The following is a 55969-nucleotide window of genomic DNA, read 5'->3' on the forward strand; positions in this document are numbered from 1 at the left end:
CCAGCGGGCATTGGCGGCGTTCAGCGCGTAGCGGGCGTTCATGACCGGCACCACCAGCTGCGGGCCGGCCTGCGACGACAGCTCGCTATCGACGTTGGGTGTATCGACCTTGACGCCGCTCGGCTGCGGCAGCAGGTAGCCGATCGATTCGAGGAAGGCGCGATAAGCGGCCATGTCGGTGACCGGACCGGGGTTGGCACGATGCCAGTTGTCCAGCTCGGTCTGCAGGCGGTCGCGCTCGGCGAGCAGTGCGCGGTTCTTCGGAGCGAGGTCGTGTACCAGCGCATCGAAGCCTTTCCAGAAGGCGGCTACATCCACGCCGGTACCCGGCAGGGCTTCTTCTTCGATGAAACGCTTCAGATTCGCGGCCACCTGCAGGCGATGGCAGTTCACTCTCTCGGTCATGTTGTACGCACTCTCTGGCATGATTCATGGGAACCCGGGCGCAGCACTCATGCAACGCGGGCGACCGCGAGGATGCGACCGATTGACGCTCCGGTCAAGGCCAAAGCGCAAAAGTCCTATATAAGACCTGTGATATACCTGCCCGACCCGCCCGGTGGCAGGAAGTGATGCGCCTCGGCGGCGCGCAGGCTGACTCGCCCTGGAACACGGCAGCACGATGCGTGGCTGCGAGGTCTGCCTGAACGCCTGACGACCATCCCCGCCCCGCCCTAATCAGACAGCAGTTCGAAAGACGTCCGCCCGAGCACCTGGCCGTTGACCAGAATCTCCATTGCATGATGGCCCGGATAGTGAACCCGGGTCGTGAAGTTTGCGATGGACTGGCGCTTGCGGACCCGCTCGACGGCATTCCCGGCCAATTCCAGGAACTTCAGCTTGAAGACCTTGGGCGCGACGCTTCCTGATTTCTTCACGTAATGGATTGCGTAATCGATCACGAGGCGCTGCGCCTCGTTCGTCGTCGAGGACAGCACGAACTCCAGCTCGATCGATTGCCCCAGCCTGATAACCGGCGGTGAGACACCCAAGTCCGTGAGCTTTACCAGTGGCGCACCACCTGCGCCGATCACTGCAAGGGCACGGGGCTCCCCTTTCTTGATCAGACTCCGCAGCGCGTGCCTTGCGATCCATGCGGTGCCGGCATTGCCAAGCGGCCAGCGCTCGATGCGGTCCAGGACCCAAGCGGGATTGTCCTTGGCAATGTCGTTCAGATTGTTGGCAACCGACCGCCGAACGTAGAGGCTTGGATCGTCCTTGAGGGCATCGAGGATCGGCACGAGCGGTGACGGATCGAGCATCAGCGGCTTGATCCGGAACGACCACGGCAAGCGCGGCCGGCTGCCTTCGCTGGCCAGGCGGCGCACATGCTCGTTGTCATCGCGAGCCCACGCCTCCATGACCTTGAGCGTACGCGGGAGATCGCGCCGCAGAAAGTGGCGCACCGCAAACTCCGAGCTTCCGAAGCGCGTGAAAAACCTGAGCGCGTCCATCGACGTGTCGAAATCGTCCGTTCCATAAAACGCGACGTATTCGGGCAGAACCAGGGTGATGAACCTGTTGTTCAGACGCGGTGCCAGCTCGCGTAGCTTTGCGACATTCGAACGGAAATCTCCGGGCAGTGCTACATGCAGGCCTTCTGCCACGCGCTTCACACGGGCCATCAGGGAGAGTTGATCGAGGTCGCCGAAGCAGGCAAGGAAAGATTGCCGGTCGAATGCCGAAGAAACCTGCCCGGCCTCGTCCGCGAAGTGCTGAATGCACTGTTCGTCGAATATTTCCTTCAACGCCGGCGCTGCGTCTGCTGCCTGTCCGACCATTTGCATCCCTCATCGAATAACGAAACACATGGGGCACTTTCACACCGTCAGGACTCCTGGTCTGTTCCCGCGGCATCAGGAAGGCCAAGCATGTGGAAGCAGTCGATCAATCTTCCGCACGGGACAGGGACCGAATCACCGCGTTGACGCGAGAAGGCTCGGTGATCTCCGTCCATTGCAGATGAGAAAACCCGGGATCGTCACGAAGCGCCGAGAATTTGATTCTGTTCCTGGAGAAGGTCGTGAATGACCAAAGCAATACCGATTCCCTGGACAGGAAGGCCATGCGCAGTGACTCACGATTGCCGTTGAACAGCTCCGTGCGCCTGATGCCACGGCTTAGCGTGCGCCAGAACACCCGTGAGAACACTGTAGCGCGGCCGAAGTTGAGCCAGACGACGTGCGTGGCACGCGACCACAACAGTTCACGTACTGCGCTGTAGTTTCCGTCGGCCACCCAACGCTCACCCGCGGTGGCCTCACACACGGCGCGCCTGAACTCTTCAGGCGGCACGGCAACCCAGTCCGGCCCCCAATAGAGCCGATCGAGCTCGATGCATGGGCAGTTCCTGGCCTTCGACAAGGCATTGGCGAAGGCGGTCTTCCCCGATCCGCTTGTGCCGACAACGATGAAGCGCATGTTTCCCGGAACTCGGTGATCAAACCATGAGGCGTGCTTTTGAGGGCTCTTCGCATAGAGCGGTCAGGACAGGCAGCGTCCGGAACGCTTGCACAGCCTCAACGAAAAACGGCGGCACGAAACGTACCGCCGTCCGGGATACCGATGAGCCTGGCTTTCGCCGCAAGCTGCCGGCCCATCGGCAGATTCTGGAGCCCCCTCAAACAGGCATGTTCATGATGTCCTGGTACGCGGTGACCAACCGGTTGCGCACCTGCACCATCTGCTGGAAGGACAGGTTGGCCTTCTGCAGGTTGACCATCACGTCCTGGAGATTGACGTTGGGGTCGCCGGCGGAAAATTCCTGCGCCATCTGGCGCGCTTCGGACTGGGCCGCGCTGACGTCCTTGAGGGCGTTGTCGAGCACGTCGGCGAAGTTGGCGCCGCCCGCCACGGGCCCAGCCGGCTCCACAGGCTTGTTCTGTGCAGCCTGCGATACCGAGCGCAGTTCGCTCAACATCTGGTCGATTCCACGGGTGTCCATGTTCGCTCTCCGGTCCAGGTCTCCGGCCTTGTGATCTGTCTGCCGATCTTCGGTTCCCCGGCCTGTGTCGCTCTGTGTGTTGCTGTTCGACGTCAGTCTAGCAGAGCAAAGCCCGTGCCACCGCCGTCGAGTCCGCCCGCCGACTAGACGTCGTAGCCTTCGTCGCGATACTGCTGCAGCTTGTAACGCAAGGTTCGTTCCGAAATCCCCAGCTTTTCGACGGTTTTCTTGCGCGATCCGCCCAGTTCGCGCAGCGTGCCGAGGATGTGCTCGCGTTCGAGATCCTTCATGTTCGCCGGGCGGGTGGCCTGGGCTGCTGCGGCGACGGCCTCGTCGGTCTGCAGTGGCAACGGCTGGCTGGCGGCAAACATTGCCGCAGGCGCGGCAGGCGCCTTGCTGCTTGCTGCGGCAAAATCTGCCGACGGTGCAGGCTGCGCCGTCGGCACGGCGACACCGTCCCAATGCGGCAGACACAGGCGCAGCGTCTCGGCGCCGACGGTGTCACCGGGCGTCAGGATCAGCGCGCGCTGCAGGGTGTTCTCCAGTTCCCGCACGTTGCCCGGCCAGCCGTAGCTGGGCAGCAGGTTCTCGGCCTCGGCCGCCAGGCGGGCCTGGCGCTTGAGCCGGGCGGCGTGCTGGGCGAGGAAATGGCGTGCCAGCGGCACGATGTCGCCCGGCCGTTCGCGCAGCGCCGGGATCGCGATCGGGAAGACGTTGAGCCGGTAGAACAAATCCTCGCGGAAACGGCCCGCGGCGATCTCCTGCTGCATGTCGCGGTTGCTGGTGGCCAACACCCGGATGTCTAGCGCCACCGGCTTCTTGCCGCCGACGCGCTCGACCTCGCGTTCCTGCAGCACGCGCAGCAGCTTGGCCTGCAGGCCGAGCGGCATTTCGGAAATCTCGTCGAGCAGGATGGTGCCGCCCTGGGCCTGTTCGAACTTGCCCGGCTGCGCCGTCTGCGCACCGGTGAACGCGCCCTTCTCGTAGCCGAACAGCGTGGCTTCGAGCAGGTTCTCGGGGATCGCCGCGCAGTTGATGGCGATGAAGGGCCCGCTGCATCGCGGCGAATGACTGTGGATGTAGCGCGCGAAGACTTCCTTGCCGGTGCCGGATTCGCCGGACAGCAGCACCGTGGCGTCGGTCTCGGCCACGCGCCCGGCCAGTGCCAGCAGCTTGCAGGTATGGGGGTCTTCGGCGACGGTGTCCTCGGCGGCCGGCGGCAGCGCCGCGTAGCGCCGCACGTTCTCCAGCAATACTTCGGGCTCGAAGGGCTTCATCAGGAAGTCGCAGGCGCCGCCGCGCATCGCCGCCACCGCCTTGTCGACATCGCCGTAGGCGGTCATCAGCAGCACCGGCAGCTGCGGCTGGCGCAGGCGGATCTCGTGCAGCAGTTCGAGCCCGTCCATCGGCTGCATGCGCAGGTCGCTGACGACGAGGTTGAAGCGCTGGCGTTCGAGTTCGTCCAGCGCCGCCGGTCCGCCATCGACGCCGGTGACGCCGTGATGGGCCATCTCCAGCGTGAAGCACACGGCATCGCGCAGCGCGGCGTCGTCCTCGACGACGAGAATGTTCAATTGTTCGATCATGGCGGTGACGGCGATGAAGTCGGCTCTGCCGGCATCTCGAGCGACATCGGCAGGCTGAGGGTGAAGGTGGAGCCCTGGCCGGGCGCTGAACGCAGCAGGATGTCGCCGCCATGGCCACGCGCCACGCCGCGCGCAATGGCGAGGCCCAGGCCGGTACCTTCGGCACGCGTGGTGAAGAAGGGCTCGAACAGGCGCTCCTGCAATTCGGCTGGAATGCCCTTGCCCTGGTCGCTGACGGTGAAACGCACCGCGGCCACGCCCAGGCCGCTGTCGGCAGCCGGCACACTGGCGACCTCGAAGCGCACGCAGCCACCTTCCTCGCTGGCCTGGATGGCGTTCTCTAGCAGGTTCGTCAGCGCGCCGCCCAGCGCCTTGCGGTCGCCGAGGAGTTCGGTGTCGCCACAGCCGCAGTGCGCGTCGAACTCGACCTGCTTCGCCTTCGCCAGCGGCTCCAGCGTATGGGTCAGCTCTGCTGCCAGTTCGCAGACATGGAAGCGCTGCCGCCCGAGGCTGTCGCCACGGGCGAACAGCAGCATGTCGCGTATCAGCCGCTCCAGGTAGCGCAGGCGCTCCAGCGCACGGTCGGCGACGCGGCTGCGCTGCGCCGCATCGAGTTCGGGCTGGCGCAGGTTACCGGTGTATAGCAATGCCGCGGCCAGCGGCGTGCGCAACTGGTGCGCGAGGCCGGCGACCATCTCGCCCATCGCCGCGAGCCGTTCGTTGCGCTCGGAAGCCAGGCGCATGCGATGGGTTTCGGTGATGTCGTGCAGCAGCACGATGCGCTCGTCGCCTGACTCCAGCGCGGATTCGGACAGCGACAAGCGCCGCGGCTCGTCTGCGCTGCTGCCCTCGTCCGGCGCCGAGAGAGTGAACTCGCCCGGCGTTTCGGTGACTTGCAGGCGTGCCCACGCAACACGCCAGGCGGTGCCGACGAGCGCACCGCCGAACAGCGCCTCGGCCGCCCGGTTCACCTGGACGACGAGGCCCGCCCGATCGACGACGACGACCGCCGCCGGCAGCGCGCCCATCAGTACCGACAAACGCTCGGTAAGCTGCCCGACCTGCGCCTGCAGCGCGTTGTAGGCGGTTGACAACTCCTCGGAAGCACGGTTGAACAGCGCAAAGGCTTCCGCCAGCTGCGCGGCATCGAGCGGCGCTGCCGATGATTCAGGGGAAGGATGGCTGAGTTCCGTATTCACGCCCTGCACTCTAGTCATGGTGGGCGCTATCTTAGCCGGCAAACAGGCGGCAAAAAATGCCGCTATTTGCAGGACCGTCCTTGCCAGGGCCGCGTGACAATGCCCTCATCCGAAAAAGTGGACCGCCATCATGGCCGCTGCAGAGAACACCGCCGAGATGCCCATTGGAGGCATACCTGCCGGGGGAACGCCCGTCGGCAACGAACCCGCCGCCGAGCCCACTCGCCTGCAGCAGGCGCTGCAGAACATCAAGGCGCTGACGCAACAGCAGAAGATCGCCGCCGCTGCCGCGGTCGCGCTGACGGTTGCGCTGATCGCAACCCTGCTGATGTGGAACCGCCCGCCCGACTACGCGGTGCTGTATTCCAACCTGGACGAGCGCGACGGCGGCCAGGTCATCGCCACGCTGCAGCAGCAGAACGTGCCCTACCGGATGTCGTCCACCGGCAATGCGATCCTGGTGCCAAGCGCGCAGGTCCACGAAACCCGCCTGCGCCTGGCCGCGGCCGGCCTGCCCAAGGGCGGGCTGGCCGGCTTCGAGCTGATGGACGGCCAGAAGCTGGGCATCTCGCAGTTCAACGAGCAGATCAACTACCAGCGCGCGCTCGAAGGCGAGCTGTCGCGGACCGTGCAGTCGATCTCGGCGGTCGACAGCGCCCGGGTACACCTGGCGATGCCCAAGCAGACGGCCTTCCTGCGCGACGACCAGAAACCGACCGCGTCGGTCATGGTCAATCTGCGCCCCGGCCGCATCCTGGACGAGAACCAGGTCGCCGGCATCGTGCATCTGGTGTCGTCCAGCGTGCCGCGCATGACCGCCGAAGGCGTCAAGATCATCGACCAGAGCGGCAAGCTGCTGACCGAACAGTCCGACCCGCTGATGCGCGCCGGGCTCAACGCCAATCAGCTGCAGTACGTGCGGATGGTCGAGGAAGGCCTGATCGAGCGCATCGAGAACATCCTGGTACCGCTGTTCGGCAAGGACAATTTCCGCGCCCAGGTCACCGCCGACGTCGACTTCAACCAGGTCGAGCAGACTGCCGAGACCTACAAGCCCAACCCCTCGCCCGACCAGGCCATCCGCAGCCAGCAGACCACCGAGATCATCAACCCGCTGCATGGGCCGCAAGGCATTCCCGGCGCGCTCACCAACCAGCCGCCGGTGCCGGCCACCGCGCCGCTGAGCACGCCGCCGGTCCCTCCCGGCCAGCAGGGTGCGCAGGGTGTGATCAGCAGCAACCGCAGCGCGGTGCTCAACTACGAAGTCGACCGCAGCATCCAGCACGTCAAGCAGGCCGTCGGCCAGATCAAGCGCCTGTCTGTCGCCGTGGTGGTCAACAACCGCAGCGTTCCCGGCCCGGAAGGCAAGCCGACCCGGGTGCCGCTGAGCGACGAGGAAATAGCCCGCATCACCAACGTCGTGCGCGACGCCGTCGGCTACAACGCCGACCGGGGCGACTCGATCAACGTCGCCAACAACGCCTTTGCCCGCGATACCGGCGACGCTACGCTGCCGCTGTGGAAGGATCCCGAAATCGTCGAGCTCGGCCGCGAAGGCCTGAACTGGCTGCTTATCCTGATCGCGATCCTGTTCGCCTATTTCGGCGTGCTGCGGCCGCTGCTGCGCACCGTGATCCCGCCGAAGGAAAAACCCGCCAAGGATGCCCAGGCCGAAGCGGACCAGGATGGCGAAGCCGGCGAGGAGGACGAGGACGGCGTGATCGTGTCGCTGTCGGGCGAAGGCGAAGCCGACAGCTACGAAAGCCGCCTCGCCCAGGCCCGCAAGCTGGCGCATGATGATCCCAAGACCGTCGCCAACCTGCTCAAGGAATGGCTCGGCGTGGCCGAGGAGGGTCGCAAGTGACGACACCCGAAGAAGGGCTGGAGAAATCCGCCCTGCTGTTGATGACGCTCGGTGCCGACGAAGCGGCCGAAGTGCTGAAACATCTCGGCCCGCGCGAAGTACAGCGCCTCAGCATGAAGATGGCGAGCATGCCGCCGCAGTCGCGCAGCAAGGTCGAACCGCTGCTGGACGAGATGATCGAGCATTTCGCCAAGGGCGCATTGATCGAATCCGACGAGGAGCAGCTGCGCCTGATGCTGACCAAGGCGCTGGGCGACGAACGCGCCAGCCACCTGCTCTCGCGCATGGTCCGGGGCTCGGACACCGCCGGCATCGAAAGCCTGAAGTGGATGGACGCCGGCACGGCCGCCGACCTGATCAAGAACGAACACCCGCAGATCATCGCCACCATCCTGGTCCACCTCGAATTCGACCAGGCCGGCGAGATTCTCAAGCATTTCACCGATCGCCTGCGCAACGACGTGGTGCTGCGCATCGCCACCCTCGACGGCGTGCAACCCGCCGCGCTGCGCGAACTCAACGATTCGCTGACGCGCATGCTGGCCGGCGCGTCGACGGTGAAGAAGGCATCGATGGGCGGCGTGCGCCACGCCGCGGAAATCCTCAACTTCGTCGGCTCGACGCACGAAACCGCCATCATCGACAACGTCCGCGACTACGATCCGGAGCTGGCGCAGAAGATCCTCGACGAGATGTTCGTGTTCGAGAACCTGCTCGACATCGACGACCGCGGCATCCAGACCATCCTGCGCGAAGTCCAGTCCGATTCGCTGATCATCGCCCTCAAGGGCGCACAGCCGGAACTGCGCGAGAAGATCTTCAAGAACATGTCGAGCCGTGCGGCCGAGATGCTGCGCGAGGATCTCGAAGCCCGCGGCCCGGTCCGCCTGTCCGAAGTCGAGGCCGAGCAGAAGGAAATCCTCAAGATCGTCCGCCGCCTGGCGGAGGAAGGCCAGGTCATGATGGCGGGCAAGGGAGGCGACGATGGCTTCGTCTAAGCGCCAGTCCCTCCCGATACGGCCGAGGAGCGCTTCGTGAGCATTTCCCGCCACCAGGCGGTGGGCGCCTACCGGCGCTGGACGCCTGAGGATTTCGACGCGCCGGAGGAACTTTCGCCGCCACAGGAGGCGGAGCTCGCGCCGGCTGCCGCAATCGAATCCGGGCCCCTGCCCGACACGCCTGAGCCGGACTATGAGCTGCCGCCCGATCTGAAGCTGCCCACGGCGGAAGAAATCGAGCGCATGCAGGAAGATATCCGCAATGCCGCGCGCGAGGAAGGATGGCGCGAAGGCCATGATGCCGGGCTGGCAGCCGGCATGGCCGAAGGGGAACGCAAGGGCCATGAGGAAGCCAAGGCAAGAACCGAAGCCGAAGCCGCGCGCGTGCTGGCACTGGCCGACCAGCTCGAGCAATCGCTGGCGAGCATCGACCGCGAAGTCGCCGAGGAACTGATGGCGCTCGCCATCGAACTCGCCCGGCAGATGGTCCACAGCACCCTGCATCTCCACCCCGAAACCGTGCTCGACACCATCCGCACAGCCCTGCAGCAACTGCCGCAGGGCAACGCGCAGATCCGGCTGCATCCGGACGATCTCGCCCTGGTGCGTGAAAACCTGGGCGATCAGCTCGCCCAGGCCGGACACCGGTTGCAGGAGGATTTCGACCTGCAGCGCGGCGAATGCCGCATCGACACCCAGGGCGCGCAGCTCGACGCCACGCTGGAGACCCGCTGGCGGCGCGTGCTCGAATCGCTCGGGCGCGACCACATGCGCTTCTCCCCCGCCGATGCAGATCAGCGGCCGGCAAGCTCTGCCACATGAAGCACGGCAGCGACCTGTGGTGCGATTTCCTCGCCGACGGACGCCGGCTGGTGAGGGACACCAGCGCCTTCGAAGTCTCGGGCCGGCTGACCCGCATCAACGGCCTCGTCATGGAAGCCGCCGGCCTCAAGCTGCCACTCGGCTCCGGCTGCCGGATCCTGATCCCGGGCGGCGGCTCGGTCGAAGCCGAAGTCGTCGGCTTCAGCGGTGAAAAGCTGTTCATGATGCCGACCGACGACGTCTTCGGCCTGGCCCCCGGCGCCCGCGTGCTGCCAATGGAAGTGGGCGTGCCGCGGCTGGTGCCGGGCAAGCGCATCGGCCCTCGCCGCCGCGCCGCCGACCGCGCCAAGCACCTGCCGGTGGGCGACGCCCTGCTCGGCCGTGTCGTCGACGGCGCCGGCCGGCCGCTCGACGGTGCCGGCCCGCTGGCCACGCAGGAAACCCGCTCGCTCCAGGGACGAGCGATCAACCCGCTGTCGCGCGCACCAATCCAGCAGCCGCTCGACGTCGGCATCCGCGCCATCAACGCCCTGCTGACCGTCGGCCGCGGCCAGCGCCTGGGCCTGTTCGCCGGCTCCGGTGTCGGCAAATCGGTGCTGATCGGCATGATGGCGCGCTACACCGCGGCGGACGTCATCGTCGTCGGCCTGATCGGCGAACGGGGCCGCGAGGTGAAGGAATTCATCGACCAGAGCCTCGGCCCGGAAGGCCTTGCACGCTCGGTGGTGGTCGCTGCGCCGGCCGACACAAGCCCGCTGATGCGGATGCAGGGCGCAGCCTATGCGACCACGGTGGCGGAATATTTCCGCGACCAGGGCAAGCAGGTGCTGCTGATCATGGATTCGCTGACGCGCTACGCGATGGCGCAACGCGAGATCGCCCTGGCGATCGGCGAACCGCCCGTCACCCGCGGCTACCCGCCGAGCGTGTTCGCCCGCCTGCCGGCACTGGTCGAACGCGCCGGCAACGGCCCCGAAGGCGGAGGCTCGATCACCGCCTTCTACACCGTGCTGGCCGAGGGCGACGACCAGCAGGACCCCATCGCCGACTCCGCCCGCGCCATCCTGGACGGCCACTTCGTGCTGTCGCGCAGCCTCGCCGACCAGGGCCACTACCCTGCGATCGACATCGAGCAGTCGATCTCGCGCGCAATGCACGGCCTGGTCGGCGAAGATCATTTCGCCGTCGTGCGCCAGTTCAAGCAGTTCTTCTCGCGCTACCAGCGCTCGCGCGACCTGATCGCGGTCGGCGCCTACCAGCCAGGCGGCGACCCGGTGCTGGATTCGGCCGTACAGCTCTATCCCAGGCTCGAAGCCTTCCTGCAGCAAGGCATCCACGAGCGCGAAGCCTACGACGGCGCCCTGCAGAAGCTGGCGCGGGTATTTTCCGCCTGAACGTGATATTTCGCACAGACATCAGCCAGGAACGGCGAACGCCCACGGCATATGACGGCTAGAATTCTGGCGCCCTCTCCCCGCCTTCGGGGCGCGCAAACGACGCGATGCCACCCTCATGAGCCCCCGCTTCCATCTCCAGCCCCTGCTCGACCTCGCCCAGACCCGCACCGACGAAGCCGCCCGTCACCTGGGCGAGCTGCTGGCTGCCGAACGGGGCGTGGCACAGAAGCTGCAGATGCTCGAGGACTACCGGCGTGAATACAACGACCGCTTCGTCGAAGCCGCGCGCGAAGGCCTCAGCCCGGATGCCTGGCGCAACTATGGCGCTTTCATCGCCCGCCTGGACGAGGCGATCCTCGCCCAGCGCAAGCTGGTGGAACAGTCGCACCAGTTGACGGCGCAGGGCCAGCAGCATTGGCTCGACCAGCGCAACAAGCTCAAGGCCTTCGACACCCTCTCACAACGCCACCAGGCGGGCCTGGCCCGTGTCGAAGCCCGCCAGGAGCAGAAGATGGCCGACGAGCATGCCGCTCGTCTCGGCCGGGCCCATCGCGGCGTCAACGGCGACACCACCGACTGAAAGCCGGATGATTCGCCGAACGGCTTGCAAGCGCTGCGGCAACCGTTTCCCAGCGGCATGGCATGCCTCTTGCGTATAGAGCCCTGCTCATACCGTTCCAGAGGCTCCCGATCATGCCCGCAACCGTTCCGTCCTCCAGCCTGGCTCAGAGCCTGCAAGGCAAGCCCGCCCAAAAGTGGTCCGATCAGACAGCACTTGCCGGGCTCATCAGCCCCGGCAACCAGCAACCCCCTTCCTTCTCCCGTACGCTGCAGAATCAGTTGCGCGACTCGTCTGCCCAATCCGCCCAGTCCGCGCAGCCAAGCCCTGCGCAGGCGCGCACGACGCGCGAGAGCGAACGCAGCCCGCAACGCGACGCCACACGCGAACCGGAACGCCCCGGCACGCAGGCAGCCGGCCCGGCGGCCGAATCCCGCAGCAGCGAGGGCACTGCACGGCCGGACGATGCCGCCAGGGGAAGCGAGTCCCCGGGAGAGCACGCCGCCGCCTCGCGGCATGAGCAGGCGGCGGCGGTCGAGGCACCGGCAGAGACGCCTGCCGATGCGGCCGGGATTGCCGGCCTGCCGGCAGCGATTGCCGCTCTGCAGACCGGCAAGGCAAACGACGATACGGCCAGCACGGAACCCGCCGCAGATGACAACGCCGGCAAAGGACTTCAGAATGCCGGCCTGTTGTCGAAAGGTGACTCAAAGTTGGCAGACCCCGGCACGCAGGCCAACCAGGCTTCACAGGGACGATTGCCGGTCGCAGCCTTCATCGCCGACAAGGCGGCAACCGCTGCGCAGCCTCTGAAACCCGGCGGCGAGGACATCACGGTCCAGCAGCCTGCCGGCACCGGCGGGCATCATGGCGCCAACCTGCTCGGCGTACTGCGTCACACTCCGGCGCCGACTCCGCAACTGCCCGTCCAGACGCCGGTAAACCGGCAGGCCTGGGCCGAAGACGTCGGCGACCAGGTACGCTGGATGATCGGACGTGCCGAAAGCAAGGCCGAACTCGTGCTGACGCCGCCCAACATCGGCAAGCTCGAGGTGTCGATCTCGCTCAGCGGCGACCAGACCACGGCGCAGTTCGTCGCGTCGAGTCAGGCCGCACGTGATGCACTCGAGCAGGCGCTGCCCCGCTTGAGGGAGATACTGCAGCAGTCCGGCATCAGCCTGGGCCAGGCGGATGTCAGCACCTCCGAGGACCGTAGCGCGGGAAGCGGCGGACACGACAGCGGTGGCCAGGGACGGCACACCGGCGGCAGCGGAGCGACCGCGGAGTCGATCGGCAACGGCAGCCAGCCCGCAGCGTGGCTGCAGCAACATGACGGACTGGTCGACACCTTCGTCTGAAGCACTTGAATTGGGGCCGCTCTGCCCCACTTTTCGGCGCTTCGCGGCGTGCGATCTTCCGCAATAATTCAGGCAAGGTATCAGGAGATTTGCATGGCCAAGGCGCCAACCAAACCGGAGGCAACCGCAGAAGCCGCTCCCAAGGGCAAGAGCAAGCTGCTCATGATCATCGTCATCGTGCTGCTGCTCGTGCTGATCATCGTCGCCGGCGGCGTCGGCGCACTGCTGTTGCTGAAGAACAAGGGCAGCAGCGACGAGAGCGCGGCAGCGGCGACCACGGTCACCCCGTCCGCCCCCCCGCCGGCACCGGTGGTGGACCTGTCCAAGCCGCCCACTTTCGTGCCGCTGGACCCTTTCACCGTCAACCTGCGCCGCGAAGAAGGCGATCACTACCTGCAGACCGTGATCGTGCTGCGCGTCGCAGACGCCAAGACCGGCGAGGGCCTCAAGGCCTTCATGCCGGAGATCCGCCACCGCATCAACCTGCTGCTGTCGAGCCGGCTGCCTTCCGAGCTGTTCAACACCGAAGGCCGAGAACTGCTGGCGACCAGCATCGTCGATGAGGCCAATGCCGCGCTCGGTTTCCCGGTACAGACCGACGCCCGAGGCCGCACGACTTCGACCGGCCCGATCCAGGCCGTGCTGTTCAACTCCTTCATCATCCAGTAGCGGACGCGACCGCCATGTCCTCGGATTTTCTCTCTCAGGAAGAAGTTGACGCCCTGCTGCGCGGCGTGACCGGAGAATCCGACGAGCCCGAAGCCGCGGAGGAATCGACCGAAGGCGTGCGGCCCTACAACCTGGGCACGCAGGAACGCATCGTGCGTGGGCGCATGCCCACGATGGAGCTGATCAACGAGCGCTTCGCGCGCTACCTGCGCATCGGCTTCTTCAACTACGTGCATCGCAACACCGAGGTTTCCGTCGGCCCGATCAAGGTACAGAAATACGCCGAGTTCGTGCGCAACCTGGTGGTGCCGACCAACCTCAACCTCGTCACGGCCAAGCCGATGCGCGGCACCGGGCTGGTGGTGTTCGACCCCAACCTGGTCTTCCTCGTCGTCGACAACATGTTCGGCGGCGACGGCCGCTTCCATACCCGCGTCGAAGGCCGCGACTTCACGCCGACCGAGCAGCGCATCATCCAGGGCATGCTCGAAGTCGTGTTCACCGAGTACGCCAAGGCCTGGGCGCCGGTGTTCAAGCTCGAATTCGAGTACGTGCGCTCGGAGATGAACTCGCAGTTCGCCAACATCGCCACGCCGTCCGAGATCGTCATCTCGACGACCTTCTCGCTGGAGATCGGCGGCGCCCAGGCCGAGATGCACGTCTGCTTCCCGTACTCGATGCTGGAGCCGATCCGCGACCTGCTGTATTCGACGATGCAGAGCGACCACATCACCTCGGACCGGCGCTGGATCAAGCTGCTGTCGCACCAGCTGCGCTCGGCCGACGTCGAGCTGTACTGCAATCTCGGCACCGCGCGCGTCACGCTGCGCGACATCGTCGACATGCGCGTGGGCGACGTGATCCCGCTGAACGTGCCCGAACTGCTGCAGGCCCAGATCGATGGCGTGCCGGTGTTCGAATGCAGGCAGGGAACCAAGAACGGGCAATACGCCATCCGGGTGGAGCGCTTCCTCGCGCAGGAAGAAGAACCTTCGCCCTTGCTAGCTGGAGGCCAGAATGGCTGACGACAACCAGATTACCGACGACGACTGGGCCGCCGCGATGCAGGAACAGGCCGTAACGGAGGCCGCCCAGACCGGCGACAGCGAGGCCGACCGCGTCGCCGCCGAACTCGCCGCCGCGGCGATGGCGGATTCTCCCTACCAGGCCCGCCCGGCCAGCCAGATCTTCGAGGATTTCGGCGCCGGCAGTCCCGGCAAGGGTTCGCTGAACGACTTCGACATGATCCTCGACATCCCGGTGCAGATCACCGTGGAACTGGGACGTACCAAGCTGACGATCCGCAACCTGCTGCAGCTCGCCCACGGCTCGGTGGTCGAGCTGGACGGCCTCGCCGGCGAACCGATGGACGTGCTGGTCAACGGCACCCTGATCGCGCAGGGCGAAGTCGTCGTCGTCAATGACAAGTTCGGCATCCGCCTGACGGACATCATCAGTCCGGCCGAACGCATGCGCAAGATCCGGCACTGAACGCCTCCCTACCGTGCATCGACCAAACGCCCTGCGCCTCCTGCCGCTCCCGCTGCCCGCCTTCGCCGCCGATGCGCTGGCCCAGGCCCCGGCGACAGGCGGCACCCCTGAACTGGCCGGCAGCCTGGTCCAGATGCTGGGTGGCCTGGCCGTGGTCATTGCCCTGCTGCTCGCCAGCCTGTGGCTGATCCGCCGCCTTGCCGCACCGCGCGGCAGCGCGGCAGCCGCGATCGAGGTGCTGGGTGCCGCCGCCGTCGGGCCGCGCGAGCGGGTGGTGCTGGTGCGCCTGGGCCAACAGCTGCTGGTGCTCGGCGTGGCGCCGGGCAGCGTCACCCGGCTGCATGAAATGAAGGCCGAGGAATTGCCGCTGGCAGCGCGGCACGAGGCGTCCGGCCCGGAGAAGAGTTTTCCGGCCTGGCTTGGACAGGCCATGAAGCGGCAGGCGACGGAGCGCAACGATGCCGGCTGAGTACCGTCCGCGGCCGCAGGCGCAGCTGGCGCCCACACTTTGGCAGGCAGCAGCGCTGGCCCTGCTGCTGGCCTTCGCCTGCCTGCCGCTGCCCACGCAGGCCCAGGCCCTGCCCGCCATCACCAGCACCACCTCGACGGACGGCGGCACCACCTACAGCCTGACCATCCAGACGCTGCTGCTGATGACGCTGCTGAGCTTCATCCCGGCAATGGTGCTGATGATGACCAGCTTCACCCGCATCATCATCGTCCTGTCGCTGCTGCGCCAGGCCATGGGCACGCAGACCGCGCCACCCAACCAGGTGCTGCTGGGCCTGGCGCTGTTCCTGAGCTTCTTCATCATGGCGCCGGTCGCCGAGCGGGTCTATACCGAGGCCTACCTGCCGATGTCCGAAGGCCGGATCCAGTTCGACGAGGCCCTGCAGCGCGCCTCGGTGCCGATGCGCACCTTCATGCTGGCGCAGGTGCGCGAGCCCGACCTCGACCTCTTCGCCGGCCTGGCCAAGGTGCCGCCGGTGGAAAAAGCCGAAGACCTGCCGATGCGCGTCATCATCCCGGCCTTCGTCACCTCCGAAATCAAGACCGCCTTCCAGATCGGCTTCATCGTCTTCATCCCCTTCATCATCATCGACATGGTTGTCGCCTCGGTGCTGATGTCGATGGGCATGATGATGATGTCGCCGGTGATCGTGTCGCTGCCGTTCAAGATCATGCTGTTCGTGCTGGTCGACGGCTGGACGCTGCTGATCGGCTCGCTGGTGCAGAGCTTCGCGGTCTGATGCAAACAAGCGGGAGAAACCGGCCATGACCCCCACCACCGTCATCGAACTCGGCCGCCAGGCCGTCGAAGTCACCCTGATGGTGTCGGCGCCGCTGTTCCTCGCCGCGCTCGTCACCGGCCTGATCATCAGCATCTTCCAGGCCGCGACCCAGATCAACGAGATGACGCTGACCTTCGTGCCCAAGCTCGTCGCCATCTTCGTCACCCTGGTGCTGGCGGGGCCATGGATGATCACGCTGCTGACCGATTTCATGCGCCGCCTGTTCGAGTCCATCCCGGCGATGATCGGCTGAGCCCTCGGATCCGCCCGATGCTCAGCGTAACGGCCGCCCAGCTCGACGCCTGGCTTGCCGCCGCGGCCTTCCCGCTGGCACGGCTGCTCGGCCTGTTCGCCACCGCACCGGTCTTCTCCAACCGCGGCATGCCGGCCCGCGTCCGCCTCGCCGCCGGCCTGGCCATCGGCATCGCGCTGCTGCCGGCGATGCCGCCGATGCCCGAAGTGGCACCCGCCTCCGGCATCGGCCTGGCGATCTTCGGCCAGCAGATCTTCATCGGCATTGCAGTAGGCTTCATGATGCGGCTGGTGTTCGCCGCAGTGGATACCGCGGGTGCGCTGATCGGCATGCAGATGGGCCTGTCCTTCGCCATATTCTTCGACCCCGACGCCGGCGGCCAGACCGCGGTGCTGTCCGACTTCCTCAGCCTGATCGCCACGCTGCTGTTCCTCGCCGTCAATGGCCATCTGCTGCTGATCGAGGTGCTGGTGCGCAGCTTCGAATGGCTGCCGGTCGGCACCGAGGCCGTACGGGCCCAGGGCTGGGGCTACATCGCCCGTGCCGGCGCCGCCATCTTCGCCACCGGCCTGCTGCTGTCGCTGCCGGTACTGGGCATCCTGCTGGTGGCCAACATCTCGCTCGGCGTGCTGACACGCGCGGCGCCGCAGCTCAACCTGTTCGCCGTCGGCTTTCCGGTCACGCTCACCGCCGGCTTCATCGGCGTACTGCTGTTCATGACCAATTTCGCCCCGGTGCTGCAAAGCCTGTTCGAGCGCGGCTTCGACGAGATCGGCCGCATGCTCGAACTGCTTGCCCCGCTACCGCTGCCCTGAACCGGCTCTCACAAGGCCGGAAAGATGTTCGACCTCAGCAGCCGGATCTCGGCATTGGCGTAGCGATGCGCGAATGGCCGGGTCGATTCGATGCCTTCCTCGTAGTGCACGATCTCGTAGCCGGCGAAGCCGCCCGCCTCGGCCATCTCGCGGGCATTGCGCAGGAAGACCTGGCGCGCCTCGCCGTCACCGCCGGTGATCAGCGATTTCATGCGCAGCGCCATGCGCACGCGGCCGGCACCTGATTCGCGCACATCGATCCGCCAGGTCGGCGCCAGCGGATCGTAGATCGCGAAAGCCACCAGGGCACCGGCCAGGTACTCCATGTTGAGCATCTTCAGGTCGCGCAACATCAGCAAGCCACCGGCGATCGCCGCCACCGGAGCACCGTGATCTCCCGCCCATTGCTCGGCCCGCTGCAGCTTTTGCGACATCCCGTCCGAAACACCGGGCTCCTCGACCTGCGCGCCTTCGGGTTGCGCCGGCCCCGAGCGCTCGGGCTCGGGCGCCGATGCGCAGCCGGCAAGTGCAAAGCCAAGGACGGCAAGAATGGCGGAAAAGGCTCGCATGGCCAGCTCAGTTGAGGAAGTTGAACAAGGACAGGCCCGACACCCGCATGAAGGATTGCTGCGCCGCTTCCAGGTAGGTGCGCTGCTGTGTCAGCCGCGACAGTCCCTCGACCCAATCTTCGCTCGTCATGCCGGTCAGCCCGGTGATCACTTCGGTGTACTGGAGATTCAGGTCGCTGCCGAGAGACTGGAGACTCTCCGTTTCGACGAGCTGGGAGCCGATCTGGGCGACGACCTTGAGAATGTTTTCGTTGGCGCGGTCGATGTTTTCCAGGCCGAAAGCCACGGCACCGGCCGCCGTGCCCGCCGGCCCGGGCCGCTCCAGGGCATCGATCATGATGCCGAGATTGTCGAACATGTTGGTCGACGCGGAGAACACTTCGAAGCGATCGCCGTCTGCCGGCGGCCCGCTGCTGACGTTGAAGTCCAGGCCGACGAAGTTGGGCGAAGCCGGATCGCCGAGGCTGCTCAGATCGCTCAGGCCGGTCGCCACGGTGATCTTGTGCGCCACGCCAGGACGATGCTCATAGACGTCGTAGGCACCACCGTTGTACTCGATCTCGAAGCGCCTCCCCTGGCCTTCCGCATAGGGCGCACCAGTGGCGGGATCGATCGCCGCGGAGCCGCTGACCGCGGCCTCGCCGGTGTTCTGGGTACCGTTGCCGACATATACGGAATCGGTCAGTGTCCGGGTACGGGCGAACACGTCGGAGCCGGGCAGGCTCACCGGCATGAAGCGCGAAGCCGACACCTGCACGGTCTGCGTGCCTTCGTCACCGCTGTAGACGACCCCCGCCAGGTCGCCGCTGAACGGCTGCTGGTTGGAGCGATAGCCGGAGAAGATGTAGTCGCCCATGCCGTCCTTGGTGTTTGCCAACGCCATCAGGGCATCGAACTGGGCGCGCAGGTCGATGCCGAGCGAGCGCAGATCCTCTTCCTTGAAAGTCGGGTTGCCGGCCGCCACGGTCTTCTGCCGCATGTACTGCAGGATCTCTCCGACTCCGTCGAGCTGGCTCTCGAGCAGATTGAGCTTGTCCTCGGCATAACCGGTGTTGGCCATGAACTGGTTGTTGACACCTTGCGACTGGCCGATTTCGAGCGCGCGGGCCGAGGCGATCGGGTCGTCGGCCGGCGTCAGCACGCGGCGGCCGGTGGACAGCTGCTGCTGGGTGTGCAGCAGGCTGCCCCATTGCTGCTGGATCGAGCCGACGCCCTTGTCGTAGATCATGTTGGTCGAGATGCGCATGACGTTCTCCTGAATCTCAGCGCGCGATCGAAAGAACCGCATCGAACAGCGTCTGGGCCACGGACATCACCCTGGCCGACGCCTGATAAGCCTGCTGGTAGCGGATCAGGTTGGCCGCCTCCTCGTCGAGGTTGACGCCCGAGATCGAATCCCGCGCATCGGTGGCCTGATCCAGCAGCGCCTTTTGCGCCTTTTCGCCCACCTGCACCTCGCGGGTCTTGTTGCCCACCGCGGTCACCAGTTTCGCGTATGTCGCCTGGAAGGTCGCAGTCGCCTCGCCCCTGCCATCGGCCAGCATCACTTTGGAAGTCTGCAGGGCGCCAAGCGCAACCGCATTGCGGTTGTCGGCAACGCCGGCCTCGGTCGGGCTGAAGCCTACCTTGGTCGCCGCCGTCCATTCGCCCTTGGCGGTGAATTCGAAAGCGAAGTGTTCGAGTTCGCCATTGCCGCGCGTTGCATCGGCCGGATCCGACAGTGCCCGGAAACGCGCGCCGGCATTGTCCCGCGCGACATCATAAGTGGCCGGAGACACCCAGTTGCCGGTGGCTTCGTCATAGCGCTGAACGAGGTAGCCGCTCATCACCAGCTCACCGGCGGCATTCTGCGTCAGCTCGCCGGCCGGGAAGTTCGGCACGCCGTTGGCATCGGTGTTGCTGCCGTCGATGCGCAGTGTCCTGACGCCGGTGACGAAGTCCGACACGCCGCGGTCGCCCTGGCCGAGCGTCAGCGCGGCGCTGACCGGATCGCCGGCCGCGACCTTGCGCGGATCGGAGATGCTCACCGAAAGGTCACGCGCCGCGTAGCGCGTCGGCTGGATCAGCAGCCCCTGGCCCGGGATGTCGCCCAGCGATGGCAAGGTGATCTGCACGCCGTCCACGGTGAACATCTCCTCACCGGTCAGCGGATTCGTGTCTCGTGTCCACGACACCGGGTTGCCGCTCTGCGTCCTGATCTGCGGATTGCCCGCAGTGTCGAGATACAGCACGTAGTCCTCGGCATTCATCTTCGACTGGTCGACGATCTCGGCGGTCGCACCGGGAACGGCCGGCACCAGCGACGGCGTCGGCAGCCTGAAGAAATCCTGCCCGAGCGCGCCATTCAGGTCGATGCCGAGCTTGTGCTGGTCGTTGAAGGCCTTGGCAATCCCGGCCGCGATCAGGCCCAGATTGTTCTGCGCCATGTCCAGCGACTCGCGGCGGAAGGACAGCAGCCCGCCGAGCACACCGCCGGTCATGATGCGCTCCGGCAGGATGTTGGGAACGCCGGCCGCAGACATCAAGGCCACGGCCTTGCGCTGCGGGTCGTTCGGGTCCTGTACCGCACCCAACTGGGTCACGGTGCCGCCGACCACGATCCCCTGCCCCGAACCGACGAAGACGCTGATCGAGCCGTTGTCTTCCTCCACCGTCGACACTTTCACTAGCTTGTTCAGCTCGGCGATGAGCTGGTCGCGCTGATCGTGCAGATCGTTCGCCGCCACGGAAGGGCCACCGACCTGGGCCAGCATGATGCGCTGGTTCATGTCGGCGATCGCGCTGGAATACATGTTGATCTGCGCGACGGTCGATTCGATCTCGCCTTCGACGCCCTGGCGGACCTCGGTCAGCCGCGCATCCAGGGCCTGGAAGCGTGACACCATCGCTTCGGCCGCCGAAATCAGGGATTGGCGGGCGGCAACGCTGGTCGGGTTGGAGGCGACTTCCTGAACGCCGGCAAAGAAGCCCTCGATCACCGGCGACAGCCCTGCGGTCGAATCGGCGAGCAGGTTGTTGATCTGATTGATCTGTGTCTTGTAGGCAGCATATTCGGACACCCGCGTGCTGCTGGCGAGGATGCGGCCTTCGAGGAAGCGGTCGTAGGAACGGGTGACGTCGGCGATGCGGGTGCCCTGGCCGAAGAAGCCGACACCGGCATACTGCGGTGGGGCGTTGCTCTGGATCACCGTCTGGCGGTGATAGCCGGCAACCCCTGCATTGGTAACGTTATGGCCGGTGGTGAGCAACTGGGCCTGCGCGGCATTGAGGCCCGTCATTCCGATGTTCAGTAAGCCCGCCATGATGCTCGTCCTGATCTGCGATTGTCTGACATCAGATCAGCAAGAAGGGTGCCAGCCAAAAACCGGCAACCCGGCGGCAGAATCAGCCGATGCCGGCCAACACGGTGCGCAGCGTGCTGCCGCCAATGATGCGGGTCAGTTTGTCGGCGTACTGCGGATCGGTGGCATAGCCGGCATCCTGCAGGCTGCGGGCAAAACCGCCGGCCTCGGTCTGGCCGAGCACGCCCGCGTAGCGCGGGCTGCGCGTCATCAGTTCAGCATAGTCGCGGAAGGATTCCGCATAGGACGAGTACGAACGGAAACGCGCCGCCTCGGTATGGCTGCGGCCGTCGGCGTATTCGGTGACGCTGCGGTCGATGGTGTGGCCCCGCCAGCTCGAGCCGGCCTTGATGTTGAACAGGTTGTGGCTGGGACTGCCGTCGGCATGGCGCATCTGCTTCTCGCCCCAGCCGGTTTCCAGCGCCGCCTGCGCCACCATGAAAGCCGGCGGGATGCCGGTGCGCTTGCTGGCTTCGACGGCATGCGGCCAGACCTCGGCGACGAAGCCCCGCACCTTGTCCGACACTGCGCTGCCGGCCTCGCGCACGTGCTGAACCGCCTCCCTGAAGCGGGCCTCCAGCGTGCTACTGCCGGCCGCCGGTTCGCCGGCCGCCGATCCGGCTGCAGCCGCCGAAGCCGATGGAGTAGCGGTCTGAACCGGCACCGCGCGCCGCGCGGCGGCAGATATTGCCGCGCCGCGAATGACACCGGCAAGAGGCTCTCCGTTCTTGCCGCCCAGCCCCGTTCGCGCGAGCGCCGGCAGCGCATCCACGCCTCCCGCTGCAGCAGAGCCCTCATCCTTGCCGCCCAGTTGCCGGAACAACGTGTCCGCCAGGCCGGTACCGCGCCCCTGCGACAGGTTCAGCGCGAGCTGCTGGTCGAGCATGCTCTGGTACATGCGGGTCTGGTCGCTGTCGAGCAGGCTGTTCGATGGCGTGGCGTCGCGCATCGACTTCAGCAGCATCTGCATGAACAGCGCCTCGAACTGCTTCGAAGCCGCGCGCAAGGCCTCGTTCGATTGGCCATCCGCACGGGCAAGACGCTTCAGTTCGCCCAGTGAATTCGGGTCGAGCGCGTTGAGCTGGACGCCGGTGTTCATCTCAGATCACTTCGAGTTCGGCGCGCAGTGCGCCGGCGGCCTTCATCGCCTGCAGGATGCTGACCAGATCCATCGGCTTGGCGCCCAGCGCGTTGAGCGCCTTGACGACGTCGGCCAGATTGCCGCTGGCGCGAACGTTGTGGATGCTGCCGCCGTCCTGGCGGATGTTGACCTGGCCCTGGTTCTGCGCCGCAACCGTCGCCCCGCGCGAGAAAGGTGCCGGCTGGCTGACCTCGGTTTCGCTGTTGACGGTGACGGTGAGGTTGCCGTGCGACACCGCGACGTTCTGCAGCATGACGCGCTGGTTCATGACCACCGAGCCGGTGCGCGAATTGACGATGACCTTGGCGATCTGTTCGGCCGGCGCCACCCTCAGGTTCTCGATCTGGCCAAGGAATGCCACTCGGCGCGATACGTCCTGCGGCGCCGTGACCTGGATGCTGCGGCCGTCCAGCGCATGGGCCGAACCCGGCGCGACCGCATTGATCGCCTCGACCACCTTGCCGGCGGTGTGGAAATCGGCCTCGTTCAGTTCGACCATGATGAAGTCGCCCTGGCCGACCGAGGCAGCCACGCTGCGCTCCACCGTGGCGCCGCCGGGAATCCGGCCTGCCGCCAGATGGTTGATGGTCTGGGCTGCGCCGCCCGCCGCACCCCCTGCGCCACCAACGGCGAGATTGCCCTGGGCCACCGCATACACCTGGCCGTCCGCGCCCTTCAGTGGCGTCATCACCAGCGTGCCGCCACGCAGGCTCTTGGCGTTGCCGATCGACGACACGGTGACGTCGATCGCCTGGCCGGGCCGGGCAAAGGGCGGCAGGCTGGCAGTCACCATCACCGCGGCGACATTCTTCAACTGCATGTTGGTGCCCTGCGGCACGGTGACGCCCATGTTGCCCAGCATATTGACGATGCTCTGCTTGGTGAAGGGCGTCTGCGTGGTCTGGTCGCCGCTGCCGTCGAGGCCGACCACCAGGCCGTAGCCGACGAGCTGGTTCTCGCGCACGCCGGCGATGGTCGCCAGATCCTTGATTCGCTCGGGCGCGGCTTCGGCCGCCGAAATGAAGAAGATGCCGGCCGCCACGGCCACCACCAGCGCACGCGTCAGCAGGGATTGGAAGGCATTCATGTCTGGCCCCGGTCAGAAAGGCAGGATGGCGAGGAAGAAGCGCTGCATCCAGCCCATGGTGTTGGACTGGTCGATGACGCCGGTACCGCGGTACTCGATGCGTGCATCGGCGACCTGGATCGACTGCACGGTGTTGGCCGAGGTGACCGTGTTCGGATCGATCACGCCGGAAAAACGGATGAACTCGTTGCCCTGGTTGATCGCCAGCATCTTTTCGCCCGACACCAGCAGGTTGCCGTTGGGATAGACGTCGATGACCGTGACCGTGATCGTGCCGTTGAAGGCGTTGTCGGCACGCGCCGTACCAGTGCCGGTGAAACCGGAATCGACGCCGGCCTCGATGTTCAGGCCGTTCAACCCGCCCAGCGGCAGATGCGAGGAAGCGGTGATGCCACCGCCCATGCTCGATTCTCGCGTCGCACTGGTGTTGGCGCTCTTGGTCGCGGTGTTGCGCTCGACCAGATTGATCGTGATGATGTCGCCGACATGGCGGGCACGCCTGTCCTCGAACAGCGGGCGCGCCAGCGCAGCCTGGTAGATGGCGCCATTGGCCGGCGGCATGCCGGCGCGGCCGTCCGGGCGGACGCTCATCGGCTGATGCACCGCGGTCGGCGGCACGGTATCGATGGCGGCGCAGCCCGACAGCAGCGCCAGCACGGCGGCAAGCCAGAATGCAGACAGCGATTTCATGGCCGCACCCTCAGAGCTGGGTGAGCCGGCCCAGCATCTGGTCGGACGTGGAGATGGCGCGCGAATTCAGTTCGTAGGCGCGCTGGGTGATGATCATGCTGACCAGTTCTTCGGCAACGTTGACGTTCGACGCTTCGACGTAGCGCTGGTTGATGACGCCGGCGCCATTGGTGCCCGGCTCGGTCGGCGTGGCTTCGCCGCTGGAGCCGGTCTCGTAGAACAGGTTTTCGCCGGCGCTCTGCAAGCCGCCCGGGTTGATGAAGGTCGCGAGCTGGATCTGGCCGACCGGCTGCAATTCGACCTGGTTCGGCAGCCTGACGGTGACGGTGCCATCCTTGCCGATCGAGATGTCCAGCGCATCGGCCGGGATCTGGATGGCATCCAGCAGCGGGTAGCCGCTGGGCGTGATGACGTTGCCCTGGTTGTCGAGCTGCAGCGCACCGTCGCGGGTGTAGGCGGTGCTGCCGTCGGGCATCGCGATCTGCAGGAAGCCGTTGCCCTGGATCGCCAGATCGAGCGAGCCGCCGGTCTGCTGCAGGCTGCCCTGGGTGAACACGCGCTCGGTCGCTACCGGCCGCACGCCGGTGCCGATCTGCAGACCGCTGGAGATCTGGGTCTGCTGCGTGGTCTGAGCGCCGGGCTGGCGCATCGTCTGGTACAGCAGATCCTCGAACACCGCACGCTGGCGCTTGAAGCCGTTGGTCGAGACGTTGGCCAGGTTGTCGGAGATCACGTCCAGCGAAGTCTGCTGGGCATCGAGCCCGGTGCGGGCGGTCCACAGTGAGCGGATCATGGTGAAGTCCTCTGTTCTGCGTTGCCGTGTCGGCAGTCCTTGCCGGCACGCGGCGGCGATTGCCGCTTTTGCATGGAATCAGTCTAGGCCTTTGCCGGCCGCGACCATCCTGGGATAAACAACGCAAAAACCGTGCTAATCCAACACCGGGCGCGGCGGGCCGACGACGGCAGCCTCAGCGCGGCGCCAACACCTGAGCGGCGGCACGGTCGTTGGTCTCAGCCGTCTGCAGCATGCGCACCTGCATCTCGAACTGGCGGGCGAGCGAGATCATCTGCACCATCTGGTCGGCGACATTGACGTTGCTGCCCTCGAGGTAACCGCCTGCCACCCTCACGTTCTCGTCGGCCGGCGCGGGCACACCGCTGGCCAGCCGGAACAGGCCGTCGTCGCCACGCACCAGCCCGGCCTCGGGCGGATTCACCAGCTTGAGCTGGGCAACGATATTGACGATGTTGCCGTTGGGATCGATGGACGTCACCGAACCGTCGCGGCCGATGACGATCTCGGTATCGGGCGGCAGCGCGATCGGCCCGCCGCCGTCACCAACCACCGGCAGGCCTTCGCGGGTCTGCAGGATGCCGGCGGGACTCAGCGCGAGGCTGCCGTTACGAGTGTAGCCCTCGCTGCCGTCGGGCAGGCGCACGGCCAGCCAGCCCTTGCCTTCCACCGCGACGTCGTAGGGCCGGCCGGTGTACCGGATCGGCCCCGGCGTGAAGTCGTTGGCGATGCTGGCATCGACCGCAAACGAGCGGGAACGGAAGGCCTCGGTCTGGATTTCCACGCCGCGCAGCTTGTGCATCTGGGCGCGAAAGCCGGTGGATGAGGCGTTGGCGATGTTGTTCGACACCGCCGCCTGCTGGTTCATCGTGCCGGTAGCGCCGGTCATCGCGGTGTAGATCAGGCGATCCATGCTCTATTCCCCTTGCCCTCGTCAGCGCAGGTTGACCAGCGTCTGCAGGATCTGGTCCTGCGTGCGGATCGACTGGGCATTGGCCTGGTAGTTGCGCTGCTGGATGATCATCTGCACCAGCTCCTGGGTGAGATCGACGTTCGACTCCTCGATCTGGCTCGACGTCACCGTACCGAGCGCACCGGTACCGGGGGCACCGACCGATGGCTGGCCGGAATCCCAGGATTCGGCCCACAGGTTGTTGCCCAGCGAGGTCAGGCCCTGCGGAGAGGCGAACTCGGCCAGCGCAAGCTTGCCGATGGCCCTGGACAGGCCATTGGAATAGGTTCCCAGCAGCACACCTTCGGCACTGACCGACACCCCGCTCAGACGCCCGGTGGTATATCCATCCTGGCGCGGCTGGGTGGTCACGCCGAAAGCGCTGTTCCACTGCGTGGACCGGGTCAGGTCGAGGTCGAAGCTCAGTGCGTCGGCGCCGGTCCCGAGCTGGGCGCCGGTACGCTGCATGATGTTGGTGAACACCCCGTTCGTCGGATTCGAGATGTCGAGCGTGCCCATCGTGGTGAAGCGGATCGTACCGAGATTGGTCAGCGGCGTTCCCAGCGAAAGCGCCGGGTTTGCCGGGTCCGGTATGACGTCGCCGTCCAGACGCGCATAGACTTCCCAGTCGTTGGTGGGCGAACCGCCGGCAGACTGGCGCACGAAGTACAGGCTCATCATGTGCTCGTTGCCCAGGCTGTCGAACACCTTCATCGAAGTCGTGTTGTTGTAGCTGTCAACCGGGATATTGACCGCATCGAGGAAGTTGCCAATATCGACTGGCGGTGCGGCGTCGCGCGGATTCAGCGAGTTCGAGTCCAGATTGACGCCCAGCGACGCCTTGCCCGTTTCACGCGGGCTGATATAGCTCGTGTCGATGTACAGCGGCGACGGCTCTCCGGCAAAGACCGGCGGCGACGCGGTGGCGTCGAGCACGCCGAAGCCCGTCAGCTTGTCGCGCCCGGCGTTGATCACATAGCCGTCCTTGTTGACGTCGAATTGTCCGTTGCGGGTATAGGCGATGCTGCCATCGCTGAGCTGCATGCGGAAAAAGCCGTTGCCGTTGATCGCCATGTCGAGCGAATTGCTGGTCGGCGTCAGGTTGCCCTGGTTGAAGGACTGGGCAACCGCCGCCACCCTGCTGCCGATGCCGATCTGCAAACCGGATGAGCCGCCGACCATCGCCGAAGCGTACATGTCGGCAAAGATCGTGTTGCCCGCCTTGAAACCCACGGTGCTGGCGTTGGCGACGTTGTTGGAAACGACGTCAAGCGCCTTCGAGGAAGAATTCAGACCGCTGAGGCCTTGCTGGAATGCCATGATCGCTGCTCCGGATCAGAGAATCTGCTTGATGTCGTCGAACTTGAACAGGCCGAGGTCGCCCACCTGCAGGTCGGTACCCTTGGGACCGCGCACGACGCTGGTGACCTGCGCGAACTGCAGGCTGCGTGCCTGGACTTTCTCATCGCCGCGCGTGGCAGACACCGAGACGGTGTAGATGCCGTCCTCCGCGCGCGAACCGTCTTCCGCCATGCCGTCCCAGAAGAAGTTGTGGCTGCCGTCGTCGATGCCCTCGAACACCATCTGCTTGACCGGCAGGCCCGAACTGTCGGTAACCGTCACCGTCACCTTGTCGGCCTGGCCGTCGAGCTCGAAGCCGCCGATGCCGCCCTTTTCGGTCAGCACGATCTGCTTGCCTTCGACCAGCACGCCGCGCCCGATCAGCGCCGCGGCGTTCAGGCCCTCGTTCGACGCCTGTGCGTCGAAGAAGGACTGGACCAGCTTGTTGAGCCGCTCGATGCCATCGACGGTACTCATCTGCGCGAGCTGGGAAGTCATCTCCGCGTTTTCCATCGGGTTCATCGGGTCCTGGTTGCGAAGCTGCGTGGTCAGCAGCTTGAGGAAACGCCCCTGCATGTCCTCTTCCGCCTTCTGTACGGGCTCGCTGCGACCCAGCCTGGACAGAATGTCTTCCGCAGAGGTGGTGTTGGAGACGGTGGTGCTCATGGTTCTCTCCTGCTCACGGCATCATTTGCCGGACAGTGCCTACTGTCCGATCTGCAAGGTACGCTGTAGCAATGTCCGTGCCGTATTCATGATCTCGGCGTTGTTCTGGTACGAGCGCGACGCCGAGATCATGTTCACCATCTCTTCGGCCACATTCACATTGGGCATTTCGACGTAGCCGTCGGCATTGGCTGCCGGATTGCTGGGCTCATACACCATACGCATCGGCGCGGCGCTGTCGACGATCTGCGTCACCTGAACGCCGACCGCTGCGGGCCCGGCCATCTGGCGGGCAGCAAAGACGACCTGTTTGGCACGGTAAGGCTCGCCAGTCTCGGTGGTGACGCTGTCGGCATTGGCGAGGTTGGATGCCGTGGTATTGAGCCGCAGCGACTGGGCATTGAGCGCCGAGCCAGCGATCTGGAAGACGTTGAGCATGCTCATGATGGGACTCCTTACTGGCCGGTGAGCGCAGTGTTCATCGAGCGCAGCATGCCGTTGATGAAGGTCAGGCTCGCTTCGTAGCGCAGCGCGTTCTCGGCAAAGGCCGCGCGCTCGACGTCCATGTTGACGGTGTTGCCGTCGAACTGCGGACTGCAGCTCGGTGCGATATTTGGAGAAGGCATCCGCGCCGAAGGTCGCACCGCCGGCAATATGGCCCTGATGAGTGGTGTCGAGCGCGACGCCTGACAAACCGCCCCCCGGCGCCTTGCCCAGCGCATTGTCGAGCGCCGCCCGGAAATCGATGTCGCGTGCCTTGAAATGCGGTGTGTCGGCGTTGGCGATGTTCGAGGCCAGCAATTCCTGGCGGTGGGCCTGGAGATTCAGCGCCGTCTGATGGAAGCGCATCTGGTTGTCCAGCAGGGTCTTCATTGCCTTACCTCTCGATTACGGGCAGCACGCCTCCCGGCGGAGACGCGATATCCTTGGCCAGGATCACTGGCCAGCAAATACGCAGCTTTCATGCCAGTGATGGTAAGCCTCGCCCAACGGCCCTCCTATCCCGATAAGGCGGCGGAAAACCACCCAAATCTGCCGCTTGTCGACCCGACCGGCAAAACCTGCCGCGGACGCTTGCCGGCAAGCCCCCTCGCCGTCTGCTTGCCTCCATGCGGGCGCGCATGATGCAATCCGGCCATGGATCACCAGTTCCGCAGCCCGACTGCTCCCCGTTTCGCCAAGCTTTGCCGTGCCGGCCTGCTGTCACTGGTGCTGTTCGCAGCCCTCAGCCCTTCTCCCTCTGCCGCCCAACAACCCTCAGAGCCTGTCGAAGCCGCCGTCCGCAGCCTGCTGGAACGGGAAACCCTGGGACAGCCCGGCGAGGTACGGATCAACGTGCGCACCTTCGACCCGGCCAACCAGCTGCCCCCTTGCACGGCACTCGACGCTTTTCTTCAGCCTGGCACCCGAGCGTGGGGACAGCTCACCGTCGGCATACGCTGCGACGCCCCCACTGCGTGGACGGCATGGGCGCAGGCAACGGTGCAGGTCTTCGGCCCCTATCTCGTCACCACCCGCGCCATGCGCTCGGCCGAGGTGATCGGCGAAGCCGACATCGAAGTCCGTGAAGGCGAGCTCAGCGCCCTGCCGGACAACATCCTGTCCGCCCCCAAGCAGGCGATCGGCCATGTCACCCGCTTCGCCCAGGCAGCCGGTGCGCCGCTGCGGGCAGGCAGCCTGCGCCAGGCCGACGCCGTGCGCCGCGGGCAGACGGTGCCCGTGACGACGCGCGGCCCCGGTTTCACGGTGTCGGGCGAAGGTCAGGCCTTGAACGGCGCGGCAGCCGGCGAAAGAGTCCGCCTCCGGCTGGGCAATGGTCAGATCGTGCAAGGCACGGTACGGCCAGACGGCACGGTCGATGTCGAGTTCTAGATCACAAGGCCTTGTGGCGAAGCGTGAAATAAATCACTAAAGTTTTACGAAACGCGGCCGATTACCCATTCGTGTCGATGCGTTTCTGGAGAACATCATGAAAATCGAGAGTACGGGCAAAGCCTATGTCCCGTCGCAGGTGCAGGATGCCCGCGCGCCTGCGCAGCGCAGCAAGGCCCCGGTCCAGTCCGGCGGCGACAGCGTGCAGCTTTCCCCGCTGGCCACGCTGATGAAGAAGGCGGAAAGTGCGATTTCCGAATCGCCCGAAATCGACCAGAAGCGCGTGGATGAAATCCGCCAGGCCATTTCCGAGGGCCGCTTCAAGGTTGACGCGAGCCGCATCGCCGACGGCCTGATCGCGAGCGTCAGGGACATGCTCGGTTCGCGCGGCTGATCCGCAGCACGGTAACGGCGGTTAAGATTCGGCTTCACACGCACCGTAGCCAGATGGCACGCCCGACACCATGAACCAGCCCGTCCCGCCCGCCCCGTCCGCCGATCAGCAGCGCCTCGCCCTGCTGATCGAGGCAGAATCGATGCAGCTAGGCGAATTTCTTGCCATCCTCGAGCGCGAGGAAAATCTGCTCGTGGCAGGCGACATCGATGCGCTGGTCAGCATCGCCAACGACAAGAACGAACGCTACCGCCAGCTCCAGCGTCTGCACGACGAACGCACGCGGCTGCTGGCGCGGATGGGCCATGGCATCTCCGACACCGCCATCCGCAAGGTCTGCGCCAATCTCCCGCGCGTGCTTGCGCGCTGGGACGAAGTCATCGAGCGCGCACGCCAGGCTCGCGACCGCAACGCGCTGAATGGCCAGCTCATCCTCGAGCGCATGTCCAACAACCAGGCCGCGCTGACGGTGTTGCTATCCGCCGCCAACCACCCCCAGCTCTACGACGCCGACGGCCTCGCCAAGCCCACTGGCGGCGGCCGCATCCTCGGCAGCGCCTGATACCGCGCGCCTGCTACCGCGCGCCGTTACCACGCGCCTGAACATTCATCCAGTATCGGGCTCTGCTATCCTTGCACCCTTCGTGAAACCCGACGGGCCCGCAGCATGGCTGGCAAGCAAGACACCCCCAAGCAATACGACGAATCCTCCTTCCGCGTCCTGAAAGGGCTGGAGCCGGTGCGCGAGCGCCCCGGCATGTACACCCGCACCGACAGCCCGACGCACATCATCCAGGAAGTCATCGACAACGCCGCTGACGAGGCGCTGGCCGGCTTCGCGAAGAAGATCCACGTCAGCCTGCACCTGGACGGCTCGGTCACCGTGGCCGACGACGGCCGCGGCATCCCCGTCGGCCTGCATCCGGAGGAAGGCGTGCCGGTGGTGGTGCTGGCCTATACCCGGCTGCACGCCGGCGGCAAGTTCGACAAGCGCGAAGGCAACTCGGCCTACGCCTTCTCGGGCGGCCTGCACGGCGTCGGCGTGTCGGTTACCAACGCGCTGTCGACCCGCATCGAGGTCGAGATCAAGCGCGACGGCAAGATCCACCGCATCGACTTCGCCAACGGCGGCGAGGACATCGGCGCCGTCCGCATCGAAGGCGACTGCGGCCGCCAGACCGGCACCCGCGTGCGCGTGTGGCCGGACGCGAAATACTTCGAATCGCCTCGCGTGCCGATGCACGAACTCGAACGCCTGCTGCGCTCCAAGGCCGTGCTGCTGTCCGGCGTGTCGGTGCGGCTCGACGTCGAGCAGGCCGGCGGCGGCATGCAGTCCAAGACCTGGACCTACCCCGAAGGCCTGGCCGGCTACCTGAAGGAGCTTGCCGGCGACGTCGAGGCCGTCGCACCGATCTTCACCGCGGAAAAATACGCCGGCAAGGACGACAGCAGCTTCGCCCCCGGCGAAGGCGCGGCCTGGGCGCTGGCCTGGTTCGAATCCACCGTGCCGAGCGAGTCCTACGTCAACCTGATCCCGACCGTCAATGGCGGCACCCACGAATCCGGCCTGCGCGCCGGCGTGTTCGAGGCGATGAAATCCTTCATCGACCATCACACCCTGCTGCCGCGCGGCGTCAAGCTGCAGCAGGAAGACGTCTGCGGGCGCATGAGTTTCGTGCTGTCGGCCCGCCTGCTCGACCCGCAGTTCCAGGGCCAGGTGAAGGAAAAGCTCAACTCGCGCGAAGCGGTCAAGCTCGTCTCCAGCCAGTTGCGCGACCCCTTCGAAATCTGGCTCAACAACCACGTTGACGCCGGCAAGGCCATCGCCGAACTGTCGATCAAGCAGGCCCTGGCGCGGCAGAAGAGCGCGCAGAAGGTCGAGAAGAAGAAGACCTCGGGCGTCGCCGTGCTGCCGGGCAAGCTGTCGGACTGCGAATCCGAGGACATCACCGACAACGAGCTCTTCCTGGTCGAAGGCGACTCCGCCGGCGGTTCGGCCAAGATGGCGCGCAACAAGGAGATCCAGGCCATCCTGCCGCTGCGCGGCAAGGTGCAGAACTCGTGGGAAATCGATCCCGACCGCCTGTTCGCCAATGCCGAGATCCACGACATCGCCGTCGCGCTGGGCGTAGACGCACACAAGGCCGACAGCGTGGTCGACCTTTCCGGCCTGCGCTACGGCAAGGTCGTCATCATGTCCGACGCCGACGTTGACGGCGCCCACATCCAGACCCTGCTGCTGACCCTGTTCTTCCGCCACTTCCCCAAGCTGATCGAAAGCGGCCACGTCTATGTGGCGCAGCCGCCGCTGTACCGCGTCGACGTCCCCGCCCAGGGCAAAAAGCGCCCGCCGCGCCGGCTGTACGCGCTGGACGAAGGCGAGCTCACCGCCATCCGCGACCGCCTGGAGCAGGAAGGCTTCCGCCCCGACGCCATCGAGATCGGCCGCTTCAAGGGCCTGGGCGAAATGAACCCCGATCAGCTGCGCGAAACCACCATGGACCCCGCCACCCGCCGCGTGCTGCCGGTCAAGGTGCGCGGCGGCGCACTGCAGGACACCCTGAAGATGTTCACGCTGCTGATGGGCAAGGGCGAAGCCTCAGGCCGGCGGGCGTGGATGGAGGAAAAGGGCGACAGCGTCGAAGCAGACATCTGAATCCCGCCTCCGCCCGGAGGCGAATCTTGCCTGCCCGGATCGATGGTATATACTCATGATATCCATCAGACTCCAGCAGGAAAAAGACTATGGACACCGCCAAGCTCTTCATCAACGGCCGCAGCCAGGCCGTTCGCCTGCCCAAGGAATACCGTTTCGACGGCGATGAAGTGATGATCAAGCGCGTCGGCGACGCCGTCGTGCTGCTGCCGCGCCACGGCTGGCGCACCCTGTTCGACGCGCTCGACCAATTCGAGCCCGGCTTCGAACTGGTGCGCGAGCAGCCGGAGCAACAGCAACGCGAGGCGATCGCGCCATGAGGTACATGCTCGATACCAACATCTGCATCCATCTCATCAACCACCGCCCGGCCCACGTCCGCCACCGCTTCGAAGCCCACGCAATCGGCGACATCGGCATCTCGGTGATCACCGCCTGCGAACTGGCTTATGGCGTCGCCAAGAGCGGCTCCACACGCAACCGCGCGGCGCTGGAAAGCTTCCTGCTGCCGCTCGACATCGCCCCTTTCGACGACAGCGCAATGTGGAAATACGCTGCCCTGCGCGCCGAACTCGAACGCAACGGTGCGCCAATCGGCCCGCTCGATACCCAGATCGCTGCCCACGCCCTCGCGCTGAACTGCATCCTGGTCACCAACAACACCCGCGAATTCGCCCGCATCGGCGGACTCGTGACCGAGAACTGGGCCGAACCGCTGCTGCATGAGCCGCCTGCGCCGTGGCCAGCCGCATCATGATGGCCCAGGCTCAGCGCCAAGCCTGCTGCCATAGCCCATATTCGCCAGGCCTGATGCGATAGCGGGCGATGTTGCCTTCGTGCAGGCTCATCAATTCGGTTTCGACGATTTCGATGAAACGCGGGCGCTCAGCTTCCACCACCTTCTCCATTGCGCGGCGGCGAACGTGGGCAATGGCTGCCGGCTTGTTCAGGCCTTCCCGCACGACCTCCGCCACGATCTCGCGCAGCAGTCCGCGATGGAGCAGACGGAAAGGATCGGGCTCGCCCAGCGACTGGCGCACGGCGGAATAACGCGCGCAGGAACGCTTGTAGGCCCAGACGAACACCTCGCGCAGCAGTTCGACACGGTTGAGTTCGTAGATGCCGAGCATGGCGTTCACGTACGTCCGCTGCGGCACATCGACGAAGGACAGGGGGCAGAGATCCTGCCGAATCAAGGGAATATTGGCCGCGAGCCGTGACACCCGCTTATTCACGTCCTCGAAAGGTTGCAGATACGGCAGATGCACCATCACGAAGAAGGCTTGCTCGAACGGATCGTCGATGGCAGCGGCGGTATGCAGCACCTGGTCGAAACATTCCTCGATCAGTTGCGGCCCCTGCAGCGGGCGGAACACCGTACCGCCCACGCCGACCGCATGCGAGCGCAAGCGCCCACAGGCCAGCGGGTCGCCCAGCAGGTTGTCGGAAAGCAGCGCATGCAGGTTCAGGATGGTATAGCGGTCGAATCCGACATCCGCCGCACCTTCGACGAGAAACTCGATCGCCTCTTTGTGGTTCAGGATCATCTGCGCCTCGAGATCCCCCTTGCCTTCCGCCGCCATGCCCACAGCCAGCAGGCGTTCCGTTTCCAGCAGTGAATAGGTATTGCCTTCCAGGCGGCTGGAATTCCACGACAGATCGATGAGCAAGCGGTCGTAGAGCTTGCGCGCATAGGTTCCCGCAGGCGCCTCGGCCTCGGTCGAATGGCCCGCCGCCCCTCCTCTGCCGGCAGCACGCAGTTCCTCGCGTATTGCCGGCGGCAGATAGAAGGTCCGGTTGGGTAGGTAGGCATCGAGAAATTCACGCCGATACCCGACCGGCCGGCGCCTGCCAGGTGTTTGCCGCACGGCAGCTTCGATTTCGAGCGCAGCAGGCGACAGCGGAATCTCCGTCTCCCCGGTTTCGCTCACGCGAAGCGGCTGCATTCTGGTCCCGGCAAATACATAGGCACCCGGCAAATCCAGGCCGCTGGCGCTCCTGGGCGCGAAATAGCGACGCCCCTTGCGCTGGCCTTCCGCCCGCAGAGCGCCACACTCCACCAGTTGAGCAAGCCGGCGCTGCAGCGTGCGGCGTGGAGGCACATCCGGCAGTGCAGCCATGACGGCCTCGATGCCCCCGCCATCGGGCAAGCTGCGAACAGCATCGACAATGGCGCGAAGCTGGGGATCGGACGGAAGGCTCGGCATGTGCATCTGGCGCCATAAAATTATTTACGCCATTTTTACGCCAGCCTGGCGCAAATCACAAGCCGGACCATCGCAGGCTCGCAAACGGCAAGGCTGGAGCGCTGCCCCGGCACGGCTCACATCAGCCGACTCAATCAAACGGCCGGCAAGCGCTCCGCCTCCAGCGTCACATGCGACAGTTCATGGATATGGGTGAGCATAGCCTTATAGGCCTGCACTTCCTTCGGCGCCACCGAGGCAAGCGAGACGATCGCCGCGAAATGCCCTGGCCCGACCTGCCAGACGTGGATGTCGGTGATCCTGTCGCCGGTGGGCGCGAGCGCTTCCCTGATTTCCTCGCGCACCTCCTCCCCTTCGGGCACCGCGTCCAGCAGCACGCTGCCCGCGTCGCGGATCAGTCCCCATGACCAGCGGCCGATGACCAGCGCGCCAACCACGCCCATCAGCGGGTCGGCCCAGAGCCAGCCGTAGCTGCGGCCGAGCAGCAGCGCGACGATGGCCAGTACCGAAGTCAGCGCGTCGGCCAGCACATGCATGTAGGCTGCGCGCAGGTTGTTGTCGGACGCATGTGCATGGTGATGGCCGTGCCCGTCGTCATGGTGATGCGCATGGCCATGTCCGTGGTGGTGATGCGCGTGATCGTCCTTAAGCAGCCAGGCCGACGCCAGATTGACGACCAGGCCGAGCACCGCGACCAGGATCGCCTGGTTGAAGCTGATCGGCACCGGGTCGGCCAGCCGCAACAGGCTCTCCCAGCCGACCAGCAGCGCGACCAGCGCCAATACCACCGCGCTGGCGAAACCGGCGAGGTCGCCCAGCTTGCCGGTGCCGAAGGTGAAGCGGGCATTGCGCGCATGGCGGCGGGCATAGGAATAAGCCAGCGCCGTGATCAGCAAGGCGCCGGCATGGGTGGACATGTGCCAGCCATCGGCGACCAGGGCCATCGAGCCGTAAACGGTCCCGGCCACGATTTCCGCCACCATCATGACGGCCGTCAGTGCGATCACCAACCACACCCGGCGCTCGTTGCGATGGTGGTCTTCGCCAAGAAAGACGTGCTCGTGCGACGGCTGGAAATCTGCCGCAGCGGCATTCGGATGCGCGCTCATTTCAGGTAGGTCCGGATCACGTCGATCATCTCCTGCCCACCCGCACGGCGTTCATCCTCGGTTTCAGGCTCGATGACATGCTCGTGCAGGTGGCCTTCCATCACTTCCGCAGTCAGCCCGGTCAGCGCACCGCGCGCCGATGCAAGCTGCCGCAGGACTTCACCGCACGAGGCCTCCGCCTCCAGCGCCCGCTCGACACCATCGAGCTGCCCCTTGATCCGCCGGATGCGGGCGATCAGTTTTTCCTTCTGGCGGATGGTGTGCGACATGGCCGGCTCCGGCTGAAATATAGTGTAGGGGGCTATGCTACAGGACACAGTCGCCTGCCGCCAGATGGGCGAACGGCTCATGTGTCCAGGCCATCCCCCTTTCCCGTTCGGCCTCGTCGAACCGGAATCTCAACTCCCGCCAAATCTGCCCGGCGATTCGCATCCCGTCACGCACTCGGGGTAAGATCGCCCCCCTTTTCGCAGCATCAGCGCCCCGGCGTCCGGGGCCGCCTGGATCGATGAGCAACGACACTTCCGACCTGTTCGGCACCCCTGAACCGTCTGCCGACGCCAATGCAGCAACAGCCAAGCCCGATACTCCCGCAGCTTTGCCGCCAACTGACGCACCTGCCGGTGCCGGCCTGACGCCCCCCCCTGCCCCGCCCGCCGCACCTGAACCGGCAGAAGAGGACGACGGCACCCTGGCGCTCGACCGCTATGCCGAGCGCGCCTACCTCGCCTACGCCATGAGCGTGGTGAAGTCGCGCGCGCTGCCGCAGGTCGAGGACGGCCTGAAACCGGTGCAGCGCCGCATCCTGTACGCGATGAACGAGATGCGGCTGTCGCCCGGCTCCAAGCACGTGAAGTCGGCGCGCGTGGTCGGCGACGTGATCGGCAAATACCACCCGCACGGCGACAGCAGCGTCTACGACGCGATGGTGCGCGTGGCGCAGGATTTCTCGCTGCGTTATCCGCTGGTCGACGGCCAGGGCAACTTCGGTTCGCGCGACGGCGACTCCGCCGCGGCGATGCGCTACACCGAATGCCGCCTGACGCCGATCGCCGAGCTGCTGCTGTCCGAGATCGACCGCGGCACAGTGGATTTCGTCCCCAACTACGACGGCGCCTTCGAGGAGCCGAAGCTGCTGCCGGCCCGCCTGCCCTTCGTGCTGCTCAACGGCGCCTCCGGCATCGCCGTCGGCATGGCGACCGAGATCCCGCCGCACAACCTGCGCGAAGTCGCCGACGCCGCCTGCCACCTGATCCGCAACCCCGAAGCGACGCTCGACGAGGTGCTTGGCATCATCCCCGGCCCGGACTTTCCCGGAGGCGGCCAGCTCATTTCCTCGCCCGAGGCGATCCGCGACGCCTACGCTTCCGGCCGCGGCAGCCTGCGCCTGCGCGCGCGCTGGAAGATCGAGGAACTGGCCCGCAACCAGTGGCGGGTGATCGTCGAGGAGCTGCCGCACGGCGTGTCGGCCGCGCAGGTGCTGTCCGAGATCGAGACCCTGACCAACCCGCAGCCGCGCGCCGGCAAGAAGGATGTCTCGCAGGAGCAGAAGAACCTCAAGCAGCTCGTGCTCGGCGTGCTCGACACCGTGCGCGACGAATCCAGCGACAAGGCGCCGGTGCGCATCGTGCTGGAACCCAAGTCCAGCCGCCAGAGCCGCGACGAGTTCATGGCGGTGCTGCTGGCTCACACCAGCCTGGAGACCTCGGCCTCGGTCAACATGACGATGATCGGCCGCGATGGCCGGCCGCAGCAGAAGAACCTGGTGCAGATCCTGCAGGAATGGATCGACTTCCGCTACGTCACCGTCGAACGCCGCACCCGCCACCGCCTGGACGAGGTTGACCGCCGCATCCACATCCTCGAAGGCCGCATGATCGCCTTCCTGCACATCGAGGAAGTGATCCGCGTGATCCGCGAGTCGGACGAACCCAAGCCGGCGCTGATCGCCGCCTTCGGCCTGTCCGAAATCCAGGCCGAGGACATCCTGGAAATCCGCCTGCGCCAGCTCGCGCGCCTGGAAGGCTTCAAGATCGAGAAGGAGCTGGCCGAACTGCGCGACGAGCGCGACGGCCTGCAGCACATCCTCGACAGCCGCGCGGCGATGACCCGCCTGATCCTGAAGGAAATCCAGGCCGACGCGAAGAAATACGGCGACGACCGCCGCACCCTGGTCGAAGCCGTCGCCGCCGTGGCGCCCGCCGAGATCTCGGTGCCCGACGAGCCCGTCACCGTCATCGTGTCGAAGAACGGCTGGGTGCGCTCGCGCCAGGGCCACGGCATCGACCCCGCCGGCATCGGCTACAAGGCCGGCGACTTCGGCTTCGTCGTGATCGAGACGCGCAGCACCTGGCCGCTGATCGTCATCGACAGCAACGGCCGCGCCTACACCGTCAAGGTCTCCGACCTGCCCAGCGGGCGCGGTGACGGCGTGCCGATCACCACCCTGGTCGAGTTCCAGGACGGCGGCAAGCTGGCCCAGGTCGTCAGCGACGCACCCGAGACGGTCTGGCTGTTCGCCAACAGCGGCGGCTACGGCTTCCTGTGCAGCGTCGGCGACGCCACCAGCCGCCAGCGCGCCGGCAAGGCCTTCATGAGCCTGGAAAAGGGCGAGAAGGTGCTGACGCCGGCCAAGGCTCACGGCGACTGGATCGCCGCGGCGTCGGAGAACGGCCGCCTGCTGGTCTTCCCCCGCCCGGAGATGAAAACCCAGAGCGGCGGCCGAGGTGTGATCGTGATGGCGCTGGACGAAGGCGAAGCGCTGGCCGCGGTCGCCGTGCCGACCGACGACGCCGTACTTGCGGTCGAAGGCACGGGCCGTGGCGGCAAGGCCGTCACCATCGAGCTGAAACCTGCCCAGCGCGAGCCGCTGCGCCACCGCCGCGCACGCAAGGGCGCACCGCTGACGCCGAAAGTGAAGCCGGAACGGATGCGCTGAGAAGCTTCAGTTGGAGGGTGCCGCTTTCGCTTCGGCACCCGTAGGCGCAGGAGGCGTTGCTTCGGTATCAACCGCCCCGGCATTGGCTGCGGCCTCTCCCGGCAGGATCGAGCGGATCGGGTCGTCGGGCGACATGCGCGTCGGTCCGACAGGCGTCGGTTCGACGTCGCGCGCCTCAAGCAGGATGGTGACGCGGCGGTTTCGGCCCCTGCCCTCCTCGCTGGCGTTGTCCGCCACCGGACGCTGATCGGCGTAGCCGGCGACGCTCAGGCGGCCGGGCAGCACACCGCTGTCGACGAACAGGCGCGCGACGCTCGAAGCACGCACGGCGGACAGCTCCCAGTTCGACGGAAAGCGCGCGGAAGCGATCGGTGCGCTGTCGGTATGGCCTTCGATGGTGATCGGGAAGATGGAGGCCGTCAGCACCTGTGCCACCATGCGCAAGGCCTCGGTCGCAGGCACGCTCAAAGCGGCGTCGCCGGGGGCGAACAGCAGCGCGGCGTTGATGTCGATGCTGATGCCGAAAGCACCGTCGGAGACATTGACTTCGCCGGTCTTCGACATCCCGCCCAGCGCGCGGCGGATGTCGTCGGCCATGCTGCGCATCTGCGCGCTGGTCTGCTTGCGGCGGGCATCGCTGGCTTCCTGCAGGTCCGAGCTTGCCGGCGGCGCCGGCCGCACCACCGGCGCCATCGCCACCGGCGGCACGATGAACTGCTCGCCCCGCTCGGTGATGCTGAGATTGCGGAAGGCCTGGACGATCGAATCCGACACGACGCGGTACTTGCCCTCGTTGATCGAGGACAGCGAATACATCACGACGAAGAAGGCGAACAGCAACGTGATGAAGTCAGCGTAGGACACGAGCCAGCGCTCGTGGTTGTCGCGTTCTTCCGGCCGTCTGCGTCTGCGCGCCATGGCCTGCGGCTAGACCACGTAGCCCTGCATGCGGCTGGCGATGATGCGCGGGTTCTCGCCGTTGGCGATGCCGACGATGCCGTCGACGAACATCTCGCGCTGCGTCACCAGCACACCGATCTGCGCCGACAGCTTCTTGGCGATCGGCAGGAACACCAGGTTGGCGAAGCCCACGCCGTAGATGGTGGCGACGAAGGCGACGGCGATGCCCGCGCCCAGCCGCGACGGATCGGACAGGTTCTCCATGACGTGGATCAGCCCCATCACCGCGCCGAGGATGCCGATGGTGGGAGCATAACCTCCGGCCGCCTCCCAGATCCGCGTCGATTGCCGCAGCTTGGCCTCCCAGGCGTCGATCTCCACCTCGAGCACTTCGCGCAGGCGCACCGGATCGACGCCATCGACCAGCAGCTGCAGGCCCTTGCGCATGAAGGGGTCCGGCAGGCTGCCGATATGGTTCTCGAGCACCAGCAGGCCGTCCTTTCGCGCAACCTGGCTCCAGCCGGCGACCTGATCGATGATGCGCGAAGGATTGGTCACCGGCGGCACGAACACCCAGCGCACCATGCGCATGCCGTCAACGAAGGTGCGCAGCGGGCTCTGCAGCATCACTGCGCCCAGCGTACCGCCGATGACGATGAAGAAGGCCGTCGGCTGCAGCAGCGAGGACACATGGCCGCCTTCGAGCACCTGCCCGCCGACGATCGCGGCAAGTCCCAGCACGAGGCCGAAGACGCTGATCCTATCCATGGCGCGGTCCGGAAGTTGTCATCACGCCTGCTGCTTCTTGGGCGGCCGGCCTCGCCGCGCGGCCGCCGGCGCGTCGCCACAGAACACCGACGAGCGCAGCCGCGCCACCGCCTGGCTGTGGAGCTGGCAGACCCGCGACTCGGTGACGCCGAGCACGGCGCCGATCTCGCGCAGGTTCAGTTCCTCGTCGTAATACAGCGCCATCACCATCTGCTCGCGTTCTGGCAGCACCTCGATCGCCGACACCAGCCGCCGGCGCATGTCGGCATCTTCCAGCAGATCCAGCGGATTGCTGTCCTGCTGGGCGAGATGGCGCTCAAGGAAATCATCGTCCTGGTCGTGGCCGAAATCCTCGAAATAAACCAGTTGGTGCCCACGCGCCTCCTGCAGCATGTGCTGGTACTCGGCCAGCGGCACACCAAGCGATTCCGCCAGTTCGGTTTCGGTCGGAGCCCGCCCGTACTCCTGCTCGAGCATGTGGATGGCGGACTCGATTCGCCGCATGTCACGCCGAAGACTGCGCGGCAGCCAGTCGGCCTCCCGCAGGCCATCGAGCATGGCGCCGCGGATGCGCTGCACTGCATAGGTTTCGAACTGTGCGCCGAGCCCATCCTCGTAGCGGCCGATCGCATCGAGCAGGCCCATCATGCCGTTCTGGATCAGGTCGTCGACTTCGACGCTGGCCGGCAGCCTGGCCATGAGCTGGTAGGCGATGCGCTTGACCAGAGGCGCATAGGCTTCGACCAGATGGGCCTTGTCGAGATTACCTTGGGCGTCGTACATCCATTGGGCCTGTATTTTTCTGCGGCGCGATCCGGCCGGCATACCTGGATTGGAAGAGGGCTGCCGGCATTCTCCCGCACTGTCACAGGCATTACCAGCGGGATGCATCACACCGCCTCTCATGGTCAGGCATTCCGCAGGGACTTCGTCCGGCCTGCCGCCTCGATGTCGCGCATGAAGGCAGCGCTGGCCGCACGCGTCGCCGCAGCGGCATCGAAACGCGACAGTGCGGTCGTCAGGTCATCGTGTTCCACTTCGCCCAGCCATTCCAGCGGCAGCCCGACGTGGCGCCGGACCAGGGCATTCAGGCTGGCGAAGAAGCGTTCGGCATCGTCACGGCCGCGCGCACGGCAGACCGCGACATGGGCCGAGCCGGCACCGGCCGCTGCCAGTGCCTTGACGGTCCGGTAAGCCTCGGTGGCGCCGCTCGCAGTCGCCTCCACCACCAACAGGCGGCGCGGCGCGGCGGCGGCGAAAGGTGAAGGCTCGGCAGCCGTTTCGCCGTCGGCATGCACCAGTACGAAGCTGGCATGGCGGTGCAGGATGCGCAGTGCTTCCACCAGGCAGGCACGGCGCGCTTCGTCCAGCAGAGGCAGTGCCAGTGCGGCAGCCACTGCCGGTACCCGGCCGAGCAGGCCCGGCGAAGGCTGCAGCACATCGGCCAGCGTGGTACGGCCGTCGAGCAGTTGCAGCAGATCGGGGCCAGACGGCTGGCGCAAGACCGCGGCCAGCCCAGCCTCGCCTTCTACCTCGTCCAGGATCAGCACCCGCTCTGCATGGCCGGCAATGCGATGCGCGGCCAGCACTGCGTTGTGCGTTCGGCGGCGGCCGCAGGCATAAAGCGCCAGCACCTGGGGCGGCACGCGGCGGAACAGGCGCCTGAGCCCCGCCGCCTGGTCTTCGCGTCTGTCCAGCATTTCAGGCTCCTCCTGCTGCGGCCAGCAGCATTCCCGTCTCATTGGCATCCAGATGCCAGGGCGACTCGGCGCCCAGCCCACGCAGGGCACGATGCAGCAGGTAGGCCCGGTTGGGCAGATGCAGGTCTTCCGGCACCCGTTGGCCGTTGGTGAGGTAGCGGATCTCGAGCCGGTGGCGCACGGCGACGTCGAGTGCGGGCGCCAGGGAAGCAGCTTCATCCACCTTGGTGAAGATGCAGCCCGCCAGATCGTCGCCGGCATAGGCGCGCACGACGTCGTCCAGCGTGTCGCCACGCGCAGTGGCGTTCAGCAGCAGCAGGCGGCGGACATTGCCGGCACCGCTCAGCATCGCCGCCTGTTCGGCCACCATGCGGTCCCGCTGGCTCATGCCCATGGTGTCGATCAGCACCATGTGCTTGTTGCCCAGGCCGGCCAGGGTCTGGCGCAGATCTGCGGCATCGCGCACCGAGAACACTGGCACGCCCAGGATGCGGCCGTAGATGCGCAGTTGTTCCTGCGCGCCGATGCGATAGCCATCGGTGGTGATCATCGCCAGCCGGCTGGCGCCGTGGCGCACCACGCAGCGCGCAGCGAGCTTGGCCGTCGTGGTGGTCTTGCCGACGCCGGTCGGCCCCACCAGCGCGAACACGCCTCCCCGGTCGATCACATCGTCGTCCGAAGCATGGGCGCGCATCATGCGGTCGAGCATCGCCCCTGCGCCATCGCGCGCCTCGCCCCTGCTCGCCTCCTCGGGCACGGCTTCGGACAGCTTGCGTGCCGTGGCAGCGGAAAAGCCGGCTTCGAGCAGCTCTCCCATCAGCGCTGCGCGGGCCGGCGCCTGGCGGCGGGTCTCGCCCCAGGCGAAGCCGGCGAGCTGGCGCTCGATCATGCCGCGGATACCCGACAGCTCTTCCATCAGCCGGGCATTGGTTTCCTGCAGCTCCCGCATGCGGATGCCGGCGGAATCGTCGGCCGGCGCGGGAGCCGAAGCCGGTGCAGGGCGGCTGCGCATGGCGAAGTCAGCCGTCTCGATCCGCGGCGGCGAGAACGGCCTGATGACGGGCTGCGGTGATGCAGCAACAGCCGGCCGCGCCGCATTGCGCGCTGCATTCGCCGCCAGCGCGGACAGGCTGACATGGAAATCATCCTCGGCCGCCTCGGGTGCGAGTGCCCGCGGAGCCGGTTGAGTGAAAGGCTCGGGCGCTGCCGTCCTGTCGGCGGGCTTTGCCGCTGCCGCAGTCTTCCCGGCGGCAGCCGTGCGCCTGGCCATCTGAAGTGCGCCAACAGCCTCGCCCGGCAGCGCCAGGATCTCCACGCCACCATCGACGGCGCGGTTCGACAGCACGATCGCATCGGGGCCGAGCTCTTCCTTCAGCTCGCGGAGCGCTTCGCGGGCGGTGGGGGCAAAGTAGCGTTTGACGTTCATGGTGTTTCTCCAGGCAGCCGGACTTTGGCCGCAGCTTGAGGAGGATTATCCCGAGTCACGCATCTATTCCTTGGGTCGAATAAACCGCGTTTCCTCCGCTTATTCGATGTTCGGCGGGGAGGCCGTCAGCCGTTCTGCCCGATCATTGCAGTGACGCGGATGGTGCGGGATTCGGGCACTTCGTTGTTGGAGATCACCTTCAGCGAAGGCACGGCACGGCGCAGGAAGCGCGACAGCAGCATGCGCAGCTGCGAAGGCACCAGCAACACCGGCGGCAGGCCGATGTCTTCCTGGCGCTGGGCGATCTGCGCGGTCTGGCGCAGCAGCGTGTCGGCAAGGCCGGGCTCGATCGCGCCGCCCTCGCCGCCTGCGCTCATGGCCTGCATCAGGATGCGCTCCAGGCCAGGTTCCAGTGCCATGACATTGAGCTCGGCATTGCCGGGGAACAGGCCCTGGATGATCGCGCGGCCCAGCGCCTCGCGCACCTTGACCGTGAGCTGCACCGGATCCTGCGTGCGCGCCGCCTGCTCGGCCAGCACTTCGATGATGCTGCGCATGTCGCGGATGTTGACGCCTTCTTCCAGCAGGTTCTGCAGCACCCGCTGAACGGTGCCGACCGGCAGCAGCTTGGGCACGAGGTCTTCGATGAGCTTGGGCGCATCCTTGCCGACGTGATCGAGCAGCGCCTGGGTTTCCTGGCGGCCGAGCAGTTCGGCGGCATGGTTGAGGATGACGTGGTTGAGATGGGTGGCGACCACGGTGCTGGCGTCGACCACTGTGTAGCCCAGTGCATGCGCCTGCTCGCGCGCGCCCGAATCGATCCAGAACGCCGGCAGGCCGAAGGCCGGATCGGTCGTCTCGCGGCCCTGGATCGGTCCCGTCACGTGGCCGGGATTGATCGCCAGCAGTTGCCCGGGGTAAGCCTCTCCCGCCCCCACTTCAACGCCCTTCAGCGCGATGCGGTAGGCGTTGGGCTTGAGCTCCAGGTTGTCGCGGATATGCACCGGCGAAGAAAGGAAACCGACTTCCTGGGCGAACTTCTTGCGCAGGCCGCGGATGCGCTTGAGCAGTTCGCCGTCCTGGCCCTTGTTGACCATCGGGATCAGGCGGTAGCCGACCTCCAGGCCAAGCACATCGACCTGCGATACGTCGTTCCAGCTTGCCTCCTGGGATTCGGGCTGGGGCATCGCTGCCTGCGCCGCGGCTTCGGGCTCCGCCTCCACGGCCAAATCCTCGATCATGCGCTTGCGCCGCATCCAGGCCAGGCTGCCGAGCGAACCGGCCAGCAGCAGGAAGACGAGGTTGGGCATGCCGGGGATCAGGCCGAGCACGCCGATGATGCCCGCCGCCAAGGTCATCACCTGCGGATTGGAGAACAGCTGGCCGATCACGAGGCCGCCGATGTCGCCGTCGTCGCCGACCCGCGACACCACCAGACCGGCCGCCACCGAGATGATCAGCGCCGGAATCTGCGCCACCAGGCCGTCGCCGATGGTCAGCAGCGTGTAGGTATGGGCCGCGTCGCCGACCGCCATGTCGTGCTGCATGACGCCGACGAACAGGCCGCCGATGATATTGATCACCAGAATGATGATGCCGGCGATGGCGTCGCCGCGGACGAACTTGGAGGCACCGTCCATCGCGCCGTAGAAGTCGGCTTCCTGCGCGATCTCCTTGCGCCTGGCCTTGGCCGTTTTCTCGTCGATCAGGCCGGCGTTGAGGTCGGCGTCGATCGCCATCTGCTTGCCGGGCATCGCGTCCAGGGTGAAGCGCGCCGACACCTCGGCGATACGGCCCGCGCCCTTGGTGATGACGACGAAGTTGATCACGGTGAGGATCACGAAGACGACGATGCCGACCGCGGTGTTGCCGCCGACCAGGAAGCTGCTGAAGGCCTCGATGACCTTGCCCGCCGCATCCGGCCCGCCATGGCCTTCGAGCAGCACGATCCGGGTTGACGCTACGTTCAGCGACAGCCGCAGCAGCGTCGTCACCAGCAGTACGGTGGGGAACACCGAGAAGTCCAGCGGCTTTCTCGAATACATCGCCACCAGCATCACCATGATCGAGATCGCGATGTTGAAGGTGAAGAACACGTCGAGCAGGAAGACCGGCAGCGGCAGCACCATCATGGCCAGCACCATGATGATCAGGATCGGCGCGGCGAGCGGGCGCAGGTTGGCCGGGGTCAGCAGCGCGCGCAGGTTCAGGGTGGTGTTCAGGGCCATCGCTCAGTGACTCGTTCCGATGTTCGTTCCGGCATTCATTCTTCTGCGGCGCCGGGATCCATGCTCTCGGGCACCGGCAGATCGGCCGGTACCTCGGGCTGCAGGCCGCCCTGCTTCATCCAGGCGTCGAGCTGGTAGACGTAGGCCATGACCTCGGCCACCGCGGTGTACAGCGCGGCGGGAATCGCCTGCTCCAGTTCGCAATGCTTGTACAGCGCACGCGCCAGCGGCGGCGCCTCGAGCAGCGGCACCTCGCTGTCGCGGGCGATCTCGCGGATCTTCAGCGCCAGTTCGCCCCGGCCCTTGGCCACCACCACCGGCGCGCCCATGCGCTCGGCGTCGTACTTCAGCGCCACCGAGAAATGCGTCGGGTTGGTCACCACGACGTCGGCATTGGGCACTTCGGACATCATGCGGCGGCGCGCCATCTCGCGCTGCATGGCGCGGATGCGGCCCTTGATCTGCGGATCGCCCTCCTGCTCCTTGCTCTCGCGCTTGACCTCTTCCTTGCTCATGCGCAGTTTCTTGTGGTACTGCCAGAGCTGGAAAGGAACGTCCATCAGCGCCAGCAGCCCGAGGCTGGCGGCGATCAGCACCGCGGCGAAGATCACCGTGCCGGCAAAGTCCGCCATGCCGGCCTCGACCGGCGTCACCATCAGGTCGAGCAGGTGATCCTTGTTCGACCACAGCACCATCGACGCCACGCCGCCGATGATCAGCGACTTCAGGATCGCCTTCACCATCTCCATCAGGCCGTGCGCCGAGAACATCCGCCCCAGGCCCTTGATCGGGTTCATGCGGCCGAAGTTGGGCCCCAGCGCCTTGGGCGCGAAGTTCAATCCGCCGAGCACGACCGGCGCCACGACCGCAGCAATCAGCAGCGTCAGGAACAGCGGCATCAGCATCAGCAGCGCACCGCTCAACTGGCCGCGCAGCACCTCGAGCATCAGCGCAGCATCGAATACCGTCTCGCGTTCGAAGGCGAAGCCGGTGCGCACCACCGCGAGCATGCGCTCGGCCATCCAGCCGCCGAGCAGCCACAGCGACAGCACGCCGGTAATGGTGACGAGGAAAGTCGACAGTTCCCGCGACTGCGGGACCTGGCCTTCCTCGCGCGCCTGTTCCAGCCGTCGCGGTGAGGGGGCTTCTGTTTTCTCGAGATCGCTTTCTTCGGCCACGGCCGGCTCCATGTCCGCCCCGCCGCGCGGCAAAGGGCGCGGGCGCGAGGCGACATGTGCGGATTATCGGCTGCAGCCGGCAAGATCTGCCGGCCGAAAAAAGGCGGTAAAGGGCCGCTATTCGTCCCTTTCCGATACCGACATCAACGCCGGATCAAAGCCCCGAGGGCAGGCGGTCGAAGCCGCGCAAGGTATCGCCCGGCTTGATGCCGCGTTCGCGGAACCAGCCCAGGTTCATCTCCAGCGCAAAGCGCGCCGGCGCAGCGGCACAATGGTTGTCCTCCGTGTGCGGCTGCATGTCCTCGATGTTGAGGATCCTGCCCTGCGCGTCGATGAAGGCCACCGACAGCGGCAGGAAGGTGTTCTTCATCCACATGCAATGGGTCGCGTCCTGGGTGAATACGAACACCATGCCGTGCTGCACCGGCATGGCCTTGCGGTTCATCAGGCCAAGCTGGCGCATCTGCGGCGTGTGGGCGACTTCGGCCTCGATCCGGTACATGCCGGCACCCAATTCGACCAACGGCATCGCCGCATCCGCCAGCACGGCGCCCGACGGCAAAGCCATACCGGCTGCCAGCGCTGCCCTCCCGAAAACCGCCATCCGCATCATCCCTTCACTCCTTTGCCTGGGCCCTTGCCAGCGCGACGCATCTTACCCGCGCCAGCGCCGGACTGCGAACGCGGCGCCGCCGTGCGCGCCGTCCCACCTCCCGCTGCGCCACTCTCCCTTCGTGCCGGCTCCGCCGGCCCCCTGGCGACGGTTTTCCCGGCAGTTCGCCCCGCCCTTCCCGTCCTGCCCACCGCAGGCAGCCCCGGCACGACCACCTCCCGCCATTCTCCCGGCTGCAGGCCGTCCAGCTGCCACAGCCCGATCGCCACGCGGATCAGCCGCAGAGTCGGAAAACCGACCTTCGCCGTCATCCGCCGCACCTGCCGGTTCTTGCCTTCACGCAGCACGATCTCCAGCCAGGAGGTCGGTACCGTCTTGCGGAAACGCACCGGCGGGTTGCGCGGCCACAGCCACTCCGGTTCGGCCACCCGGCGTGCATCGCAGGGCCGGGTATGGAAATCGCCCAGATCCAGCCCGGTACGCAAGCGCGCCAGTGCCGCCTCGTCGGGCTCGCCCTCGACCTGCACCAGATAAGTCTTGGGCTGCTTGTGGCGCGGATCGGCGATGCGGTGCTGCAAGGCGCCGTCGTCGGTCAGCAGCAGCAGGCCTTCGCTGTCGGCATCGAGCCGGCCGGCAGCATAGACGCCGGGTATCGGCACATGGTCCTTCAACGTGGCCTGTCCGGGCTCGCCGGAGAACTGGCACAGCACGCCATAGGGTTTGTTCAGGAGGATAAGGCGGGGCATGGGCAGACTATGCCAGCATCACTGCCCTCGCAGCCAGCGAGTCGGCAGCGTGGCGAGCAGCATCCCCAATATGGCGATGCCGAGTGCAAGCAACTGGGTGCCGTCGAGCGTTTCACCCAGCGCCAGCACGCCGACCAGGGCGGCGGAAATCGGCAGCATCACGGTGAAGACACCGCTCTGCGCGGCGGGAATGGTCTTCAGCCCGGTCATCCACAGCCACACCGTCCACATGCAGGCGGCCAGCGCGTAGAACAGCAGCAGCACCCAGACATCGGCCGTGACGGCACCGAAGTCGAAACCCAGTGCAAGGTAGAGGCCGAAAGGCGTCGTCAGCACGAAGCCCCACAGGTTGATCAGGGAAGTGATGCGCTTGGCGCTGAGCTTGCCGGTGAGCTTCTTGCCGATCACCGCGTAGGAGGCTTCGCAGACCACCGCCGCCAGCAGCAAGGCCTTGCCCAGCAGCGCACGTCCGCCGCCGTCCTCGCTTGCTGCCGCGCCGGCTTCACCGCCATGCCCGGCCACCGCCAGCAAGGCAATCCCCAGCACCGCGCAGCCGATCGCCAGCCAGGTGCGCAAGCCGATGCGCTCTTTGAGGAAGCTCCAGCTCATCAGCGCGATGACGGCGGGGATCGAGGCCATCACCACGCCGGCGGTCAGCGCATTGGTCAGGCTGACGCCAGTGATCATGCAGATGGTGAACAGGAAGTTGCCGAGGAAGGATTCCAGGAACAGCAGACGGCGGGTCTGAGCGCTCATCGGCTCCTCATCGACCGGGCGCTTCAGCCAGCCCAGCATCGCGACCCCGCCGATGCCGAAGCGCAGCCAGGCCAGCAGCAGAACCGGAAACGTCGCCGCCAGCGGCTTGCTCAGCGCGACGTAGCTGCCGACGAGCGCCATGCTCGATGCCAGGCAGAGCATGGCGACGGGGCGGGATGCAGTAATCGAGGACATGAAGGATGATGAAGATGCCGGAGCAAAGCAGGCCCGGCAGGCAAAGGCAGCATTCTGCCATCACGGTCCCAGCCACGGCAGCACCCTGCCCCCGGCCCGCTCGGTCCTCCGGGCAGTCGCGCAGGCATGCCGCAGTGATGCATCATGTGTCGGACAAGGTGTCAGCAAGGAGCAGCAAACGATGGCAGGCAGACAGGACGTGGCGCGCTTCATCACCAATTACCGGGATGAGATGGACGGCGCGGCCCTGTACCGGGCGATGGCGGACGCCGAACCCAAGGCGGAGATTGCCGAAGTTTATCGGCGGTTGGCGCGGGTCGAGGAAACCCACGCCGAATTCTGGCGGCGGCGGATCGAACAAGCCGGCGGCCAGGTGCCCAGAGGCCTCGGCTGGCGCACGCGGCTGCTGATCTGGGCCAGCCGCCAGTTCGGCGCGCAGAGCGTGCTGCCACTGGTGGCCGACGACGAAGCGCGCAACCGCACGGTGTACGACAGGCAGCAGGAAGCGGCCGGCACTTCGCTGCCGGCGCAGGAACGCTCGCACGCACGCATGCTGTCGCTGCTGGCCAGCCGTTCCGGCCGCGGCTGGAACGGTGCGGTCTATTCGCGCCTGGAAGGCCGCCACGGCGCGGGCGCCGCCAACAACCTGCGGGCGATGGTGCTCGGCGCCAACGACGGCCTGGTATCGACCTTCTGCCTGCTGATGGGCGTGGCCGGCTCGGCCGCCAGCGTGCAGACCCTGCTCGCCACCGCGCTCGCCGGCACGCTGGCCGGCGCCTGTTCGATGGCGATGGGCGAATGGATCTCGGTCCAGAGCGCGCGCGAACTGCAGGAAAGGCAGATCGCCAGCGAAGCCGAAGAGCTGGCCGAAGTCCCCGCCGAGGAGCAGGAAGAACTGACGCTGATCTACCAGGCCAAGGGATTCAGCGCCGAGGAAGCAGCCCAGATCGCCGAACGGGTGATCAAGGACAAGGATTCGGCGCTGGAGACCCTGGTGCGCGAGGAGCTGGGCATCAACCCGGACGACCTCGGCGGCTCGCCGATGGCCGCCGCGGTCTCGTCCTTCCTGGTGTTCATCGTCGGCGCCCTGATCCCGGCGCTGCCGATGTTCCTGGTCAGCGACGACAATCTGGTGCTCGCCAGCCTGATCGCCTCGGCCACCGGCCTGTTCGCGCTGGGCGCGGCAATCGCAGTGTTCACCGGCAAGTACCCGCTGCTCTCCGGCCTGCGCCAGTTGGCGATCGGCCTGGCTGCGGCCGGCGTCACCTTCGGCATCGGCCACCTGTTCGGCGTCGCGGTGGGCGGCTGAGCACGATCCCGCTTCAGCCGCCTTTGCGCTACAGCGAACGCAGGAAGCTCAACAGGGCTTCCCGCTCGCTCCTCGACAGCGCCCTCACCACCTCCCTCGCGGAGGCCGCCTCGCCGCCGTGCCACAGGATCGCCTCCAGCAGGCTGCGGGCGCGGCCGTCGTGCAGGTATACCGCGCCGTCGCCGACGGTCTCGGCCAGGCCGATGCCCCACAGCGGCGCAGTGCGCCAGTGCCGCGGCCCGGCCTCGTAATCCGGCCGGCCATCGGCGAGTTCTTCGCCCATGTCGTGCAGCAGCAGATCGGTGTAGGGCTGGATGGTCTGCCCTGCAAGCGCGGGGAACGCCGGGAAGGGGCCGGTCTGCAGCTCAGGCACATGGCAGCCCGCGCAACCGGCTTCGGCGAACACCTGCTCGCCCCGTCGCACTTCGGGATCGGCGGCATCGCGGCGCGCTGGCACGCCCAGCGCGAAGTGATAGGCCGTCATCGCGTCAAGCGAGGCGGTGGACACTTCGGGATGTTCGGCGCTCACTGCCGCGCATTCCGCCTGCACCGGCGGGCAGTCATGGCGGGGAAACACGTCGCTGGTGATGCCCATGTCGCCGATCAGGGCCGCGGCGATCTGCTGGCGCACCGTGGGCTGATTGGCTTTCCAGCCAAAACGGCCCAGCACGGTCCGGCCGGCCCGTTGGTCGAACACCCGATTCGGCATCCCGGCCACGCCAGCGCCGGCTGCGCGCTGCGTCTCGGCGAGGGCAAGAATGTCGGCTTCCGGCACCGCTTCCAGCAGCCCCATGCCGACCAGCGGCGAAGCGATCCGCAGCGAGTGCATCGTTTCAGGATGCAGCGGCCCGAACGCCAGCTTGCGGAAATGCAGCACCGGCCGGCGCAGCTCCACCTGCTCGCCGTCGGCCAGCGTTTCGACATGCGTTTCCCAGCTCAGCGCGGCCACGCCTTCGCCGGGCACGCCCGGCACGCCGAACTCGTTGAATTGCTCACCATACGAGGGCTCGGGCTTCGGCCCGCCATGCACGCCGCGGCCACGGATCGACAGCCGCACGAGCATCGAGCGCATCGGCTCGAGTTCCGACGGCGGCGGCTCGCCCCGGCCGTTGCGCGGATGGCAGGACAGGCACGACGGCCGGTTGTAGGTCGGCCCCAGGCCGATCGCCAGCGGGTCGTCCGAGGGTGCGATCACCCAGGTCTGGCGCACCAGCCGCCGGCCGGACGACACCGCCGGCCAGACGGTTTCCGGCACCTGCGGCCACTGGATGTGCTCGAAGGCCTCCCGCCCGCGCTCATCGCTCGTCATCGAACCGCCGGCCGAAGGCGACGCGACCACGGAGGGCACGCAGAGCGCCGCGGCCGCCACGACTGCCACCGTCATGACGGCCGGGCACTGCCTCACTGTTGCACCTGGGCGAGCAGCTCCCGTGCCTGGGCAATGCGCTTGCGGGCGTCGTCCGTCCAGACCGCGATCAGCGCAGCACGCTCCGCGGTACTGTCGGGCGACGAGAACAGCGTGCGCAGTTCCGCATCGGCCTGGCCCACGGCATCCACCGGCACGCTCTCCAGCAGACGGCGGGCCTCGCCGACCCAGGCGTCATTTGAACCTTGCCGCTCGGCCGCGCGCAAGGCCTGCCATGCGTCGCGCAGCGCCTCATGGGGCGCCGTCAGCACGGCATCGAACAGCTCGGCGACAAGCCCCCTGCGCTTTTCGGTCAGCACGCTGTCGTAGGCCAGCGCATCGGTCGCGAACGGCTTTGCCGTGGTCCCGGGGTGTCCCTCGTAGGACGAAGCGCGCACCGGGAGACGGCGCACGTCGGCATGCCAGAGCAAGTCCTGCCCGGCGGGCGACAGCACGAAATCGACGAAGCGGCGTGCCGCCTCCGGATGCGGCGCCTCCGCCATGATGGCGACGTGCGCCGGACTGTAGGCGGTCTTGGGCGGATAGACGAAGCTCACCGCCTCGCCCGAGTTGCGGGCAAAGAAATCGATCGACATGCGGGCGGCGATGCGCCCCATGGACAAGGGGTCCGGCCCGTCGGCCAGCACGCTGCCCAGTTGCGCGTTGCCCGCGATGGCGCTCAGCAGGGCCCAGCCGCGCTCCCAGCCCTGGGCCTGCAGTACCGCTTCGATCAGCGAGGAGGCAAAGCCGGTGCGCGCCGGCGTTGGCAGCTGCACTTTACCGGCATACGCCGGAACGGCCAGGTCAGCCCAGTCCCTCGGCGGCTCCAGCCCGAGGGACTGCACGGCTTCGCGGTGATAGGCAATGCCGAAACCGGCCAGTTCGAATGCAGCGAAATGATCGTCCGGATCACCCAGCGGCACGCCGCCGACCATGCCCGGCAGATCAGGGTCGTCCAGTTCCAGCTTCGCCAGACGCCCTTCGTCGCGCAACTGGACGAAGTTGCCCGGCGACGGCGTCCAGTACACATCGACCTCTCGGTAGCCCCCCTCGCGCAGATAGGCCAGCCCGTCGCGCGACTGCCGCCACAACAGCTCCACCCGCATGCCTGGATTGGCCGCCTCGAAGGCGCGCTCGAACTTGACCGTGAGGGCCTCGGGATAACTCGTCAGCACGACGACACGATCGTCGGCCTGGGCATTCGTGAACAGACCGGCGGCAGCCAGCGCCACGGCAGCCGCACGGATCAGGCGGCGCAGCATGTGCTTCAATTTCGGCAGCATCATTTTCCTTTTGTGATCGAACAGCGCCAGCATCCGGCGCTGTTCCGGTATGTCCATGGAAAATCGTGAGGACTGAAGCAGGCCCCGTCAACTTCCGGTCTTGCTGCGCGTCGCCAGCCAGCACAGGATCGAGCCGGTACAGACCATCGCCGCGCCCTGCCAGAAGGCGAACGAAAGCGGCGCGCTGAGCAGCGCGGCGGCAAGCGCGGCGGAAAGCACCGGGATGAAATAGGACGCGCCGGCCAGGATCGTCACGTTGCCGTGCAGGATGCCGACGTTCCAGGCCGCATAGCCGAAGCCCATCGCACACGCGGCCAGCACGAGATAGATGATCGAGCGCAGGTTGAAATCCATCTCGCCGCCGCCCATTAGCAGGTATTTGACCCACAGCACGACCGCGACGAGGATGAAGAACAGCGTCACGCAGTTGTGCCCCTGGGCGATGCGCGCGGTCACGGTGCAGTAGGCGGCCCAGATCACCGCGCCCGAAAAGGCCAGCCCATAGCTCAGCGGGTTGTCCTGGACGTTGGCGATCATGCTGGCGATGTCCAGCCCCTGGTCGCCGCCCCCTTGGTCTCCACCCAATACCCAGCAGATGCCCGCCATCGACAGCAGGAAACCCGGCACCACCAGGAAGTTCGCCTTCTGCTTGTTGAACAGGATCGCCGACATCAGCGTGAAGGTCGGCCACAGGTAGTTGACCATGCCGACTTCGATGGCCTGCCGGCCGGTGTTGGCATAGCCGATGGACAGCGCGAGGCACAGCTCGTAGGACACGAACAGCAGGCTGCCCCACAACAGGTATTTCGGCGGCACCTTGCTCAGCTTGGTGAAGCCGACGCTGAAGACCAGGAACACCGCCGCGACGGTATAGATCAGCGCCGCGCCGCCGGTGGCGCCGAAGCTCTCGCTAACGCCGCGGATCAGGCCCACGATCGACGCCCACAACAGGATCGCGATGAAGCCGATGAGCGTTGCCTTGTTCTTGTTCTGCACGAACGTCCGAGAACCTGTCCGAATCATAAATCCATGGCCAGCATGACCAAGTCGTCCCTGATCTCCTTGCCGCCCGTCGTCCGGATACGCATTCCCGGCACAAGTCTGTGGACGACCTTGAAGCCGAGCTTCTGGTAAAAGGCGGCAGCGGTCTGTGTGCCAAGGTGAACGGTCGATACGCCCTGATCCCGCAAGAAGCGGAAAAGCTCCTCGGCAAGGAAGGTTCCCGTTCCCCTCGCTGCCTCGGCCGCGACCGTCATCGTCGCAAGATAGGCATAGCGCCTGCCGCCGCGATCATGGATGGAGCCACAAGCCCCGCCGTGGAGGCGGCCCTGGCTGTCCGTCAGCTTCAATATGAATGCGGGCCTTATCTTTTCGTCCGCCTCGTTCACAGCTTCGACATAGAGCGTAAGGCCTCTTTCCGTTGGCATCGGATCGAACGTGAAAGCATAGGTGTGATCCGGCCCGGCAGGCATGTCGATGAGAATGGGATTGAAGCCCGCCGCCACGAGAGACGGTCCGACGAGGTCGCCAAAGGTCGTCAGCACCACAATACGAGCAAGCGCACGTCCTGCCGAGGCCAGGCTATCGGCTTGAGCTGCGATATACCGCGCGGCCTCGCCGATGAACCCCTTGTCCGATCGGTCCGAGATGTCCGGATAGTGGATCACAACGGAGGGGTGGACTCCGAACTCGGCCTCGCGCCGAAGAAACAGCTCGAAGATCGCAGCGGCTTCATCCTGCATCCTTTGCGGCGATACGTCGGCCAGGGTCAGTCGGTCGAACCGCAAGTCGAAATTCTCGACGTCCACATTGTGCATTCCAGCTTTTCCTGGATTTTGTCTTCGCGTGGAAGGCCGTGTCACCGATTCGTGGGGCAATCGGCAGTCTGGCGGAGGCGGTGAGATTCGAACTCACGAGGGGCGTAAACCCCTGACGGTTTTCAAGACCGTTGCATTCAACCGCTCTGCCACGCCTCCGCAAGAGCGCGCGATTATAGCACCGGGCTGACGGTGCGCCGTTTCAACTCGTCACATGACCGGCATGCTTGCCTCGGGCCTCGGCTGGCAGCTCTCCTGCACCCCAGCCCCCTTCCCTGTGCCGACGCACCGCACCGGCAGCCGCAGCAGCCCGCGCAGCGCGGCATTGCCATTCCACCGCGGCTCGGCATCGGTCAGCCGCAAACCGGGCCAGCGGCGCATCAACGCGCGCAGCGTGATGTCGGCTTCGAGCATCGACAGGCCGGCGCCAATGCAGACGTGCGGGCCGCTGCCGAAGGCGAGATGGCTGCCTTCGCCGCGGGCGATGTCGAAGCGTTCGGGCTCGGAGTAACGCGCCGGGTCGCGGTTGGCCGAGCCGATCAGGGCGATGACCAGCTCACCACGGCGCAGGGTATGGCCGTGCATCTCGATTTCGCGGCTGACGCGGCGGCCGGTGTATTGCACCGGGCTGTCGTAACGCAG

At 66.3% G+C, this 55969-nt stretch carries 56 protein-coding genes, 1 tRNA gene and 1 pseudogene (2 of these 58 cut by a window edge); 21 read left to right on the forward strand and 37 right to left on the reverse strand.

Going from position 1 to position 55969, the window contains the following annotated elements:
• From QM748_RS07675 to QM748_RS07700, 6 genes are all read right to left on the reverse strand, one after another.
• Nucleotides 1-405 carry the beginning of a malate synthase G gene (locus tag QM748_RS07675; protein ID WP_415246412.1) on the reverse strand. It extends 1776 nt beyond the left edge of the window, so the window shows 405 of its 2181 coding nt (coding positions 1-405); its start codon is at nt 403-405; its stop codon lies off the left edge, out of view.
• 269 nt (nt 406-674) lie between these two features.
• A complete protein-coding gene (locus QM748_RS07680) occupies nt 675-1781 on the reverse strand; it encodes a DNA alkylation repair protein (protein WP_415246413.1) in 1107 nt (368 codons plus the stop codon).
• A 106-nt stretch (nt 1782-1887) separates the two neighbouring features.
• Nucleotides 1888-2421 (reverse strand): hypothetical protein, encoded by a 534-nt coding sequence (locus tag QM748_RS07685; protein ID WP_415246414.1) that lies wholly within the window; start codon nt 2419-2421, stop codon nt 1888-1890.
• A gap of 199 nt (nt 2422-2620) precedes the next feature.
• Nucleotides 2621-2944, reverse strand: a complete 324-nt coding sequence (fliE, locus tag QM748_RS07690) for a flagellar hook-basal body complex protein FliE (protein ID WP_263460165.1) — start codon at nt 2942-2944, stop codon at nt 2621-2623.
• Between the two features lie 143 nt (nt 2945-3087).
• Entirely contained in the window at nt 3088-4530 is a 1443-nt protein-coding gene (locus QM748_RS07695; protein WP_415246415.1) for a sigma-54-dependent transcriptional regulator, read from the reverse strand.
• On the reverse strand, nt 4527-5747 hold the full coding sequence (locus tag QM748_RS07700; RefSeq protein ID WP_415246416.1) for a sensor histidine kinase: 1221 nt from the start codon (nt 5745-5747) through the stop codon (nt 4527-4529). Before QM748_RS07700 ends, QM748_RS07695 begins: the two co-directional genes overlap by 4 nt.
• Before the next feature lie 112 nt (nt 5748-5859).
• Here QM748_RS07700 and fliF point away from each other — a divergent pair, with 112 nt between their 5' ends.
• The 13 genes from fliF (at nt 5860) to fliR (ending at nt 17247) form a co-directional block, all read left to right on the forward strand.
• On the forward strand, nt 5860-7593 hold the full coding sequence (gene fliF / locus QM748_RS07705; protein ID WP_415246417.1) for a flagellar basal-body MS-ring/collar protein FliF: 1734 nt from the start codon (nt 5860-5862) through the stop codon (nt 7591-7593).
• Complete coding sequence (fliG, locus tag QM748_RS07710) at nt 7590-8591, forward strand: flagellar motor switch protein FliG (protein WP_415246418.1); 1002 nt, start codon at nt 7590-7592, stop codon at nt 8589-8591. Before fliF ends, fliG begins: the two co-directional genes overlap by 4 nt.
• Before the next feature lie 36 nt (nt 8592-8627).
• Nucleotides 8628-9413 carry a flagellar assembly protein FliH gene (locus QM748_RS07715; RefSeq protein ID WP_415246419.1) on the forward strand — a complete coding sequence of 262 codons (786 nt, stop codon included), beginning with the start codon at nt 8628-8630 and terminating at the stop codon, nt 9411-9413.
• Nucleotides 9410-10807, forward strand: a complete 1398-nt coding sequence (fliI, locus tag QM748_RS07720) for a flagellar protein export ATPase FliI (RefSeq protein ID WP_415246420.1) — start codon at nt 9410-9412, stop codon at nt 10805-10807. The genes QM748_RS07715 and fliI overlap by 4 nt, the downstream gene beginning before the upstream one ends.
• A gap of 118 nt (nt 10808-10925) precedes the next feature.
• On the forward strand, nt 10926-11390 hold the full coding sequence (fliJ, locus tag QM748_RS07725) for a flagellar export protein FliJ (RefSeq protein ID WP_415246421.1): 465 nt from the start codon (nt 10926-10928) through the stop codon (nt 11388-11390).
• 113 nt (nt 11391-11503) lie between these two features.
• Nucleotides 11504-12727, forward strand: coding sequence for a flagellar hook-length control protein FliK (locus QM748_RS07730; RefSeq protein WP_415246422.1), 1224 nt, complete (start codon nt 11504-11506; stop codon nt 12725-12727).
• Nucleotides 12728-12820: 93 nt separating this feature from the next.
• A complete protein-coding gene (gene fliL / locus QM748_RS07735) occupies nt 12821-13396 on the forward strand; it encodes a flagellar basal body-associated protein FliL (protein ID WP_415246423.1) in 576 nt (191 codons plus the stop codon).
• A gap of 14 nt (nt 13397-13410) precedes the next feature.
• Nucleotides 13411-14421 carry a flagellar motor switch protein FliM gene (gene fliM, locus QM748_RS07740; RefSeq protein WP_415246424.1) on the forward strand — a complete coding sequence of 337 codons (1011 nt, stop codon included), beginning with the start codon at nt 13411-13413 and terminating at the stop codon, nt 14419-14421.
• On the forward strand, nt 14414-14887 hold the full coding sequence (gene fliN, locus QM748_RS07745) for a flagellar motor switch protein FliN (RefSeq protein WP_415246425.1): 474 nt from the start codon (nt 14414-14416) through the stop codon (nt 14885-14887). The genes fliM and fliN overlap by 8 nt, the downstream gene beginning before the upstream one ends.
• Nucleotides 14888-14900: 13 nt before the next feature.
• Complete coding sequence (fliO, locus tag QM748_RS07750; RefSeq protein ID WP_415246426.1) at nt 14901-15356, forward strand: flagellar biosynthetic protein FliO; 456 nt, start codon at nt 14901-14903, stop codon at nt 15354-15356.
• A complete protein-coding gene (gene fliP, locus QM748_RS07755; protein WP_415246427.1) occupies nt 15346-16137 on the forward strand; it encodes a flagellar type III secretion system pore protein FliP in 792 nt (263 codons plus the stop codon). The genes fliO and fliP overlap by 11 nt, the downstream gene beginning before the upstream one ends.
• Before the next feature lie 25 nt (nt 16138-16162).
• Nucleotides 16163-16432 carry a flagellar biosynthesis protein FliQ gene (gene fliQ, locus QM748_RS07760; RefSeq protein ID WP_341644402.1) on the forward strand — a complete coding sequence of 90 codons (270 nt, stop codon included), beginning with the start codon at nt 16163-16165 and terminating at the stop codon, nt 16430-16432.
• Between the two features lie 17 nt (nt 16433-16449).
• A complete protein-coding gene (gene fliR, locus QM748_RS07765; RefSeq protein ID WP_415246428.1) occupies nt 16450-17247 on the forward strand; it encodes a flagellar biosynthetic protein FliR in 798 nt (265 codons plus the stop codon).
• Between the two features lie 8 nt (nt 17248-17255).
• Here fliR and QM748_RS07770 read toward each other — a convergent pair whose 3' ends face one another.
• The 12 genes and pseudogenes from QM748_RS07770 to flgB form a co-directional block, all read right to left on the reverse strand.
• On the reverse strand, nt 17256-17816 hold the full coding sequence (locus QM748_RS07770; protein ID WP_415246429.1) for a hypothetical protein: 561 nt from the start codon (nt 17814-17816) through the stop codon (nt 17256-17258).
• Between the two features lie 7 nt (nt 17817-17823).
• A complete protein-coding gene (flgL, locus tag QM748_RS07775) occupies nt 17824-19062 on the reverse strand; it encodes a flagellar hook-associated protein FlgL (RefSeq protein WP_415246430.1) in 1239 nt (412 codons plus the stop codon).
• Nucleotides 19063-19078: 16 nt separating this feature from the next.
• The gene (gene flgK / locus QM748_RS07780; RefSeq protein ID WP_415246431.1) at nt 19079-21118 is read right to left on the reverse strand and encodes a flagellar hook-associated protein FlgK; all 2040 of its coding nucleotides are present in this window, start codon (nt 21116-21118) and stop codon (nt 19079-19081) included.
• A gap of 82 nt (nt 21119-21200) precedes the next feature.
• Nucleotides 21201-22256 carry a flagellar assembly peptidoglycan hydrolase FlgJ gene (gene flgJ, locus QM748_RS07785; RefSeq protein WP_415246432.1) on the reverse strand — a complete coding sequence of 352 codons (1056 nt, stop codon included), beginning with the start codon at nt 22254-22256 and terminating at the stop codon, nt 21201-21203.
• A gap of 1 nt (nt 22257) precedes the next feature.
• On the reverse strand, nt 22258-23385 hold the full coding sequence (locus QM748_RS07790) for a flagellar basal body P-ring protein FlgI (protein ID WP_415246433.1): 1128 nt from the start codon (nt 23383-23385) through the stop codon (nt 22258-22260).
• A 12-nt stretch (nt 23386-23397) separates the two neighbouring features.
• Nucleotides 23398-24075 (reverse strand): flagellar basal body L-ring protein FlgH, encoded by a 678-nt coding sequence (locus tag QM748_RS07795; protein WP_415246434.1) that lies wholly within the window; start codon nt 24073-24075, stop codon nt 23398-23400.
• Nucleotides 24076-24085: 10 nt separating this feature from the next.
• Nucleotides 24086-24868 carry a flagellar basal-body rod protein FlgG gene (flgG, locus tag QM748_RS07800; RefSeq protein ID WP_415246435.1) on the reverse strand — a complete coding sequence of 261 codons (783 nt, stop codon included), beginning with the start codon at nt 24866-24868 and terminating at the stop codon, nt 24086-24088.
• A 175-nt stretch (nt 24869-25043) separates the two neighbouring features.
• Nucleotides 25044-25781 (reverse strand): flagellar basal-body rod protein FlgF, encoded by a 738-nt coding sequence (flgF, locus tag QM748_RS07805; RefSeq protein ID WP_415246436.1) that lies wholly within the window; start codon nt 25779-25781, stop codon nt 25044-25046.
• Between the two features lie 21 nt (nt 25782-25802).
• Entirely contained in the window at nt 25803-27140 is a 1338-nt protein-coding gene (gene flgE, locus QM748_RS07810) for a flagellar hook protein FlgE (RefSeq protein WP_415246437.1), read from the reverse strand.
• A 15-nt stretch (nt 27141-27155) separates the two neighbouring features.
• On the reverse strand, nt 27156-27827 hold the full coding sequence (locus QM748_RS07815) for a flagellar hook assembly protein FlgD (RefSeq protein ID WP_415246438.1): 672 nt from the start codon (nt 27825-27827) through the stop codon (nt 27156-27158).
• 39 nt (nt 27828-27866) lie between these two features.
• On the reverse strand, nt 27867-28271 hold the full coding sequence (flgC, locus tag QM748_RS07820; protein WP_415246439.1) for a flagellar basal body rod protein FlgC: 405 nt from the start codon (nt 28269-28271) through the stop codon (nt 27867-27869).
• A gap of 11 nt (nt 28272-28282) precedes the next feature.
• Nucleotides 28283-28700: pseudogene (gene flgB, locus QM748_RS07825) on the reverse strand (flagellar basal body rod protein FlgB).
• A 264-nt stretch (nt 28701-28964) separates the two neighbouring features.
• Between flgB and flgA the strand changes: the two are divergent.
• The 6 genes from flgA to vapC all read left to right on the forward strand — a co-directional run bounded on the left by flgA (nt 28965) and on the right by vapC (nt 33506).
• A complete protein-coding gene (gene flgA / locus QM748_RS07830; protein ID WP_415246440.1) occupies nt 28965-29699 on the forward strand; it encodes a flagellar basal body P-ring formation chaperone FlgA in 735 nt (244 codons plus the stop codon).
• A 97-nt stretch (nt 29700-29796) separates the two neighbouring features.
• On the forward strand, nt 29797-30093 hold the full coding sequence (gene flgM, locus QM748_RS07835; protein WP_415246441.1) for a flagellar biosynthesis anti-sigma factor FlgM: 297 nt from the start codon (nt 29797-29799) through the stop codon (nt 30091-30093).
• Nucleotides 30094-30163: 70 nt separating this feature from the next.
• The gene (locus QM748_RS07840) at nt 30164-30655 is read left to right on the forward strand and encodes a flagella synthesis protein FlgN (RefSeq protein ID WP_415246442.1); all 492 of its coding nucleotides are present in this window, start codon (nt 30164-30166) and stop codon (nt 30653-30655) included.
• A 105-nt stretch (nt 30656-30760) separates the two neighbouring features.
• Entirely contained in the window at nt 30761-32749 is a 1989-nt protein-coding gene (locus QM748_RS07845) for a DNA topoisomerase IV subunit B (protein WP_415246443.1), read from the forward strand.
• Nucleotides 32750-32838: 89 nt separating this feature from the next.
• Nucleotides 32839-33069, forward strand: coding sequence for an antitoxin (locus tag QM748_RS07850; protein WP_263460135.1), 231 nt, complete (start codon nt 32839-32841; stop codon nt 33067-33069).
• A complete protein-coding gene (gene vapC, locus QM748_RS07855; RefSeq protein ID WP_415246444.1) occupies nt 33066-33506 on the forward strand; it encodes a type II toxin-antitoxin system tRNA(fMet)-specific endonuclease VapC in 441 nt (146 codons plus the stop codon). The genes QM748_RS07850 and vapC overlap by 4 nt, the downstream gene beginning before the upstream one ends.
• A gap of 10 nt (nt 33507-33516) precedes the next feature.
• Here the strand turns inward: vapC and QM748_RS07860 are convergent, their stop codons facing one another.
• The 3 genes from QM748_RS07860 to QM748_RS07870 form a co-directional block, all read right to left on the reverse strand.
• A complete protein-coding gene (locus QM748_RS07860) occupies nt 33517-34869 on the reverse strand; it encodes a Fic family protein (RefSeq protein ID WP_415246445.1) in 1353 nt (450 codons plus the stop codon).
• A gap of 221 nt (nt 34870-35090) precedes the next feature.
• Nucleotides 35091-36065 (reverse strand): CDF family Co(II)/Ni(II) efflux transporter DmeF, encoded by a 975-nt coding sequence (gene dmeF, locus QM748_RS07865; protein WP_415246446.1) that lies wholly within the window; start codon nt 36063-36065, stop codon nt 35091-35093.
• A complete protein-coding gene (locus tag QM748_RS07870; protein ID WP_415246447.1) occupies nt 36062-36334 on the reverse strand; it encodes a metal/formaldehyde-sensitive transcriptional repressor in 273 nt (90 codons plus the stop codon). The genes dmeF and QM748_RS07870 overlap by 4 nt, the downstream gene beginning before the upstream one ends.
• Nucleotides 36335-36573: 239 nt before the next feature.
• Between QM748_RS07870 and parC the strand changes: the two genes are divergently transcribed.
• The gene (gene parC, locus QM748_RS07875) at nt 36574-39003 is read left to right on the forward strand and encodes a DNA topoisomerase IV subunit A (protein ID WP_415246448.1); all 2430 of its coding nucleotides are present in this window, start codon (nt 36574-36576) and stop codon (nt 39001-39003) included.
• A 6-nt stretch (nt 39004-39009) separates the two neighbouring features.
• Here the strand turns inward: parC and motD are convergent, their stop codons facing one another.
• The 10 genes from motD to QM748_RS07925 all read right to left on the reverse strand — a co-directional run bounded on the left by motD (nt 39010) and on the right by QM748_RS07925 (nt 49513).
• The gene (motD, locus tag QM748_RS07880; RefSeq protein ID WP_415246449.1) at nt 39010-39921 is read right to left on the reverse strand and encodes a flagellar motor protein MotD; all 912 of its coding nucleotides are present in this window, start codon (nt 39919-39921) and stop codon (nt 39010-39012) included.
• A 9-nt stretch (nt 39922-39930) separates the two neighbouring features.
• A complete protein-coding gene (locus QM748_RS07885; protein WP_415246450.1) occupies nt 39931-40671 on the reverse strand; it encodes a flagellar motor protein in 741 nt (246 codons plus the stop codon).
• 21 nt (nt 40672-40692) lie between these two features.
• Nucleotides 40693-41454 carry an RNA polymerase sigma factor FliA gene (locus tag QM748_RS07890; RefSeq protein ID WP_415246451.1) on the reverse strand — a complete coding sequence of 254 codons (762 nt, stop codon included), beginning with the start codon at nt 41452-41454 and terminating at the stop codon, nt 40693-40695.
• A 125-nt stretch (nt 41455-41579) separates the two neighbouring features.
• Entirely contained in the window at nt 41580-42371 is a 792-nt protein-coding gene (locus QM748_RS07895) for a MinD/ParA family ATP-binding protein (protein WP_415246452.1), read from the reverse strand.
• A 1-nt stretch (nt 42372) separates the two neighbouring features.
• Nucleotides 42373-43797 carry a flagellar biosynthesis protein FlhF gene (gene flhF / locus QM748_RS07900; RefSeq protein ID WP_415246453.1) on the reverse strand — a complete coding sequence of 475 codons (1425 nt, stop codon included), beginning with the start codon at nt 43795-43797 and terminating at the stop codon, nt 42373-42375.
• A 125-nt stretch (nt 43798-43922) separates the two neighbouring features.
• Nucleotides 43923-46025, reverse strand: a complete 2103-nt coding sequence (gene flhA / locus QM748_RS07905) for a flagellar biosynthesis protein FlhA (protein ID WP_415246454.1) — start codon at nt 46023-46025, stop codon at nt 43923-43925.
• A 35-nt stretch (nt 46026-46060) separates the two neighbouring features.
• The gene (gene flhB / locus QM748_RS07910) at nt 46061-47203 is read right to left on the reverse strand and encodes a flagellar biosynthesis protein FlhB (RefSeq protein ID WP_415246455.1); all 1143 of its coding nucleotides are present in this window, start codon (nt 47201-47203) and stop codon (nt 46061-46063) included.
• 154 nt (nt 47204-47357) lie between these two features.
• Nucleotides 47358-47771 carry a DUF192 domain-containing protein gene (locus QM748_RS07915; RefSeq protein WP_415246456.1) on the reverse strand — a complete coding sequence of 138 codons (414 nt, stop codon included), beginning with the start codon at nt 47769-47771 and terminating at the stop codon, nt 47358-47360.
• Nucleotides 47772-47812: 41 nt separating this feature from the next.
• Nucleotides 47813-48562: an rRNA large subunit pseudouridine synthase E gene (locus tag QM748_RS07920; RefSeq protein WP_415246457.1), complete on the reverse strand. Its 750-nt coding sequence runs from the start codon at nt 48560-48562 to the stop codon at nt 47813-47815.
• Nucleotides 48563-48580: 18 nt separating this feature from the next.
• Nucleotides 48581-49513, reverse strand: a complete 933-nt coding sequence (locus QM748_RS07925; RefSeq protein ID WP_415246458.1) for a DMT family transporter — start codon at nt 49511-49513, stop codon at nt 48581-48583.
• 181 nt (nt 49514-49694) lie between these two features.
• On the opposite strand from QM748_RS07925, the gene QM748_RS07930 reads away from it, so the two are divergent.
• Nucleotides 49695-50822: a VIT1/CCC1 transporter family protein gene (locus QM748_RS07930; protein ID WP_415246459.1), complete on the forward strand. Its 1128-nt coding sequence runs from the start codon at nt 49695-49697 to the stop codon at nt 50820-50822.
• A gap of 28 nt (nt 50823-50850) precedes the next feature.
• Here QM748_RS07930 and QM748_RS07935 read toward each other — a convergent pair whose 3' ends face one another.
• From QM748_RS07935 to QM748_RS07960, 6 genes are all read right to left on the reverse strand, one after another.
• The gene (locus tag QM748_RS07935) at nt 50851-52206 is read right to left on the reverse strand and encodes a di-heme oxidoredictase family protein (protein WP_415246460.1); all 1356 of its coding nucleotides are present in this window, start codon (nt 52204-52206) and stop codon (nt 50851-50853) included.
• Between the two features lie 17 nt (nt 52207-52223).
• Complete coding sequence (locus QM748_RS07940) at nt 52224-53567, reverse strand: ABC transporter substrate-binding protein (protein WP_415246461.1); 1344 nt, start codon at nt 53565-53567, stop codon at nt 52224-52226.
• Between the two features lie 30 nt (nt 53568-53597).
• Nucleotides 53598-54506 (reverse strand): aromatic amino acid DMT transporter YddG, encoded by a 909-nt coding sequence (yddG, locus tag QM748_RS07945; protein ID WP_415246462.1) that lies wholly within the window; start codon nt 54504-54506, stop codon nt 53598-53600.
• Nucleotides 54507-54529: 23 nt separating this feature from the next.
• Nucleotides 54530-55327: a GNAT family N-acetyltransferase gene (locus QM748_RS07950; RefSeq protein ID WP_415246463.1), complete on the reverse strand. Its 798-nt coding sequence runs from the start codon at nt 55325-55327 to the stop codon at nt 54530-54532.
• 69 nt (nt 55328-55396) lie between these two features.
• Nucleotides 55397-55486, reverse strand: a tRNA-Ser gene (locus QM748_RS07955).
• Between the two features lie 51 nt (nt 55487-55537).
• Nucleotides 55538-55969 carry the end of a cytochrome P450 gene (locus tag QM748_RS07960; RefSeq protein WP_415246464.1) on the reverse strand. It continues 900 nt past the right edge of the window, so only the last 432 of its 1332 coding nucleotides appear in the window; its start codon lies beyond the right edge, outside the window; the stop codon is at nt 55538-55540.

It is taken from the genome of Thauera sp., assembly GCF_047601425.1.
Taxonomy (GTDB): domain Bacteria; phylum Pseudomonadota; class Gammaproteobacteria; order Burkholderiales; family Rhodocyclaceae; genus Thauera.

Excerpts from the sequence above, each read along its gene's own strand:
- QM748_RS07950 (WP_415246463.1), bottom strand. The coding sequence starts at position 55,327 with ATGCACAATGTGGACGTCGAGAATTTCGACTTGCGGTTCGACCGACTG.
- flgK (WP_415246431.1), bottom strand. The coding sequence starts at position 21,118 with ATGGCGGGCTTACTGAACATCGGAATGACGGGCCTCAATGCCGCGCAG.
- fliR (WP_415246428.1), top strand. The coding sequence starts at position 16,450 with ATGCTCAGCGTAACGGCCGCCCAGCTCGACGCCTGGCTTGCCGCCGCG.
- QM748_RS07770 (WP_415246429.1), bottom strand. The coding sequence starts at position 17,816 with ATGCGAGCCTTTTCCGCCATTCTTGCCGTCCTTGGCTTTGCACTTGCC.
- flgG (WP_415246435.1), bottom strand. The coding sequence starts at position 24,868 with ATGATCCGCTCACTGTGGACCGCCCGCACCGGGCTCGATGCCCAGCAG.
- motD (WP_415246449.1), bottom strand. The coding sequence starts at position 39,921 with ATGGCGCGCAGACGCAGACGGCCGGAAGAACGCGACAACCACGAGCGC.
- QM748_RS07860 (WP_415246445.1), bottom strand. The coding sequence starts at position 34,869 with ATGGCTGCACTGCCGGATGTGCCTCCACGCCGCACGCTGCAGCGCCGG.
- QM748_RS07845 (WP_415246443.1), top strand. The coding sequence starts at position 30,761 with ATGGCTGGCAAGCAAGACACCCCCAAGCAATACGACGAATCCTCCTTC.
- QM748_RS07885 (WP_415246450.1), bottom strand. The coding sequence starts at position 40,671 with ATGGATAGGATCAGCGTCTTCGGCCTCGTGCTGGGACTTGCCGCGATC.
- flgL (WP_415246430.1), bottom strand. The coding sequence starts at position 19,062 with ATGCGCATCTCGACCAACATGATCTACGACAAGGGCGTCGGCTCGATC.
- flgA (WP_415246440.1), top strand. The coding sequence starts at position 28,965 with ATGGATCACCAGTTCCGCAGCCCGACTGCTCCCCGTTTCGCCAAGCTT.
- QM748_RS07680 (WP_415246413.1), bottom strand. The coding sequence starts at position 1,781 with ATGGTCGGACAGGCAGCAGACGCAGCGCCGGCGTTGAAGGAAATATTC.
- QM748_RS07890 (WP_415246451.1), bottom strand. The coding sequence starts at position 41,454 with ATGTACGACGCCCAAGGTAATCTCGACAAGGCCCATCTGGTCGAAGCC.
- flgM (WP_415246441.1), top strand. The coding sequence starts at position 29,797 with ATGAAAATCGAGAGTACGGGCAAAGCCTATGTCCCGTCGCAGGTGCAG.
- flgE (WP_415246437.1), bottom strand. The coding sequence starts at position 27,140 with ATGGCATTCCAGCAAGGCCTCAGCGGTCTGAATTCTTCCTCGAAGGCG.
- fliM (WP_415246424.1), top strand. The coding sequence starts at position 13,411 with ATGTCCTCGGATTTTCTCTCTCAGGAAGAAGTTGACGCCCTGCTGCGC.
- fliJ (WP_415246421.1), top strand. The coding sequence starts at position 10,926 with ATGAGCCCCCGCTTCCATCTCCAGCCCCTGCTCGACCTCGCCCAGACC.
- parC (WP_415246448.1), top strand. The coding sequence starts at position 36,574 with ATGAGCAACGACACTTCCGACCTGTTCGGCACCCCTGAACCGTCTGCC.
- fliE (WP_263460165.1), bottom strand. The coding sequence starts at position 2,944 with ATGGACACCCGTGGAATCGACCAGATGTTGAGCGAACTGCGCTCGGTA.
- fliP (WP_415246427.1), top strand. The coding sequence starts at position 15,346 with ATGCCGGCTGAGTACCGTCCGCGGCCGCAGGCGCAGCTGGCGCCCACA.
- QM748_RS07935 (WP_415246460.1), bottom strand. The coding sequence starts at position 52,206 with ATGACGGTGGCAGTCGTGGCGGCCGCGGCGCTCTGCGTGCCCTCCGTG.
- QM748_RS07870 (WP_415246447.1), bottom strand. The coding sequence starts at position 36,334 with ATGTCGCACACCATCCGCCAGAAGGAAAAACTGATCGCCCGCATCCGG.
- fliF (WP_415246417.1), top strand. The coding sequence starts at position 5,860 with ATGGCCGCTGCAGAGAACACCGCCGAGATGCCCATTGGAGGCATACCT.
- QM748_RS07850 (WP_263460135.1), top strand. The coding sequence starts at position 32,839 with ATGGACACCGCCAAGCTCTTCATCAACGGCCGCAGCCAGGCCGTTCGC.
- QM748_RS07695 (WP_415246415.1), bottom strand. The coding sequence starts at position 4,530 with ATGATCGAACAATTGAACATTCTCGTCGTCGAGGACGACGCCGCGCTG.
- flhF (WP_415246453.1), bottom strand. The coding sequence starts at position 43,797 with ATGAACGTCAAACGCTACTTTGCCCCCACCGCCCGCGAAGCGCTCCGC.
- QM748_RS07685 (WP_415246414.1), bottom strand. The coding sequence starts at position 2,421 with ATGCGCTTCATCGTTGTCGGCACAAGCGGATCGGGGAAGACCGCCTTC.
- dmeF (WP_415246446.1), bottom strand. The coding sequence starts at position 36,065 with ATGAGCGCGCATCCGAATGCCGCTGCGGCAGATTTCCAGCCGTCGCAC.
- QM748_RS07940 (WP_415246461.1), bottom strand. The coding sequence starts at position 53,567 with ATGGACATACCGGAACAGCGCCGGATGCTGGCGCTGTTCGATCACAAA.
- QM748_RS07730 (WP_415246422.1), top strand. The coding sequence starts at position 11,504 with ATGCCCGCAACCGTTCCGTCCTCCAGCCTGGCTCAGAGCCTGCAAGGC.
- flgJ (WP_415246432.1), bottom strand. The coding sequence starts at position 22,256 with ATGAACACCGGCGTCCAGCTCAACGCGCTCGACCCGAATTCACTGGGC.
- QM748_RS07925 (WP_415246458.1), bottom strand. The coding sequence starts at position 49,513 with ATGTCCTCGATTACTGCATCCCGCCCCGTCGCCATGCTCTGCCTGGCA.
- flgC (WP_415246439.1), bottom strand. The coding sequence starts at position 28,271 with ATGAGCATGCTCAACGTCTTCCAGATCGCTGGCTCGGCGCTCAATGCC.
- fliN (WP_415246425.1), top strand. The coding sequence starts at position 14,414 with ATGGCTGACGACAACCAGATTACCGACGACGACTGGGCCGCCGCGATG.
- QM748_RS07915 (WP_415246456.1), bottom strand. The coding sequence starts at position 47,771 with ATGGCTTTGCCGTCGGGCGCCGTGCTGGCGGATGCGGCGATGCCGTTG.
- vapC (WP_415246444.1), top strand. The coding sequence starts at position 33,066 with ATGAGGTACATGCTCGATACCAACATCTGCATCCATCTCATCAACCAC.
- QM748_RS07790 (WP_415246433.1), bottom strand. The coding sequence starts at position 23,385 with ATGAATGCCTTCCAATCCCTGCTGACGCGTGCGCTGGTGGTGGCCGTG.
- QM748_RS07815 (WP_415246438.1), bottom strand. The coding sequence starts at position 27,827 with ATGAGCACCACCGTCTCCAACACCACCTCTGCGGAAGACATTCTGTCC.
- QM748_RS07700 (WP_415246416.1), bottom strand. The coding sequence starts at position 5,747 with ATGACTAGAGTGCAGGGCGTGAATACGGAACTCAGCCATCCTTCCCCT.
- fliI (WP_415246420.1), top strand. The coding sequence starts at position 9,410 with ATGAAGCACGGCAGCGACCTGTGGTGCGATTTCCTCGCCGACGGACGC.
- fliQ (WP_341644402.1), top strand. The coding sequence starts at position 16,163 with ATGACCCCCACCACCGTCATCGAACTCGGCCGCCAGGCCGTCGAAGTC.
- QM748_RS07920 (WP_415246457.1), bottom strand. The coding sequence starts at position 48,562 with ATGCCCCGCCTTATCCTCCTGAACAAACCCTATGGCGTGCTGTGCCAG.
- flgF (WP_415246436.1), bottom strand. The coding sequence starts at position 25,781 with ATGGATCGCCTGATCTACACCGCGATGACCGGCGCTACCGGCACGATG.
- QM748_RS07795 (WP_415246434.1), bottom strand. The coding sequence starts at position 24,075 with ATGAAATCGCTGTCTGCATTCTGGCTTGCCGCCGTGCTGGCGCTGCTG.
- QM748_RS07840 (WP_415246442.1), top strand. The coding sequence starts at position 30,164 with ATGAACCAGCCCGTCCCGCCCGCCCCGTCCGCCGATCAGCAGCGCCTC.
- QM748_RS07895 (WP_415246452.1), bottom strand. The coding sequence starts at position 42,371 with ATGCTGGACAGACGCGAAGACCAGGCGGCGGGGCTCAGGCGCCTGTTC.
- fliL (WP_415246423.1), top strand. The coding sequence starts at position 12,821 with ATGGCCAAGGCGCCAACCAAACCGGAGGCAACCGCAGAAGCCGCTCCC.
- flhA (WP_415246454.1), bottom strand. The coding sequence starts at position 46,025 with ATGGCCCTGAACACCACCCTGAACCTGCGCGCGCTGCTGACCCCGGCC.
- QM748_RS07930 (WP_415246459.1), top strand. The coding sequence starts at position 49,695 with ATGGCAGGCAGACAGGACGTGGCGCGCTTCATCACCAATTACCGGGAT.